Here is a 57,671-nt window from a genome sequence, read left to right as displayed (position 1 = left end):
CTCGTCCCTGTGCTTCAGCGCGGGCTACTTCACCGCGAAGTACGCCCCGGTGACGGACGGCGGCGCCCCGGTCTACACCAACTAGAGGACGGTCGACCGAGAAACGGGTCGACCGGTGAGCAAGTAGGCCCTGAATGCGCCGAGTTGAAACTCAGCGTCGACGCAGTCGCAGGGCCAGGGCGGCGCCCCCGGTGAGTACGAGCACCGCGGCGGCGCCGCCCGCCACCATGGGCGCCGAAGGACCGCTCGAAGCGGCATCGGTGTCGGACGCCACCGGACTGCTGCCCGGCGCGGTGCTCTCCTCGGCCGGGGACGCCTTCTGCGTCGTAGTGGAGGCCGGGGTCTTGGCCGAACTGCTCGCGGCGGCAGGGGACTTGGACGCGGACGACGACGGGCTCGCCGTCTTCCCCTTCGAGCCGGCCGTCCCTGTCGTGGGCGTCGGCGAAGCGGCGCCGCCCCCGGGGAACACCACGTCCGAGCACGAGTAGTACGTGTCCTCGGTACTGCTGTTCTGCCAGATGGTGTAGATCAGTTGGCGTCCGGTCCGGCCCGTCGGCAGCGTCGCCCTGATGCGGTACGCGCCGCCGGTGAGCGGCGGGTCCTTCACCTCGGCGAACGGCGTCGTCGGCAGCTCGGACCAGGTCAGCGGCTTCGACGCGTCGTAACCGGCCTTCGTCAGATACAACTTGAACGTGCCGGTGTGCGCGATCGTCGACGCGTACGTCATCGTCAGCTTCGCCCCCGGAGTCAGCCGCGTGGACGGCCAGTCGGTGCGGGCGAGGTTCAGACCCTTGTAGTCGGACAGTCCACCGCTGCACAGCTTCCCGTCGGGGATCAGCTGCCGGTCGCGGCCGTTGATGTCGGGGACCCGGAGGTTGTCCCAGTAGGTGAAGGGCGCCCCGTTCGCGGCGATCGCCGCCTTGCACGCGGCCGACTGGGCCTGGCTGCCGCCCTGGGGCGAGCAGGCGTAGACCCGGCTGACCGGATACGTCGGCGCCCCGTGCGCCTGCGCCGGACCCGCCGCCCAGACGGTGAGCAGCAGCGGAGCCGTGGCGGCGGCCGCCATGGCGGTGCGATGTGCGGTCATCCGGGACATCCGGAACGTCTCCTCGGCCGGGGGCGGCAACGGTCTGTTCGTGCAATACGGGAAGCGGGCCCGGCGCGTTCAGTCTGTTCCCCTGGAGTGAATTGGGACGTATCCGGTCAACTGCCTGATGTTCAGGGGTGGTTTCCGGCCTGATCGAGGGTTTCCCCCGTATCCGTATGACCTTCTCTTTGCCTATCGTTTGACCACAGCTGACCCACAGGCGACCCCTGTCGAGGTGGCCGCCCGCGCCCGGCGCTCTCCGGTTCGACCCCCCACCGCTTCGACGGCGAAGCGAATCGACCGCCGCTCCGCGCTGCTTGGAGTACGGCCACGAAAGGCAAGCCCTTGCGCACTCCCACGGCATTCCCCACCGGACGGACCCTGATATCCGTCGCCGCGGTCTCCGCGGCCCTCCTCGCCACGGCCGCCACCTCGGCCGCCGTCGCCCAGGTGCCCCCCACCCAGGCCACCGCACCGGCCCTGTCCGGACAGACCGAGGCCGCACCCGGCACCCTCGCGGAACGCCTCATCGTCGGCTACAAGTCCGGTGCCGCGGAGGCGAGTTCGAACCGCGCCGCGGAGGCCGACGCCACCGCCAAGGGCAAGGAGGCCGGCGAGAGCGTCGACTTCCAGCGCCGCCTCGGCACCGGCGCCGCCCTGGTCGGCCTCGGCAACGCGCGCAGCACCACCGAAGTCGCCGACGTCATCGCCGAGTTCAGATCCGACCCGCAGGTCTCCTACGTCGTACCGGACCGGCTGAACACGCCGCAGGCCGACCCGAACGACACCGGGTACAGCAGGCAGTGGGACCTCTTCGAGTCCACGGCCGGGATGAACGTGCCCGCCGCATGGCCGACTTCGACCGGCAGTGGGGTCACCGTCGCCGTCATCGACACCGGCTACGTCACCCACTCCGACCTCGCCGCGAACATCGTCGCCGGCTACGACTTCATCAGCGACACCGCCGTCTCCGTCGACGGCAACGGCCGCGACAGCAACCCGGCCGACCCCGGCGACCACCACGCCGCCAACGAGTGCGGCGCGGGCATCGCGGCCAGCCCCTCCTCCTGGCACGGCACCCATGTCGCGGGCACCATCGCCGCCGCCACCGACAACGGCAAGGGCATCGCGGGCATCGCCTACGGCGCGAAGATCTCCCCGCTGCGCGTCCTCGGCAAGTGCGGCGGCTACGACTCCGACATCATCGACGCCATCACCTGGGCGTCCGGCGGCACCGTCTCCGGCGTCCCCGCCAACGCCAACATCGCCAAGGTCATCAACATGAGCCTGGGCGGCGACGGCGCCTGCACCTCGGCCACCCAGAGCGCGATCACCGCCGCCGTGAACCGCGGCACCACGGTCGTCGTCGCGGCCGGGAACGACAATGACAACGTCGCGAACCACTCCCCGGGCAACTGCGCCAACGTCATCTCCGTCGCTGCCACCAACCGCGCCGGCGCCAAGGCGTCCTACTCCAACTACGGCTCCGGCGTGGACATTTCGGCCCCCGGCGGCCAGACCAGCACGGGCACCGCCAACGGCATCTACTCCACGCTGAACTCCGGCACGAAGACGCCGTCCACCGAGTCGTACGCCTACTACCAGGGCACCAGCATGGCCACCCCGCACATCGCGGGCCTGGTCGCGCTCATGAAGTCGGCCGACCCGGCGCTGACCCCGGCCCGGATCGAGTCGGCCATCAAGGCCAACGCCCGCCCCCTGCCCGGCAGTTGCCCGGGCGGCTGCGGCGCCGGTCTCGCGGACGCGGCGAAGACGGTCCGGGCCGTGAGCACCGGCAGCGCGCCCTCCGCCCGGTAGGCGGTGGCACAGGGGATCCACAGAAACAGACCGGCCGACCCGTAGTGTGAGGCGCTTCCTCGGAGGCCCCTCGCCGGGGCGGCCGGTCTTCCGTTTGGCCGGGAAACGGCGCTGACACGTGCCACAGCCACCGAAAGTGGTCAAGAGTCGGGGCAGGGATGACAGAGAGACGCAAGTGATGGGAACGTGAGGGGTGTTGGCGGTCTTCGGGTGCAAGGTCGACACCGCCATATCGTGAGCTACTGTGTACAGGGGGTAATAAAAAACGGCATGAGCCGTTGTTTTTCCTTAATGGGAGTGTTTCAGTCGATGGCGAGGCAGCTACGGGCCGAACAGACCCGCACAACGATCATCACGGCCGCCGCCGAGCTGTTCGACCGGCAGGGCTATGAATCCACCAGCCTGAGCGACATCGTCGACCAAGCCCAGGTCACCAAGGGTGCCCTGTACTTCCACTTCGCGGCCAAGGAAGACCTGGCCCACACGATCCTGGAGATGCAGGCCAAGGCCTCGCGCCAGATCTCCAAGGAGATGGACAGCAGGGGCTACTCCTCACTGGAGACGCTGATACGTGTCACGTTCGGCATGACACGACTGGCCGTCGAGGGACCCATCCCGCGCGCCGGACTCCGGCTCGCCGCGGGGGAGATCGAGGTACGGCCCCCGATGCCGCACCCCTTCGCCGAGTGGCTGGACATCGCCTCCCGCAAACTCGCGGGCGCCGTGGCCGAGGCCGACGCGCACCCCGACACCGACGTGGACGCCGTGGCCCGTACGCTCATCGGTCTCTTCGTGGGCATCCGCGTCGTGGGCCGCACCCTCGAACCGGTGGCGTTACAGCCCCGCAGAACGGCCGAGATGTGGCACCTGGTGATCCGCGGCCTGGTCCCCGTCCCCCGCCGGGCCCGCTATCTCAGCCTCGCGGCGCGCCTGGAGCGGGAGATCGAGACCGACTGACCCGCCCGGTACGGTGAGGCGCATGCCCGACACCCCCACCGCGCCCGTGATCCTCGGCGACGAGCCCGGCTCGTTCCCCCGCAGCGTGCTGGCCGAACGGCACCCCGCGATCATCCAACAGGTCCGCGACGCCTTCCCCTACGGCCCCGAGCAGCACCGCGCCCTCGACGCCCTCCTGAAGAACTGCACCGAGGGCACGATCGAACCCCTCCCCGCCGACGCCGCCGACCACGACCGGTGGGCGGCGTGGGGCACGGAGAAATACGCCGGACAGTCCTGGTACGACGTCCCCTGGCTCTGGTCCGAGAGCTACTTCTACCGCCAACTCCTCGAAGCCGTCGGCTACTTCGGCCCCGGCGCCTGGCAGGGCATCGACCCGTTCCGTCCCTTCAAGCGCGCCGAACTCGACGCCCCCGAGACGGACGAGGAACTCGCCGCACTCGACGAGCTGGCGACGAAGCCGCCGGAGGAGCGCGCCAACTCCCTTCTGCACGGCTCCCTTTGGGGCAACCGCGCGGACCTCGGCTTCCGCCTCTCGGCAGCCGGAGCGGAGTCGGCCTCGCGGGCCCCGGCCCCGGCCCTGGTGGCCGACGACAGCGAGCGGCTGTGGTCCCTCCTCTCCGGCACCGGCACCCTCTGCCTCGTCGCCGACAACGCCGGCCGCGAACTCATCCCCGATCTCCTGCTGTTGGCCCACCTCCTCGACCAACAGCGCATCGAGCGCGCGGTGTTGCACATCAAGCCCCACCCGTACTACGTCTCCGACGCCACGACCGCCGACGTGGTCGACGCCGTGCACCGCCTCGTCGGCGCGCCAGGTGCGGCGGCGACGTACGGCCGCGCCCTCTGGTCGGCCATGGCGGACGGCCGCCTCACCGTGCGCGCCCACCCCTTCTCCTGCGCCCCGCTGCCGTACGCCGAGATGCCCGCCGACCTCCGCGCCGAGTTCGCCGCGGCCACCCTGACGATCGTGAAGGGGGACCTCAACTACCGCCGCCTGGTGGGCGATCGCCGCTGGGCACCGACCACGCCGTTCGCCGACGTCACCGCGTACTTCCCGGGCCCGGTCGCCGCCCTGCGCACCCTCAAGTCCGACGTGATCACGGGCCTGAACGCCGGAACGGAGGCCGCGTTGGTGGCGGCGGAGGGGCAACGCTGGCGTACGGGTGGCACGCATGCGCTGATCCAGGTGCGGGGGGTGTCCTCGGCGCCCGCCGTGTAGTTGGCTCGGTCACCGACGTCTCTTGTCGGACGTGTCGTCACGCGAGGGGAGTACGACCGAGATGCGTATCGGAGTGGCACCGCACCGTCTGTGGCCCGACGGCGAGGGGGAGTTGGACGAGGTCCTCCAAACCGCTGTCAGGGCCGAGGAGTTGGGCCTCGACCACGTCTTCGCGAGCGGTCATGCGGTGGCCGGCGACCTGGGGGTGACCCCGGACCCGCTGGTCCTGCTGGCCGCGATCGCCGGAGCGACCCGACGGATCGGACTGGTCACCAGCATCCTGGTCCTGCCGCTGCACAACCCGCTCCTCCTGGCCCACCAGGCCGCGACCCTCGACCGGCTCTCCGGGGGCCGTTTCACCCTGGGCGTCGGCACCGGCTGGGACGCCGAGGAGTTCGCTGCCGTAGGCGTCCCGTTCGCGGGCCGGGGCCGCCGTATGGACGAACAGCTCGCTGCCGTACGGCAGTTGTGGCGCGGCGAGGGCTCGCCGCGGCTCGGGGTGCTGCCGCGTACCGAGGGCGGTCCGCCGGTGTGGATCGGCGGACAGAGCGACGCGGCACTGCGCCGGGCCCTGCGGTTCGGTGACGCGTGGCACGGGTCCGGGGTCGATGCCGAATCGCTCACCGGGGTGCGGGCGCGGCTGGACGCGCTCGGCATTGAAGCGGGCCGCGACCCGGGCACGTTGGAGCTGACGGCGGGACTGTTCCTGGTGCCGCCCGGGTTCACCCCCGCGGTCAAGGTGCCGGGCCGGCCGCTGGGCGGGGACGACGCGAGTGCCGAGAGCGTACGGGACGAGCTGGGCCGACTGTCCGACGCCGGGCTCGTCTCCGCGTCGCTGTGGCTGCCGGTGCCCACGGAGTCGTTGCCGGACGCCCTCGCGTGGGTCGCCGGGGAACTCGTCGCGCGGTCGCTCTGAGGGACAACACGCCCTCGATTCAGGTGTGTTGATCTGAGTGAGACGCCGGGTCGCGATGAGGGCGGCCCGGCGTTGTCTCAGCCCAGCCGTACGTCCTGCCACACCATCCGGTGGTCGGACGTGACCACCGTCGTGCCGTCGCCGACCAGGCGGTACAGCGGGTCGTCGGAGGTCGGCCAGAACACGCCGTTGCGGCCGGGGAGCAGACCCTTGGACGGCAGGACGTGGTCCACGCGCAGATTGCCCGGCGTCGTGTCGCTGAAGTCGCCCGTGTCGTAGGCCGGGTTGCCGATCTGGCCGATGTTCGCGCCGCCCTGGAGCTTCGCGGCCTCGACCCCGCCCGCGCTGGCCGGCGGTTTGGCGGGCAGGTTGATCGCCGGGTGGTCGAGGAACTGCCGTACGGCGTGGTCGTAGCTGTCGCCGTCGTACGGATCGGCGTTCTGGTCGCCCGCGATCACGAACCGCGAGCCCGGCCGCAGACCGCCCCGGACGCCCTTGTCGTCGTAGAGATAGGCACTGCGCGCGTGGCCGCCGATGTAGTCGGCCCACAGGCGGATCTCGTCGTGGTTGCGGCGGCCGTTGCGGTCCTCCGTGCCGTCGAAGGTGGGCGGCGTCGGGTGCGAGACCAGGAAGTGCACGGTCTCGTGGCCGAGCCGGACCGGCACGTCCCAGTGGCTCTTGGAGGAGAGCCGCAGGATCGCGCGGGCCGCGTCGCTGTAGTAGCCCGGCGGGATCACGTTGCCCGGCATGTCCTTCCACAGGAAGTGCTGGAAGGTGCGCACCGCGCGGGTGTCGATCGGGAACTTGGAGAGGACGACCATGCCGTACTGGCCCGGGAAGAAGCCGTAGCCGAACGCGTCCTGGCCGTACGCGTCCGAACCCGGCGTCGTCACCACGCCGTTCTTGCCGTCGAGGTCGACGCCCGAGGGGACGCCCGTGTTCACCGGGCCGGTGAAGTGGTGCGGGAAGTGGATCGGGCGGGCGCTGTTGTGGCCCCGGGACAGGTAGTTGTCGAGGAACAGGCGGACCGCTCCGCCGCCCTCCACGTAGTCGAACTCGTTGATCAGCAGGATGTCGGGGTTCACCCGCTGGATGGTCTCGGCGACGTTGCGCGCCTGGGCGTTGTCGGGCGTCGACAGGTCCGTGACCAGCGCGCCCTCGGTGGCGCGGTTCAGCGAGGCGTTGAACGTGGCGAACCGCACGGTCCGCCCGTACCGCCCGTGCCGCTCGGATGCCGACGCGCGCACTGTGGCGGTACCGGCCAGCGCCGCCCCGGCCAGGGAGGCGAGCGTGGCGCGGCGGGAGAAGGTTCGGGAGTGGTTCATCGGGACTCCGGCCAAGGGAGGGGACACGTGAACCCCCGTAGTCTGCGCGCGTAGAAGTGAACGTCACAAGATGCGGGCGAAACTCATGGGTTCACTCCTGATTCACGCGATGGTGTGATCATGTCCCTTGCCCGGGATGGGTGTTGAGGGCCGCGGGTAGGGCCCGGCCATGACCCAGCCGTTCGAACTCCCGCACTTCTACATGCCGTATCCCGCGCGCCTCAACCCGCATCTGGACGAGGCCCGCGCCCACTCCTCCGTGTGGGCCCGCGAGATGGGCATGCTGGAGGGCTCCGGGATCTGGGAGCAGGCCGACCTCGACGCGCACGACTACGGCCTGCTCTGCGCCTACACCCACCCCGACTGCGACGGGTCCGCCCTGTCGCTGATCACCGACTGGTACGTGTGGGTGTTCTTCTTCGACGACCACTTCCTGGAGACCTTCAAGCGCAGCCAGGACCGCGCAGGCGGCAAGGCGTACCTGGACCGGCTGCCGCTGTTCATGCCGCTGGACCTGTCGACTCCCGTACCGGAGCCGGAGAATCCGGTCGAGGCGGGGCTCGCCGACCTGTGGGCGCGCACGGTGCCCTCGATGTCCGTCGACTGGCGCCGCCGCTTCGCCGTCTCCACCGAGCATCTGCTCAACGAGTCCCTGTGGGAGCTGTCCAACATCAACGAGGGGCGGGTCGCCAACCCCGTCGAGTACATCGAGATGCGCCGCAAGGTAGGCGGCGCGCCCTGGTCGGCGGGGCTCGTGGAGTACGCGACCGCCGAAGTGCCCGCGTCCGTCGCCGAGGAGCGGCCGCTGCGGGTGCTGATGGAGACCTTCTCCGACGGCGTCCACCTGCGCAACGACCTCTTCTCCTACCAGCGGGAGGTCGAGGACGAGGGCGAGCTGAGCAACGGCGTGCTCGTCCTGGAGACCTTCTTCGGCTGCACCACCCAGGAGGCCGCCGACACCGTCAACGACGTCCTCACCTCGCGGCTCCACCAGTTCGAGCACACCGCGTTCACCGAAGTGCCCGCCGTGGCCCTGGAGAAAGGTCTCACCCCGGACGAGGTCAGGGCCGTCGCCGCCTACGCCCAGGGCCTCCAGGACTGGCAGTCCGGGGGCCACGAATGGCACCTGCGCTCCAGCCGCTACATGAACGAAGGCGCCCTCGACAACTCGCCGTTGAACGGCCCGACCGGCATCGGCACCTCCGCCGCCGACATCGGCGCCCTGCTCGCCGCGGCAGGCGCCGAACGGCTGCGCGCCTACACACACGTGCCCTTCCAGAAGGTCGGACCGTCCCAACTCCCCGACTTCTACATGCCGTTCGAGGTCGAACTGAGCCCGCACCTGGACGGCGCCCGCGTCCGCCTCGTCGACTGGGCACACGCGATGGGCATCCTGGAGGAGGGCGTCTGGGACGAGGGGAAACTCGCCGCCGCCGACCTCCCGCTCTGCTCCGCCGGCATCGACCCCGACGCCACCGAGGCGGCCCTCGACCTCAGCTCCCGCTGGCTCGCCTGGGGGACCTACGGTGACGACTACTACCCCCTCGTCTACGGCATCCGCGGCGACCTCGCCGCCGCCCGCGTCACGACCGCCCGCCTCTCGGACTGCATGCCCGTCGAGGGACCGGCGGTCATCGTGCCGGTCAACGGCATGGAACGCGGACTCATCGACCTGTGGGCCCTCACGACCGCCGAGATGCCCCTGGACGACCGGCGCACCCTGAAGACCGCGATCAACAAGATGACCGAGAGCTGGGTCTGGGAGCTGTCCAACCAGATCCAGCACCGCGTCCCCGACCCGATCGACTACCTGGAGATGCGCCGCGCCACCTTCGGCTCCGACCTGACCCTCAGCATGTGCCGGATGGGCCACGGCCCGAAGGTCCCGCCCGAGGTCTACCGCACCGGCCCCGTCCGCGCCCTGGAGAACGCGGCCATCGACTACGCCTGCCTCCTCAACGACGTCTTCTCCTACCAGAAGGAGATCGAGTACGAGGGCGAGGTCCACAACGCGATCCTCGTCGTGCAGAACTTCTTCGGCATCGACTACCCGACCGCACTCGGCGTCGTCCACGACCTGATGACCCAGCGCATGCACCAATTCGAACACGTCGCCGCGAACGAACTGCCCATCGTCTACGACGACTTCGGCCTCTCGGACGAGGCCCGCGAGATCATGAAGGGCTATGTGACCGACCTCCAGCACTGGATGGCGGGCATCCTGAACTGGCACAGCGAGGTCGACCGCTACAAGGCCGAGTACCTGGCGAGGCGTTCACACGGGTTCGTGCCGGACCGGGTGCCGGCGTTGCCGTTCGGCTGAGCGGGAGGGGCCGCGGCGGGTCAGGAGGGCTGGTGCTCCGCCCGGCCCGCGTGGGCGACCGCGGCTCGCGCCAGCGCTCGGACCACCGGATGCGGGCGCGAGCCGTCGCCGGCCAGTTCCGGCTGGAAGAGGGTGGCCAGGAAGAAGGGGTGGCCGGGGAGTTCGGCGATCCGGACGTGGCCGTCCTCGTCGTGTCCGGAGAAGCGCAGACCGTGCGCGCGCAGGGTGTCGAGGTGGCGGGTCGGGCCGAAGGAGCAGAAGTAGCGCTCGACCGTGCGCTCCGAGCCGATCGCGGACTCGGCGAGCGAGCCCGGTTCGATCGTGACGGCGGCCTCGTGACCGACGAGGGAGCAGGCCAGCGGTTCGATGAGGAGGTCCTCGGCGTCGGGGTCGTTCTCGGCGTGCGCGACCCGGGTCAGCCCGCACACGGCACGGGCGTACTCGAGGAGCGCGTGCTGGAAACCGCCGCAGGTGCCGAGGAACGGAACGCCCTCCACGCGCGCGGTGCGGATCGCGGACAGGACACCGGCCTCGCTGCGGTAGGGGCTGCCCGGCAGCACCCACACGGCGTCGAACCCGCGCACCGCGTCCGGTGCCTCGGCGTCCTCGGACGGGATCCAGTAGGCGTCGAGGACGAGCCGGTCGCGCTCGGCGAGGGCGTCGAGGATGAGCGGGAGGCGGCTGTGCGAGACGACGTTGGGGGAGCGGTCGCCGACCAGGGCGATACGGGCGGTGCGTGCGGTCTGATCTGCGGTGTTCGTCATGCCGTTCATCCTGGGCGCGACCCGATGTTCACGTCCAACGATGATTCCTGCTCTCTCCATAAGCGGAACTGATGGGATGCTGTCCTCCGTGGACCCGCACCTCCTGCGTACGTACGTCACCGTGGCCCGGCTCGCCTCCTTCTCGGAGGCCGCGCGCGAGCTGGGCTACACCCAGTCCGCGGTGTCCCAGCACATCGCCGCCCTGGAACAGGACCTCGGCGCCCCGCTGCTCAACCGCCGTCCCGTCACGCCCACTTCGGCGGGCGAGCGGCTCCTCGAACACGCGGGCCCGCTGCTGCTGCGCCTGGACGCCGCCCGCGCGGACGTCGTCCGGATGGCCGCCGCACCCGAACGCGGGCTCACCCTCGCCACCGCGCCGACCGCACTCGGGCCACGCGTCCTGGCAGCCCTCCCGCGCGCGGGCGTGACGCTGCGCGTGCTCACCCGGGACGAGGTGCCGGTCGCCGTCGCCACCGGCACCGCGGACCTCGGCCTGGTCGACGGGATCGCGGCCCCCAACGATCCGCTCCGGCTGCCCGACGTGGCCCCGCTGACCACCCACGGCGTCGCCGAGGAACCCGTCTGCGTCCTGCTCCCCGACGACCACCCGCTGGCCGGCCGCCCCGCCCTGCACCTCGGTGATCTCGCCGCCGCACGCTGGCTCGACGCCCCCGACGCGGGCGTGCCCCTCGCGCGGCTCCGCGCCGCGAACGGGGGCGGCGCCTTCCGCCCGGCCCTGCGCTACGACGGCACCGACATCCGCGTCCTGGTGGCCCTCGCCGCCGCGGGCCACGGCCTGACCCTGCTGCCCCGCTCGGCGGCCACCGGGGTACCGGGCGCGGTCGCCGTCCCGCTCGCCGAACCACGCGTCGTGCACCGTACGGAACTGGTGTACGGGGGAGCGCCGCGAGGGGCGGCGGCGCGGTTGGTGGGGCGCCTGGTGGAGCGGGAACGGGAGTGAGGCGGCACGCGCGCGTGCGATGCGCGGCAGGGCCTTCCCTCTCCTGACCCTCGGTCAGTCTCACTCGTTCGTGGCACGTCGGGCGCCGGTGCGCCGGGTAGATCATCTGCCGGAGGCGATCCATGGAACAGACTGCGTTGCGTCCCAAGCCGATGCCCGGGCAGGAACCCGGCGGCGGCACCAAGCCCGGCCCCACCCGCCGCCCGCACGCCGCGCGGCGCCGCGGCCGACGGCTGGTGACCCTGCTGTTCGGCCTGTTCGTCGGGACCGTCCTGGTGCTGTCGGGGGTCGGGCTCGGCACGGTCGGCGCCACGGTGATCGGCATGAGCAAACTCGCCGAGATGCAGCGCCAGGCGGCCCACCAGCCGGCGCGGACGGCCGACTCGCCCGGCCCGTCCGCGTCCTCCGCGAGCCCGTCGCCCTCGCCCATCGGCGCGACACTTGGCGTGGAGGCCGTGGACGCGGAGAAGGCGGGCGCCCTGGTCGTCGGCGTCCACATCCCCGGTCCCGGCTACACGGCCGGCCTGATCCGCGGCGACGTGCTGCTCACGTTCGGCGGCACCCGGGTCGACTCGGCGGCCGACCTCTCGCGCGCGGTCGCGCGTGCCCATCCCGGGGACGAGGTCACCATCACCGTGCGGCACCACAGCGGCGGCTTCCAGCAGTTCACCGTGGTCCCCGGGTACGTCGTCTGACACGGCGTCGCGCGTCCCCTTGGAGACGGCCCACGACGTGACGCCGACGCCGGCCGGGAGCGCCCCGAGCGCGATGCCCGGACCGGGGAAGTCCCGCCGATCGGCTCGCGTGGCCCTCCGGGTCCGGGCAGGATGCTGACCGTAGCTCCGTTCCGTCCGACCTCGGAGGCCTGAATGACCGGTAGCACGCCCGCGCCCTTCACCGCCGCCGACTACAGGACCCGCATGGACCGCGCCGCGCGGGCCGCCGCCGACGCCGGTCTCGTGGGGCTCCTGGTCGCTCCGGGACCGGACCTGGTGTGGCTCACCGGCTACGCGCCCACCGCGATCACCGAACGGCTCACCGTCCTCGTCCTGGCCCCCGGCCGCTCCCCGGTCCTCGTCGTGCCCACCCTGGAGGCCCCCGACGCGGCCAAGGCACCCGGCGCCGACGCCCTCACCCTGCGCGACTGGACCGACGGCAAGGACCCCTACGCCGCCACAGCCGCCCTCCTCGACGCGACCGGCCGCTTCGGCATCAGCGACAACGCCTGGTCCATGCACCTGCTCGGACTCCAGAAGACGCTGCCCGACACCACCTACGCCTCCCTCACCGACGCACTGCCGATGCTGCGCGCGGTGAAGGACGCGGCGGAACTGGACCTCATGGCGGCCGCCGGAGCGGCCGCTGACGCAACGTACGAGGAGATCCGGAAGGTTCCCTTCGCCGGCCGCCGCGAGTCCGACGTCGGCACCGATCTCGCCGATCTGCTACGGCAGTTCGGGCACTCCCAGGTCGACTTCACGATCGTCGCCTCGGGCCCCAACGGAGCCAACCCGCACCACGAGGTCGGCGACCGCGTCATCCAGCAGGGCGACATGATCGTCCTCGACTTCGGCGGCCTCAAGGACGGCTACGGCTCCGACACCTCGCGCACGGTCCACGTCGGCGAACCCACCGAGGAGGAACAGCGCGTCCACGACCTGGTCCGCGAGGCCCAGGAGGCCGGTTTCCGCGCGGTGCGCCCCGGAGTCGCCTGCCAGGAGGTCGACCGCGCCGCCCGCGCGGTCATCGACGACGCCGGATACGGCCCCTACTTCATCCACCGCACCGGCCACGGCATCGGCGTCACCACGCACGAGCCGCCGTACATGATCGAGGGCGAGGAACAGCCCCTCGTGCCCGGGATGTGCTTCTCCGTGGAGCCCGGCATCTATCTGCCCGGCCGCTTCGGGGTACGCATCGAGGACATCGTCACGGTGACCGACCACGGCGGCCGCCGGCTCAACAACACGGCCCGCGAGATGGCCCTGGTGGACTGACGACGACCAGGAGCCCCGACACCCCGAACGGCGACGGCCCGACCATGACCCAGGCACCGACACCCACCGCGGACACCGTCCGCCAGCTGGTCCGTTCCCTGCTCAAGGACGGCACGGCCGACGGAGCCGGACCCGAGATCAGGCCCGTCGCCGAGGGCGGCGAGCACGACACCTGGTGGGTCGGCTCCCGCCACGTGCTGCGCCTCGCCCCGAACCGTGCGGCCACCGTGCGGCAACGCCGTGAACTGCGCCTGCGCGACCTCGTACGGCCGTATCTCCCCGTCGCCGTTCCGACGAGCGTGGCGCACGGCGAGTGGGCGCCCGGGCTCACCTACACGCTCGACACCAAGGTGCCAGGCCGGTCCGGCGAGGACCAGGACGTCTCCGCCGTGGGTGAGGCCGACCTGGCCGGGCTGCTCACCGGGTTGCGCGAGGTGCCCGCCCGGCAGGCCGAGTCGCTCGGGATCCCGCGCACCGCACCGCGCTCCCTGGAGGAGTTGCGCCGCGCCGCCGAGCAGGCCGCCGAACGGCTCGCCGCCGCCGACGAGTTCGATGCCGCCCGCCTCCACCAGCTCACCCAGCCCGGCGCGATCCAGCTAGCCGCACAGCCCGGCAGCGCGGTCCTCGTCCACCACGACCTCAAGGGCGAACACCTGGTGGTCAGCACCGACGGCCGGGTCCGCGGCGTCCTGGACTGGACCGGCGCGGCCCTCGGCGACCCCGCCGAGGACATCGCCGGACTCGCTCTGGCGGTCGGCTCGCCCGCCGCCGTACGCGCCGCGACCCTCGCCGGCTACGGCGCCCGCCCCTGCCTGCGCGGCCTCTGGCTCGCCCGCTGCGACACCGTCGTCCGCCTCGCCGACTGCCTCAAGGGCCGCGACGCCGGACCCGTCCCGCTCCTCAGGACCCAACTGCGCCGCAGCTGGGAGGCGATCCTGCTGGAGCGGGTGACCGAACTCAGGGAAGGGGACGGGGAGTTGTAGCGCGTAAACGTTCGCGCAAGCGTTTACGCCGGCGCTTCGCAAACGATTGCGCGAGCGTTTGCGTCAGCCGTCCGTAAACGATTGCGCAAGCGTTTACGCCTGTGCCAGCACCACGCACGACTCCCCGGGCAGTCGTAGCATCCCGTCCGCCCCCGGCACCTCCACCGGCTCCCACGCGGCCAGGATCTCCGCCGGGCGCGTGCCCAGGGGGATCGCGGCCGGTTCCTTGCCGAGGTTCACCGCGACGCGTACGTCTCCGCGGCGCAGCGCGAGCCAGCGGGCGTCCTCGTCGTAGGCGACCTTCGTGTCGGTGAGGTCGGGGTCCGTGAGGTCGGGTTCCTGGTGGCGGAGCGCGATGAGCCGGCGGTACCAGGCCAGCACGCGCGCGTGGGGCTCGGTCTGCGGCTCCGTCCAGTCGAGGCAGGAGCGGTCGCGGGTCGCCGGGTCCTGCGGGTCGGGTACGTCCTCCGCGGCCCAGCCGTGCGACGTGAACTCCCGTCGCCTGCCCTGCCGTACGGCCTCCGCGAGGTCCGGGTCGGTGTGGTCGGTGAAGAACTGCCAGGGCGTGCCCGCGGCCCACTCCTCGCCCATGAACAGCATCGGAGTGAAGGGCCCGGTCAGGGTCAGCGCGGCGGCGCAGGCCAGCATCCCGGGGGAGAGGGAGGCCGAAAGGCGGTCCCCCTGGGCGCGGTTGCCGACCTGGTCGTGGGTCTGGCTGTAGCCGAGCAGCCGGTGCGCGGCCACCCGCGTGCGGTCCAGGCGGCGGCCGTGGTGCCGGTCGCGGAAGCTCGAATAGGTGCCGTCGTGGAAGTAGCCGCCGGTCAGCGTCTTGGCGATGGCCGAGAGCGGGGCCCGCGCGAAGTCCGCGTAGTAGCCCTGCGATTCACCGGTCACCGCGGTGTGCAGGGCGTGGTGGAAGTCGTCGTTCCACTGCGCGTGCAGCCCCAGGCCGCCCTCCGCGCGGGAGGTCACCACGCGCGGGTCGTTCAGGTCGGACTCGGCGACCAGGAACAGCGGCCGGCCCGTCTCGGCGGCCAACGCGTCGACGGCGGCGGAGAGTTCCTCCAGGAAGTGGCACGCGCGCGTGTCCTGCAGCGCGTGCACCGCATCCAGTCGCAGCCCGTCGATCCGGTACTCGCGCAGCCACGCCAGCGCGCTGCCCAGCAGGAACGCGCGCACCTCGTCCGAGCCGGGCGCGTCCAGGTTGACCGCGCTGCCCCAGGGGGTCTGATGCGTGTCCGTGAAGTAGGGGCCGAACACGGGCAGGTAGTTCCCGGACGGGCCGAGGTGGTTGTGCACCACGTCGAGCACGACACCCAGGCCCAGTTCGTGAGCCCGGTCGACGAACCGCTTGAGTCCCTCGGGGCCGCCGTAGGGCTCGTGCACGGCCCACAGGGAGACGCCCTCGTAGCCCCAGCCGTTGCGGCCGGGGAACGGGCACAGGGGCATCAACTCGATGTGCGTGACGCCCAGTTCGACGAGATGGCCGAGACGGTCGGCGGCCGCGTCCAGGGTGCCCTCGGGTGTGTACGTGCCGACGTGCAGCTCGTAGAGCACCGCTCCGGGCAGCGGGCGTCCGGACCACGCGGCACGCCACGCGTACCGCTCGTGGTCGACGACCGCGCTCAGCCCGTCCGGGCCGTCCGGCTGGCGGCGCGAGCGCGGGTCGGGCCGTGGCGGGCCGTCGTCCACCGAGAACGCGTATCGCGTGCCGTCCTCCGCCTCCGCCTCGCCGCTCCACCACCCCACGCGCTCGGGATCGCGCTCCAACGCGCGCGTGGCGCCCTCGCAATGGAGCGTCACACGGTCTGCCTCTGGTGCCCACACCTCGAACTGCACGGACGGTTCCCCTTCGTCTGCTCACCGGGATGTAGCCCGTCCATCGTGCTTCAAACGAGATCAATCCGCTTTTGAATCCGTCCCTTTGGCGCAGGTGTCGTCATCTTCACGCGCGTGCGTGCCGTTTCCGCGTCTTCTGGACACCCGGGGTTCACTGCCCGACAATCACGAGCGTGACGTCGTCCTTCGAGTTCCACACGTACCCCGCGCGGCTGTCCGACGCGGAGCGCGACAAGGCGCTCAAGGTCCTCCATGACGGCGTCGCCATGGGGCGGCTGTCCCACGACACGTTCATCCGGCGCATGGAGCTGGCACTGGCCGCCCGCCGGTCCGAGGACCTCGTGCCGCTCACCGCCGACCTGCCCACCGAAAGCCGCCTCTCCCGGCTGCTGTTCGGCACCGTGGAGGCCGTCTCCGGCTTCACCGTACGGCTCCGGAGGGCCTGGCAGGCCGAGCGGCTCCCCAAGCTGCTGCTGCCCCACCCGGGCAACGGGTATCCGCTGCGCATCGGCCGCGACCCGGCCAACGGGCTGCGCCTGACCCACGAGACGGTGTCCCGGGTGCACGCCGAACTCAGCCGCCAGGGCGGCATGTGGGTCCTGCGCGACCTCGGCTCGACCAACGGCACGACGGTCAACGGCCGACGGGTGACCGGCGCGGCCGTCGTCCGCGAGGGCGACCAGATCGGCTTCGGCCGGATGACGTTCCGGATCTCCGGCACCTGAGCCGGAACACCGCCCCACCTCACCTCTGGCCTGGGCATTACCCGATGTGGCGATCTTGGGTGTGCGTGAAATCCCTTTGCGTACGGCGGTGTTGACGTACCCCGTACGCCGTGACTGACTGTGCGTACACCATGCACATCAGGTGAACCGACGGCACCACAATTGTGGAGGTGTGCCCTGCCGCCACTCCTCCGCTACCCGTCCGTGGACGAGTTGGCCGCCCAGGCCGCCGCGCTCGTCGCCCGCCGTCCCCAGGACGCCCGGCTGCGCCGCGTCGGCACCTCCCGCGCCGGTACACCCCTGTGGCTGCTCTCCGTGGGCCACGGCAGCCGTCAGGCCCTCGTGGTCGCCGGACCGCACGCCAACGAGCCGGTGGGCGGCGCGACGGTGCTGCGGCTGGCCGAACGGGTCCTCGCCGACCCCCGGTTGAGCGAGGGCGCCGACGCCACCTGGAACCTGCTGCTGTGCCTCGACCCCGACGGCTCGCGCCGCAACGAGGGCTGGCTCCCCGGCCCGTACACCCTCGGCCGGTACTTCCGGAACTTCTTCCGGCCCGGCTTCCTGGAACAGCCCGAGTGGCTGCCCGACGGCGCGGCAGGCGCCCGACTCCCGGAAACGCGCGCCCTGTTGGAGGTCCAGGACGAACTCCGGCCCTTCCTCCAGTGCTCCCTGCACGGTGTCGACGTGGGCGGCGGCTTCGTGGAGCTGACCCGCGACCTCCCGGGCCTCGCCCGCCGCGTCGCCCACACGGCGACCCGCCTCGGCATCCCGCGCGAACTCGGCCCCTACGACACCCTGTACTGGCCGAGCCTCGGCCCCGCCGTCTACCGCATCCCGCCACCGCGCCCGGGCGACCTCGCCGCGGCCATCACCGAGGCCGCCGTCGAGTCCACCTGGTACCACCCGCACCGGCACGGCACGGTGACCGCGGTCGTGGAGGCGCCGATGTGGGGCGTGACCGGCGTCGAGAACGGCGCACCGCCCGCCGACGCGGACGCCTTCCTCCGCACCGTGAGCCACACCCTGCGCCACGACAGCCGCATCCTGGAACAACTCCTCGCGCGGATACGGCCGTTCGTGCAGGGCGGTACCGAGACGGGGACGGGCGTCGGGCTGAGGGACGCCTGGCCGCGGCCCGCCGCCGACCCGGTGGTACCGCCCGCGCGGGACACCGCCGAGACGCGTCCCCGGACCCTCGTCGTGTCCGACGCGGCGCGGCTGCTCGCCCCGGTCGACGACTATTTACTGGTGATCCCCGGGCTCGCCGACGCGTGGGACCCCGACGTCGACACCGGCGCGGCCCGCCCGCTGCCACCGCTCAACACGGCCCACCTGGCCGCCCTGCGCATCGCGGGGCGGCGGCTGGCGCTGCGGACGGCGGGGCTGCTGTACCAGCTCGTGGCCGCCTCCGGGAGCGATCCGGCCGGTGTGCTCCCGGAGTTGGACCGGCTGATCGACCAGTGGTGCGCCGACTACCGCGACGGCTGCGGGGCACGCTGGATCTCGGTCGCGCGCCAGGTCGAGTACCAGTCGCGCGTGGTGCTCAGCGCGTTCGAACTGGCCCGGCGGCACGCGCCCGTGTGCTCCCGTTCGGGTGAGCCGGGGTGGGGTTCGGAGACCGCGGTGCCGATGCACCAGGAATGACCTGTACCTCGAAATCGACCGTTCTCCGGAGTGCCCTGCTCGCGGCGGCACTTGTGCTCCTCGCCGCCGGACAGTCACCCGCCCAGGCGACCGCGCCCCACCACGGTGTCCGGGGCGACTGGCTCTACCTCACCGTCACCCGGGGCGACAGCCGGTCCAGTGACACACGCGGGACGCTGCTCCTGTGCGACCCGCCCCAGGGGCACGCCCACGCTGCCGAGGCCTGTGCCCAACTGGGCGCGGCGGGCGGCGACATCGACGCCATCCCGGCCAAGGGCGTGATGTGCCCGATGATCTACGCCCCGGTGACCGCCCACGCGCGCGGGGAATGGAAGGGGCGTCCGGTCGACTACGGGAGGACGTTCTCCAACGGGTGCGCCATGGCGGCGCACACCGGAGAGGTCTTCGCGCTGGACACCTGAGGCGCGGGCCGAACGGGCGGCGTCAGGCCGAGCGTTGGGCACGCACGCGTGGGGCGTCCCCGAATCCGCCCGCCTGCTCGCGCGCGTGCAGCGCCGCCGCCACGACCGTGCGGGACTGATGCTCGACCTGGTGCTCCAGGGGCACCCAGCGGGCCCGGAAGCGCTCCGCGAAGGCGTCGCTCCAGGTCGTCACGAGGTGTTCGAGCAGGGGTGCCGCGCGGTCGTCGGTCTCCCGCAGGACCCGCAGCAGCATCGCCGCCGCCCGCAACGGCAGCCGGCGCCCGAACGCGTCCACGCTGCCGACGTACGCCATCGTCGTGTCGGCCGGCCGTGTGTGCATCCAGTCCGCGGCCAGGCCGGGCACCAGCTCCAGGGCCCACTTCGCGGCCCGCAGCAGCGGTGTGTCGACGCCCTTGAGGCGCGGCAGCGCGTCGGCGAGGACCCACTCCACCTCCCGCGTGTCCCGCAGCAGGCGGCGCGCCAGCCGCCGTATCGCCGCCGCCGGGGCGGGATGCGGTGCCGGGTCGTCCACCAGGTCGCTGGCCCACATCGGGACCTCCACGACCGCGGTGAGGCCGCCGTAGCGATGCGCGTGGTACCAGGTGCTGCGCCGGGCGTCGTCCGGCATGCTCGGGTACGCCACGTCCGAACCGGGCGCCGGCATCACATGCACCCCGGGCCCCGAGGCGGGCCAGCCCGCCGCGTCCGAGGCGCCCGTCTCCACCGGGATGTGCAGCTCCGCCGCCGACTTGGCGAACGGCTCGGCCAGCCCCGGTATGTCCTTCGTCAGCTGCACCCAGCTGCCGCCCAGATCGGTCCCGTGCAGGGTCACCTGGAGGTAGGGCCGCAGTTCGTCGATCACCCGGGTCAACGCCCGTGTCTCGGGCGGCAGTCGGTCGGGCGGCAGCACGGACGGCGACCACTCCGGCTGCTCGGGCCCGGCCGGCCGGTAGAAGCCCAGGTGGTAGTCGAGCAGGCTGCGCGGCGCCGGCGTGACATGCAGGCTCGCCCCGTCCGGATCCGCGCAGAGCAGGAAGTGCCAGGAGGTGTCCGACCTCAACTCCCTGTCCCGTACGGCCTGTTCGGCCAGGGCGAGGAGAGTGGAGCCGCCGGTCGGCTCGTTGGCGTGGGCGCCCGCGACCACCAGGACGGCCCGGTGGGCGTGCCCCACGGACAGCAGATGGAGTGGCCTGCCCGCGCGGGAGACGCCCACCTGCCGCAGGCTGCACAGGCCCGGCCGATGCGCGGCCAACGCCCTTGCGGACGAGACCAGTTCGGTCACACTGGGGTATCGCAACTCCGGCAGGAGACTCACCCCCGATTAGTCAGCCCCGGCTTCGCAATCGCAGTACTTCACGGGCTCCGAGAACTGTCAAGGAGACCGCGGGGGAGGCTACCGGGGGCGCCCAGGAGCATTTACCGGCAGCCGGTAGGGGCGTTGGTGCCAGCAGGGGGCCGGGGTTCTCCAGAGGGATTCGCGAGCGCTCGCGCTCACTCCCGGTGACGTCCCCGTCGTGCACACGCGCGTACCCCCGCACCGAGAACACCGACGTTGCCGTTCGTCACCGCACGCCCGCCGCCCGCTACGCACCCCGGGTCCGTACGCGGGTGCGAGCCGGTGGCCGGGACGGTCCTACGGCGTGCGGCCGGTCCGCGTACGCCGCAGGACCACGGGATACCTGTTTCACCCGTACGGCCGTACGAGGGCTGCGTCCCGCGCGGTGCGGTGGTCGGCTGGAGGCAGCCGCGTGTGCGCATGGCGCGGACGACCGGCCGCGCGCCCCACGGCGCGGGGCGGAGTGACGACCACGGGAGCGGACGGCGGTGCTGTGTCTCACGGACGTGCTCGTCACGCGGACCGCGGGCACCCCGGCCCGCCCACCGGGCCCACCGAGCCTGCGGACGGCCGTACGGGACCCGTATCCGCTCTACCGCCTCCTCCGCACGCACTACCCCCTGGTGTACGACGAGCCCTTCGGCGCCTGGCTCGTCAGCCGCTACGACGACGTCCGCGCCGCGCTCGCCGACCCGCGGCTCGTCCCCGTGCCCGGCGAACCGGCCGCGCCCGAGGCCGACCAACTCCTCGACCGGGCGCTGCGCGGGCCCGCGCTGGACGCCCTGACCGCCGCCGTCGAACGCGGCGCCCATGTCCTCGCCCGCAGGCTGGCCGCGCGTGAGGAGGCCGACCTGGTGGCCGAGTTCTGCGACTGGCTGCCCACCGCGACGGTCGTGGCCGCGCTCGGGCTGCCGTACGAGGAGACCGCGCGCGTGCACTGCTGGTGCCGCACGGGACTCGGTCCCTCCGGGGGCGGGCGTTCCGAACTGGGCGTCTTCCTGCGCCCGTTGACGGCCCGGCGCCGCGCTCACCCGGGCGGTGACCTGCTGTCCGTCCTGTGCGCCGCGCGGTCCGACGAGACCGTTACGGGGCTGGTGGGCACGCTGCTCGGCGCGGCGGGCGAGACCACCGCGCGGGCGCTGGCTTCGTTCCTCGCCAACCTCCTTGACCATCCGGGTCAGTTGGAGGTCCTCCGCGCCCGTCCCGAGCTCACGGCCGGAGCCTGGGCGGAGTCCCTGCGCCGCGATCCGCCGCTGCACCTCGTGCTGCGCAGGGCCGTCGAACCCGTCGGCGCGATCCCCGCCGGGGCCACCGTCGCCTGCCTGCTCGGCGCCGCCGGCCGCGACCCCGAGCGCTTCACCGACCCCGACCGCTACGACGCCTTCCGCGCCGACCCCGGCCCGCTCGGCCACGGCACCGGGCGCCGCACCACCTCCGAGGCCCTGCTCGCCCGGCTCACGGCCGAACACGGTCTGCGGGCCCTGCTGGCCGCCCTGCCGGGCCTTCGCCGCGCAGAGGGCGCCCGGACGGCGCCTGAGGACCTGGTCCGGCGCTCGCCCAAGATCCTCAGGGTCCGCACCCGCTAGTGGCTCTCGCCCACCCGCTCCAACAGGACCACCGGCAACTCCCCGAAAACGTCGTCCACGCGCGCGTGCCCCGTGAACTCCCGCTCCGGAGCCAGCACATCGGCCCATCGCCCCGGCGGCAGCGGCAGCACGGTGTCGCGCCAGCCACCCGCCTCCGCGAGCCGCGCCGACAGCCGGGTCACCGCCGTGACCACGGCCCCCGAGCGCGCGAACGCCACGCAGTGCGCCGCCGCCGGGCCCTGTGCCGTCAGCGGGGCGTACGTCGCCGCGTCCCCGAAGACCTCGGGGCGCCGGGCCCGCAGCCGTAGCGCGGCGGCCGTGAGCGCGCCCTTGTCGCCGGGGTGCGGCGGCGGGAACGGCACCGGGCGGCGGTTGTCGGGGTCGACCAGGGCCAGGTACTCGGTCTCCGTGCCCTGGTAGAGGTCCGGTACGCCGGGCATCGTCAGCTGGACCAGGGCGGCGCCCAGCATGTTGGCCCGGATGTGCGGATCCAGTGCCGTGCGCAACGCGGTCACGTGCTCGCCGGGCGCCCCGCACGGGCCCGCCGCGACGAACGCAGCCACCGCCTTCTCGTACGGCGGCTCCTGCTCCGTCCAGCTCGTGTACAGGCCCGCCTCGCGCACATGCTTCAGCAGGGCCTCCTGGACGCGCTCCGCGTCCGCCGGGCCGAGCCCGAACACCGTCTGCCAGGCCGCCCACGCCAGTTGAGCGTCCGGCGCGCCCTCGCCGGTGCGGGTCACCTCGGCCAGCACGTCCGCCCAGCGCTCCGGTACCTCGGTGAGCACGGCCAGCGCGGCCCGTACGTCGGCACTGCGCTTGGTGTCGTGGGTCGACAACACCGTGCCCATGGCGGGCCAGTCGCGCTGCACGCGCGCGCAGTACGCGTGGAAGTCATCCGGGGACACCGCGGGGCTGCCCGGGTTCCCGCCCACCTCGGTCGCCGACAGCAGCGGCACATAGCGGTAGAAGGCCGTGTCCTCCACGGACTTGGCCCGCAGCGCGGACGAGGTCTGCGCGAACCGCGTCCGGAACTCCACCTGCTCGGGCCCGTCCCCGTACCGCCCCAGCAGCAGCTCCCGTACGACGTCGACGGCGCCCGCCTCCTCCGGGACGACGAACGCCTGCCGGGCCTCGGCCGCCGCCTCCTCGGTGACGACGGCAGCCGTGTCGCCCGAGGTGTACGGCCGGTACACCTCCAGGCGGACCAGCAGCTCCAGCAGCGCGGTCCGCAGCGCCCAGGGGGCCCGGTCGCGCAGCGCGGGGTCCGGGGACGTGGCACAGAGGCGGGCCGCGACCCGGGTCAGCCGGTTCATCTCGGCGACCAGTTCGTGCGTGAGCACCTTGTACGCCGCCCGCCGTACCGTCGCCTCCCACTGCCCGCCCCGGTCGGTCTGCGGGGCCGCGAACCTCCGGTACTGGCCCAGGAGTTCACCGGCGCCCGCCGGGTCCGTGAACAGGCCGTCGACCTGCCGGAGGGCGTCGTAGCCGGTGGTGCCCGCGACGGGCCAGGACGCCGGCAGGCGCTCCCCGTCCGCGAGGATCTTCTCGACGACCGTCCAGCGGCCGCCGGTCGCCTCGTGCAGCGTCTGGAGGTAGTCGTCGGGGTCGGCGAGGCCGTCTGGGTGGTCGACGCGCAGGCCGTCGACGACGCCCTCGTGCAGCAGTTGCAGCATCTTCGCGTGGGTGGCGTCGAAGACCTCCGGGTCCTCGACGCGCACCCCGATCAGCTCCGAGATGCTGAAGAAGCGCCGGTAGTTGAGCTCGGTGCGGGCCAGCCGCCACCACACCGGGCGGTACCACTGTGCGTCCAGGAGCCGCGGCAGCGGCAGCTCCGCGGTGCCCTCCCGCAGCGGGAAGACGTGGTCGTAGTAGCGCAGGACGTCACCGTCGACCTCCAGGTGCTCCAGCTCCGCGCCGACGGGACCGCCCAGCACCGGCAGCAGCACCTGCCCGTCCTGGGCCTCCCAGTCGATGTCGAACCAGCGCGCGTACGGCGACTTGGGGCCCTCTCGGAGCACCTCCCACAGGGCGTGGTTGTGGCGCGGGGACATCGCCATGTGGTTCGGGACGATGTCCACCACGAGACCGAGACCGTGCTCCCGCGCGGTGCGCGCGAGGGCCCGCAGGCCGTCCTCGCCGCCGAGTTCGTCCCGTACGCGCGCGTGGTCGACGACGTCGTAGCCGTGCGTCGAGCCCGGGACTGACTCCAGGACGGGGGACAGGTGCAGGTGCGAGACGCCGAGCGACGCCAGGTACGGCACGGCCGCCGCTGCCGCCGTGAACGGGAACTCGGGCTGCAGCTGCAGCCGGTAGGTGGCCGTGGGCACTGCCGGGTCGGGTCGCTCAGGTGTCATGCAGACCTACGTACCCGCCCGGCCGTCTTTCGTGTCATCGACTCCCGCATCCGGTCCGCTGATCGGCCGACCGCGTGTCCGGCCGGCCGACCGTGCTCCTTCTAGGTGGGCCGTTGCAGCACCGTCATGCTGCGGTCCACCAGGGTCAGCCGGTCACCGGCCTTCACCTTCGCGCCGGTGCCCGCCGGCACGCCCTCCGGGCGGCCCGTGTCCACGATCACCTCCCACTGGCGGCCGTGATTGACCGGGACGACGAATTCCAGCGTCTCAGGAGAGGCGTTGAACATCATCAGGAAGGAGTCGTCGGCGATCCGCTCCCCGCGCTGACCGGGCTCCGAGATGGCGTTGCCGTTCAGGAACACCGACAGCGCGGACGCCTGCGCCGAGTCCCAGTCCCGCTGGGTCATCTCCTTGCCCTCCGGGGTGAACCATGCGATGTCCGACAACTCGTCGTGGGTGCCCTCCACGGGCCGCCCGTGGAAGAACCGCCGGCGCCGGAACACGGGATGCTCCTTGCGCAGCCACACCAACGCGCGCGTGAAGGCCAGCAGCTCCGACGAATCGCCGTCGCTCTCGGGCCACTTCACCCAGGCCAGCTCGCTGTCCTGGCAGTACGCGTTGTTGTTGCCCTTCTGGGTGCGCGCGAACTCATCCCCGTGGCTGACCATCGGCACACCCTGGGACAGCATCAGCGTGGCGATGAAGTTGCGCTTCTGCCGCTCGCGCAGCGCCAGGACGACCGGGTCGTCGGTGTCACCTTCGGCCCCGCAGTTCCAGGACCGGTTGTGGCTCTCACCGTCACGGTTGTCCTCGCCGTTGGCCTGGTTGTACTTGTCGTTGTACGACACCAGGTCGTTCAGCGTGAACCCGTCGTGGCAGGTCACGAAGTTGATGGACGCCAGGGGACGGCGGCCGTCGTCCTGGTAGAGGTCGGACGAGCCGGTCAGCCGGGACGCGAACTCCGCGAGCGCCCGGCCTTCGCCCCGCCACAGATCCCGCACGGTGTCGCGGTACTTGCCGTTCCACTCGGTCCACAGGGGCGGGAAGTTGCCCACCTGGTAGCCGCCCTCGCCGACGTCCCAGGGCTCCGCGATCAGCTTCACCTGGGAGACCACCGGGTCCTGCTGCACGAGGTCGAAGAACGACGACAGGCGGTCCACCTCGTGGAACTGCCGTGCCAGGGTGGCCGCGAGGTCGAAGCGGAAGCCGTCGACGTGCATCTCGGTGACCCAGTAGCGCAGCGAGTCCATGATCAGCTGGAGCACGTGCGGGGACCGCATGAGGAGCGAGTTGCCCGTCCCCGTGGTGTCCATGTAGTAGCGGGGGTCCTCAGCCAGCCGGTAGTACGAGGGATTGTCGAGGCCCCTGAAGGACAGCGTCGGCCCCAGGTGGTTGCCCTCGGCGGTGTGGTTGTAGACGACGTCCAGGATGACCTCGATACCGGCCTCGTGCAGCGCCCGCACCGCCGACTTGAACTCCAGGACCTGCTGGCCGCGGTCGCCCCAGGAGGCGTACGCGTTGTGCGGGGCGAAGAAACCGATCGTGTTGTAGCCCCAGTAGTTGTTCAGCCCCATGTCGACAAGCCGGTGGTCGTTCACGAACTGGTGCACCGGCATCAGCTCCAGGGCGGTCACCCCCAGCTCCACCAGGTGCTCGATGACCGCCGGATGCGCGAGCGCCGCGTACGTGCCGCGCAACTCCTCCGGCAGTCCCGGGTGTTGCATCGTGAGGCCCTTGACGTGGGCCTCGTAGAGCACGGTTTCGTGGTATCCGTGCCGGGGCAGCCGGTCGTCGCCCCAGTCGAAGTACGGGTTGACCACGACCGACGTCATGGTGTGCGGCGCCGAGTCCAGGTCGTTGCGCTTGTCGGGCGCGTCGAAGTGGTAGCCGTACACCTCCTCGCCCCAGGCGATCGATCCGCTGACCGCCTTCGCGTACGGGTCGAGCAGCAGCTTCGCGGAGTTGCACCGCTGGCCGCGCTCGGGGGCGTACGGGCCGTGCGCGCGGAAGCCGTACCGCTGTCCGGGCATGATGCCGGGCACGTACGCGTGCCGCACGAAAGCGTCGCTCTCGCGCAGTTCCACCGCCGTCTCCGAGCCGTCGTCGTGCAGCAGACACAGCTCTACTCGGTCCGCGGCCTCCGTGAAGACCGCGAAGTTGGTGCCGGCGCCGTCGTACGTGGCACCGAGTGGATACGCCTCTCCAGGCCAGACCTGCATGGTCACGACTCTTTCAGCCGGGCCCCGCCACCGGGGCGCCTTGGCCATGAGTCTCCCCGAAAGTGAGGGAACCACCTATGACTTACGTCCCTCTTACCAAATGACCAGTGGATACGACGTATGCCGTATCCCGAAGGAAGTGCGACACACACCACTCCCAGCGGTCCGGGGAAGGGCCCAGGGGGAGTAGGGGGAAATGTGCGAAGGACAGTGCACCGCCACCTGGGCAAAGTGGTGGCGGGTACGGCCATAGCGGTGGCCGGGACCGCCGTGATGGTCGCCGTCACCCTGCCGGGCACGGCGGGGGCCGACGAGTCGGGCGGCACCGGCAAGGCCGCCGGATCAGCCCAGCAGCAGGCGGCCGACGGACAGGGCGCGGCACCCGGAGTGGTGCAACAGGCCCCCGCCGAGGGCGAGAAGGGCACGGGCCGCGACCCGCTCACCGACGACGAGACCAAGCGCGTCGAGCGGATCGCGGTGAACCAGCAGTTCCTCAACTCCAGTGAGAACGTGGACGGCAAGCGCGGACCGCAGCGCCTCGACGTGCAACTCGCCGACCCCGAGACGAGCGAGCTGGACAACCCGAACGCGCCGCGCCGCGCGGACGTGACGTTCTACGACTACAAGGACGACACGGTCGTCACCAAGACCGTCAACCTCGACACCGGCAAGGTCGAACAGACCGGCACCCAGCACGGGGTGCAGCCGCCGGCGAGCCATGCCGAGGACGTCGAGGCGGCCGAGCTGCTGCTCGCCAGCCCGCTGGGCGCGGGCCTGAAGGCCGACTACAAGGACGCCACCGGCAACGAACTCACCTCGCCCGACCAGCTGTTGCTGATGGCCATGGTCTACAAGGCCACGCCGGGACGGCAGTCCGGAGACCTCGACCAGTGCGGCGACCACCGCTGCGTGCGGCTGTTCCCGAAGGTGAAGAACGGGCCGTGGATCGACGCCCGTGACTTCGTCGTCGACCTGAGCGCCCGCAAGGTCGGCAAGCTCACCGGCTGAACCGGCCGCGCCCGTCGCGCGGTTCCTCGTCCACTGTCCCAACTTGCTTCTCCTGTAAGGGAGTCACTTCTTCATGCGCGTCAACAGAATCAGCCGTGCCCGCAGGCGGGGGGCCGTCGGGCTCGCCCTCGCCACCCTGGCCGCCGGTGCCACGGCCGGCGCGGGACCGGCCGTCGCCCAGCCGAAGGCCGCCCCGGCCGCCGCCGCACCCGGGTGCAGCGCCGCCTACACCATCGAGCAGAAGCTCTCCACCGGCACCACCTGGCGGATGTGCTGGCACTACGAGCGCGAGGCCGGCCTCGTCCTGGAGAACATCTCCTACCAGCCGCCCGGCCAGGCCACCCCCATCAAGGTGCTCGCCGACGCCAAGCTCGCCCAGATCCACGTCCCGTACGACGACGGCAAGAACGAGTACAGCGACCTCACCCAGTACGGCTTCGGCACGGGCCTGATGAACATGGCGCCCGGCGAGTGCCCCGGCGGCACCATCAAGACCGTCAAGGTCCCCGACGCCATCGACCCGGCCCACCCGAACGTCAAGGGCCTCTGTACGACGACCCGTTCGCGCGGCCACGCCTTCCGCATGCAGGGCGACAGCGCCAACAAGGTCTTCCAGACCCAGGGCAAGGACTTCCTCGTCTACACGGTCAACCAGGTCGGCTGGTACGAGTACATCACCGAGTGGCGCTTCCAGGACGACGGCACCATCAACATGAACGTCGGTGCCACCGGCAGCCTTTCGCCCTACGACTACGACGCGGGCGACGGCCGCGGCTGGCCGCTCGGTAAGGGCGCCACGGCGTACGCGACGAGCCACCAGCACGACGTCTTCTGGAAGTTGGACTTCGCGCTCGACGGCTCCTCCAAGGGCCGCGTCGAGCAGTACGACTCCGCCGTCACCACGCACGGCGCCAACACCCCCACCAACAAGACCACGTTGACCAAGGTCACCAAGGAACTCGCGGGCGACGCGAAGAACATGCGCTGGTGGCGCATCGTCAGCGCGACCGGCAAGAACAAGGACAAGCACGCCCGGTCCTACGAGATAGTCCCCGGCCCCACCACCAAGTACCCGGGCCGCAGCTTCACCCAGCACGACGTGTACTTCACCGAGTACAACAAGTGCGAGCAGTTCGCCAGCGACAACCTGCCCAACTGCGGTGCGGGGCACCCGAAGCAGGTCGACAAGTGGGTCAACGGACAGACCCTCACCCACCCCGTGGTCTGGGTGAACGTCGGCTTCCACCACATCGCCCGCGACGAGGACCAGCAGCCGATGCCGGTCCACTGGCAGGGATTCTCCATCGCCCCGCGTGACGTCACCGCTATGAATCCGCTCACTCCGCCCGCCCTCGCGAACCAGAACGGCAATGTGAACGGCGGAAGTTGAGAAACGACCCTGTCCATCCGGCTGCACCGCCGACCGGTCCCGGAGTACCCTTCCTTGATCGTTGAGACTGGGGAGAGCTCGGGGGAGCGGAAGGCGGTGCACGGGTGGGCTCGGGAGGGCTGGAGTTGCCCCCTGGTGACGAGGGTCACGAGGGGAACTCCGCAGAAGTCCCGCCCGGCGCGGTGTCCCTGGCACGTCCGATGGACGCGGCTGGATCCATCGGTCCGGAGCTGGACTGGGACGCCGACGCCTGGCGCGAGGTGCGTACGCGCGCCCAACGAGCCGGCCGCGCCTACATCTGGCTGAACCTCGTCGAACAGCGGCTGCGCGCGGTCGTGGCCGCTGTTCTGCGTCCCATCTACGAACCCGTCCACGGCGACGAGTGGGTGGTCGCCGCGGCCGGACCGGCCGGCCAGGAGTGGGTGCAGCGCGCGGTCGCCGTCCGCGAAGTCAGCCGCCGCAAGGGCTACTTGCTCGACCCGGCCGACGACAACGTCCTCAGTTTCCTGACCCTGCCGCAGCTGCGTGAGCTGATGGTGCAGCACTGGCCGTGCTTCGAGCCGTACTTCGACGAGCGCCGCGACGTCGAACTCGCCCTGGACGAACTGGAGGTGACCCGCAACGTCGTCTCCCGCAACCGCGCCCTGTCCGAGGCCGTCCTCAACCAGGCCGAGCGGGCCTCCGCGAAACTCCTGGAGACCCTCGGCGCCGGCAGCGACGTGCCCTCCGCGCGCCGGCTGCCCGTCGACGCGGTCGAGGAACTCATCGGCGACCGGTTCGCCGACGTGGTCGCCGTCCACCCCGACCGGGTGCGGCTGATGCGGCAGTTCCCGGCCGAGGACATCTTCGGTGGGGCCCGCAGGGTCGACGCCATCGGCATCGGCCTCAACCTGCTCGTGCAGAACTTCTCCGGCCGCCGGCTGGTCCGCCTCGCCGAGTCGGGCTGCCGGGTACGGCTGCTGTTCCTCAACCCCGCCTCCAGCGCGGTGAAGCGGCGCGAGCGTGAACTCGGCATCAAGCGGGGCGAGTTGAGCCGCGCCGTCGAGATGAACATCCTGCACATGCGGCGGGTGCGGTCCCGGCTGCGCGACCCCGCGGCCTTCGAGATCCAGGTCTTCGACGAGACACCCCGCTTCACGGCGTACCTCGTCGACGGCGACGGCACGGACGGCATAGCCGTCGTGCAGTCCTATCTGCGCCGAAGCCGCGGCATGGAGGCACCGGTGCTGGTGCTGCGGAACGGCAGTCGACTGGTCAAGTCGGACGAAATGGATGACAGCGCACTTTTCCCCATCTATCGCGACGAGTTCGAGCAGATGTGGGCGGATTCGCGACCGGTGTCCTGACCTGTCCGAGGCCCGGTCCACGGCTAAGCGGAACGCGGTCATCGGATTGTCAGTGGCTCATGCGATCGTGGAGACCACTGGGGGAAAGCACCACCGAGAAGGGGGGCCGTCATGGCCTGGCACCAGGAGCTGCTCATCGGCTTCGACCTGGAGACGACGGGGACCGAGCCGCGCGAGGCGCGCATCGTCACGGGCGCGGTCATCGAGGTCAGGGGCGGACGCCCGATAGGCCGCAAGGAGTGGCTGGCCGATCCGGGCGTGGAGATCCCGGCGGACGCCGTCGCGGTGCACGGCATCACGAACGAACGGGCCACCACCGAGGGCCGCCCCGCCGACCAGGTCGCCGAGTCGATCGCGGACGTCCTCGTGACGTACTGGAAGACGGGCGTCCCGGTCGTCGCCTACAACGCGGCCTTCGACCTGACCCTGCTCTCCGCCGAGCTGCGCCGGCACGGACTGCCGTCCCTGCGCGACCGGTTGGGCGGCACCGACCCCGCCCCGGTCATCGACCCGTACACGATCGACCGCTCCGTGGACCGCTATCGCCGCGGCAAGCGCAACCTCGAAGCGGTCTGCCAGGAGTACGGCGTGGTCCTCGACTCCGCGCACGACGCCTCCGCCGACGCCCTCGCCGCCGCCCGCCTGGCCGGCGCGATAGCCGACCGCCACCCCAAGGTCGCCGCCCTCGGCCCCGCCGAGCTCCACCGCCGCCAGATCGAGTGGTACGCGGAATGGGCCGCCGACTTCCAAAGCTTCCTACGCCGCAAGGGCGACCAGGACGCGGTCGTCGACGGCACATGGCCGCTGCGCGAACTGGAAGACGAAACGGTCTAGATCCGCGGCTCGGGCAGCGCCCCAAAGGGGCGCGGGGAACTGCGCGACCGGCCACAGACGACCGTCAGTCGCCCGAATACCTATCGGCCCCGTTCAATAGGCGCTCAGAACGGAAACCACCGCACCGTCTCGTCCCCGTCCCGCAACGACCCCACCCGCCGCCGAAACTCAACAAGCGCCTCAGGATTGCTCGGCGCATGCTGAGCAACCCAGGCACAGCTGGCCGTCTCCCGGGCACCGCGCAGCACCCCGCACCCGTCCCACGCCCGCACATCCCACCCGTACGCCTCGACGAACGAGTCATAGGCCCGAGCCGGAAAGGCATACCGGTCGCGGGAAAGGGCCATCACCACCAGGTCGTGCTCACGGAGATCCGAGGAGAAGGTCTCCAGATCGACCAGCACCGCCCCGTCCGGCCCGACATGCACATTGCGGGGCAACGCGTCACCGTGAATCGGCCCAGGCGGCAGGTGCGGCGTAAGCGCGGCCGCGGCCGCCGCGAAACCGTCCCGCCGCTCCCGCAGATACGCCGCGTCCGCCGGATCGATCGCGTCACCCGCGAGCCGCAGCCAGCGCTCCACACCGCCCAGCAGCTCGCGGGGCGGAAGGTCGAAGGACGGGGCGGGGAGCGCGTGGACGAGGCGTAGCAGTTCGGCCAAATCCCGGGGCTCGGCCGGGCGTACGGAATCGGCCAGCCGGTGCCACACCGTCACCGGGTGCCCCTCGACCAGGCGCGCCTTCGGCTCCGCGGCCCGCACCGCGGGGACGCCGGCCTCGGCGAGCCAGAGCGCGACATCCAGCTCGCGCCGGGCGCGGTCGAGGAGTTCGGCGTCACGGCCCACCTTGACGACCAGGTCACCGGCGGCGAACACCGCGTTCTCCCCGAGGGCGAGGAGCCGCGCGTCCCGCGTCGCACCGGGCAGTACGTCCGCCGCGGCCAGTACGTCCCGGGCCCGTGCCTCGTCCATCGTCCGCCTCCGAGTGATCCCTGTGCGTGTGCGTACGGCGTCGGGTTCCCGCCATCCGACGGCCAGTGTCCCATTCGCACAGGTGGGACGGCGTGCGAGGTGCCTTGACGAGGCACGACGTGTTCACGACCATGACGGGGCCCGACCGGGCCGTGCAAAGGGGCTGATTCCATGACATCGGTGACGGAGGCGCGGAGACCACCGAGCCGCGCGCCGAGCCGCGACCGACAGCGACGCGCCCCCGACCACGCGGCCTGGTTCCTGGTCCTACCCGCCCTGATCCCGATCCTCGTGCTCAGCGTAGGACCCCTCCTCTACGGAATCCTGCTGGCCTTCACCGACTCCCAGTCGGGCCGCACCGCGCCCACGCAATGGATCGGCGGTCTCAACTTTCGGGACCTGCTGCACGACACGCTGTTCTGGGAGTCGTTCCGGATCGGGCTGGTGTGGGCGATCGGCGTGACCGTCCCCCAGTTCCTGCTCGCCCTCGGCCTCGCCCTCCTCCTCAACCAGGACCTGCGGATGCGCTGGCTCGCCCGGGCGCTGGCGATCGTCCCGTGGGCGATGCCCGAGGTCGTCGTGGGCATCATGTGGCGCATCGTCTACAACCCGGACGCGGGCATCCTCAACGAGACCCTGCACGACCTCGGCCTCGGCAACGGCCGGGACTGGCTGAGCAGTCTGACGACCGCGCTGCCCGCCGTGATCGTCGTCGGCGTCTGGGCCGGCATGCCCCAGACGACGGTCGCCCTGCTCGCCGGACTGCAGAACACCCCGCGCGAACTCCACGAGGCGGCGGCCGTCGACGGCGCCGGAGCCTGGCGCCGCTTCCGCACGGTCACCTGGCCCGCCCTCAGACCGGTGGCGCTGGCGATCACGGCGCTCAACCTGATCTGGAACTTCAACTCGTTCGCCCTGGTCTACGTCCTGACCAACGGCGGACCCGGCGGCCGGACCCGGCTGCCCATGCTCTTCGCCTACGAAGAGGCCTTCCGCTACGGCCAGTTCGGCTATGCGGCGGCGATGGGGTGCGTGATGGTCGCGGTGATCTCGGTGCTCCTGGCCGTCTTCCTCGTGGGCAGGTTGAGGGGAGGGGACGACGCATGAGGACCAGCGCAAAGTCCGGTACGCGGACCAACGCCACGTCCGGCATGAGGACCAGCACCGGGGCCCGCGCCGGACAGTACGTGGCCCTGCTCGCGTACCTCGTCTTCCTCGCCTTCCCGCTCCTTTGGCTGATCTCCACCGCGTTCAAGTCCCCGCGCGAGCTGGGCAGTCTGCACCCCACCTGGATCCCGAGGCACCCCACCCTCGCCAACTTCCGCCAGGCCTTCGACGAACAGCCGCTGCTGCACGCCGCGTTGAACTCCCTGCTCGCGGCGTTCGGAGCCGCGCTGATCGCCGTGGTGATCGCGACACCGATGGCGTGGGTCATGGCCCGGCGCCGGACACTGCTCGCGCGGGCAGTGACCGGGTGGGTGGTGGTCAGCCAGGCGTTCCCGTTCGTGCTGGTGATCATCCCGCTGTTCCTGGTGCTGAAGAACCTGCGGCTGATCGACTCCCTGGCCGGGCTGGTGCTCGTCTACGTCGTCTGGTCGCTGCCGTTCGCGCTGTGGATGCTGGTCGGCTATGTCCGGGCGGTACCACCGGAGTTGGAGGAAGCGGCGGCGGTCGACGGCGCCGGGAGGCTCCGCACACTCGTATCGGTCACGGCACCTCTGCTCGCGCCGGGAATCGTGGCGACGGCGCTCTTCGCGTTCGTCACCGCGTGGAACGAGTTCTTCTTCGCGCTGGTCCTCCTCAAGACCCCGGAGAAACAGACCCTCCCGGTCGTCCTCACCCACTTCATCGGCGCGGAGGGCGTGGCCGACCTGGGTCCACTGGCCGCCGCAGCGTTCCTCGCGACCCTGCCCTCACTCCTCGTCTTCGCCCTGATCCAACGCCGCATCACCGGAGGCATGTTGACCGGGGCGGTGAAGAACTGATGCGCCCCCGCTGGATCCTCGCCCTGGTCCTGACCCTGCTCCTCGCCGGCTGCACGAGCGGCGGCGGAAACGGCTCCACGCCCGGCCGAATCACCCTCCGCTTCCAGTCCCTGGCCTGGCAGGACGAGTCCGTCACCGCCAACAAGGAACTGGTGAAGGAGTGGAACGCCACCCACCCGGACGTCAAGGTCGAGTACGTGCAGGGCAGTTGGGACAGCGTCCACGACCAACTCCTCACCTCCTTCGAGGGCGGCGAGGCCCCTGACATCATCCACGACGCCTCCGACGACCTCGCGGACTTCGCCTACGGCGGCTACCTCGCCGACCTCCGGAACCTGCTCCCCGCCCGCCTCAAGTCCGAGATCCCACAACGCAGTTGGGATACGGCGACCTTCGGGAACGGCGTCTACGGCGTGCCGTTCCTCCAGGAGCCCCGGGTACTCATCGCCAACGCCGCCTGGCTGAAGAAGGCGCACGTACGCATCCCGACCCCCGAACACCCTTGGACCTGGCCCGAGTTCAGGGACATCACCCGGCGGCTGAGCGGCAACGGCAAGTACGGCGTGGCCTGGCCGCTCAAGGAGCCGGTGTCCGCGACGCTCAACCTGTCGCTGTCGACGGGCGGCGAGCTGTTCCACCGGGGTACGGACGGCAAGGTGACCGTTCGCTTCGACAAGGCCGATCAGGTCGTCCCCCGCACGATCCACGACCAGGTGAACGTGGACCACAGCGCCTCACCCACGACCCTCGGCAGCGGCGGCTCGGACACGCTTCCCGGGTTCTTCGGCGGCAAGTACGCGATGATCCCGCTCGGCTTCTCCTACCGCCAACAGATCGTGCAGCAGGCCCCCAAGGGCTTCGACTGGCAGGTCCTGCCCGCCCCGTCCGGCGCCGACGGTCTCACCCAGGGTGTCAGCCCACAGACCCTGTCCATCGCCGAGGACAGCCCCCACAAGAAGCAGGCCGCCGAGTTCGTCGACTTCCTCCTCCAGCCCAAGAACATGGTCCGCCTGGCCCTGGGCGACTGGATGCTCCCCACAGGCACGCAGGCCCTCAGGTCCCCGGCCCTGCACACCACCAAGGACGACTGGGCAACCGGTACGGCACTCGCCACCGACCTCGCCTCAGCACCCGCACAGTCCGTACGCGGCTACCCCGAGTGGAAGGACAAGGTGGCAACCCCGGCATTCCAGGAGTACTACAGCGGAGCGATCACCCTGACCGACCTACGCCAACGCCTACAGAAGGACGGCAACTTGGTCCTGGCGAGATACCAACGCTGAGAGGCGCCCTCCAGGGGAGCGCCCCATAGGGGCGCGGGGAACCGCGCGACCAGCCACATCGCACCCGCACCCGCCAAACAACCGCACCCCCTCCCCAGATGGCGCTCCCCTCCACAAAACCCCGTTGCCCCACCCCAACCCCGCCACCTAGCGTGATCCCATGTCCGCCGCGAACGCGATCATCAACTCCGGTCTCGGCCGGAGCTGCACGTATGCGATCCGCATCCGCCGCAGCCCCGGTGCCCTGACCGGCCCGGGCATGCACGCCCGCTGAAGCTTCTCCCTTTCTTCCGGTCGGGGCCTTCGTCTGCCCGTATGCCCTTCACGGAAGACAAGGACCGCAGGCCATGGCCCGCCCCACCCACGTTTCCCGCGCGCTCTCGCAGAACTTCCTGGCCGACCGCGCCACCGCCGAATACGTAGCCCGCCTGGCCGTCCCACACGGACGCCACGTCCGCTCCTCCTCGAAGTAGGCGCAGGAAAAGGCGCGTTGACGGCGAAACTCGCCCCCCACTGTCACGAACTCCACGCCCACGAGATCGACCCCCGCCTCGTGCCGAAACTCCGCACCCGCTTCTCCACCACACCCCAAGTACAGGTAATTGCCGGGGACTTCATGGACACCCGACCCCCACGCACCCCGTTCGCCGTCGCCGGAAACGTGCCGTTCTCCCGCACCGCCGACATCGTCGACTGGTGTCTGCGCGCCCCCGCCCTCACCGACGCCACCCTGCTCACCCAACTGGAGTACGCCCGCAAACGCACCGGGGACTACGGCAGTTGGACCCTGCTGACGGTCCGCAGCTGGCCCCGCCACGAGTGGCGACTGGTCGGCCGGGTGGACCGGCGCCGGTTCCGTCCCGTGCCGCGCGTCGACGCCGGGATCGTACGGATCGAACGGCGCCGGACCCCGCTGCTCGAACCGGCCGCGCTGCGCGACTGGCGGCACCTGGTCGAGCTGGGTTTCTCCGGGGTCGGCGGCTCGCTGCACGCCTCGCTGCGCCGGGCCCACCCGAGACGACGCGTGGACGCCGCGTTCCGTGCGGCGCGGCTCGATCCATGCGTCCTGGTGGGCGAGGTGTCCCCGGGCCACTGGCTGCGGCTGCACAGGGAACTGACGTCGTAGAAGAGCTGTCGTAGGACATGGGTGAGGGCCTGCTGGTTCCCCCGGGATACCAACAGGCCCTCGATCAAGGGGAGTTACCTCCGCGGACTCACACCCGTAGGGGCTCGCCCTCGCCCGTCACCGTGGACGTGGGCGTGATCTCCTCCGGGGACTCGTCATGGGTCAGGTCGGGCAGGCGGTGGAGCCACTTCGGGAAGTACCAGTTGCGCTCGCCGAGCAGTGCCATCACCGCGGGGAGTAGGACGCCCCGGATGACCGTGGCGTCGATGAGGACCGCGGCTGCGAGGCCGACGCCCATCTGCTTCATGGACTGCATGGACAGGGTGCCGAAGATCGCGAAGACGGCGACCATGATGACCGCGGCGCTGGTGACGACGCCCGCTGTGGTGACCACCCCGTGCCGGATCGCGTCCTGGGTCGAACGGCCGCGCAGCCGCGCCTCGCGGATACGGGAGACGACGAACACGTGGTAGTCCATCGACAGGCCGAACAGGATCACGAAGAGGAACAGCGGCAGCCAGGTGACGATCGCGCCGACGCCCTCCGCGCCCACCAGTGAGGCGCCCCAGCCGTGTTGGAAGACGGCGACGAGGATGCCGTAAGCGGCGCCCACGGAAAGGAGGTTGAGGACGATCGAGGTGATCGCGACCGTCAGCGAGCGGAACGAGAGCAGCATCAGCAGGAAGGCGAAGACCACGACGAACGCGAAGACCGGGACGACCGACCCGATGAGTTGGTCGTTGAAGTCCTTTGATCCCGCGACCTGTCCGGTGATCGGTGCCTGGACGCCGTCGACCTTGCCGAGGGTGGCGGGCCGTACGTCGTCGCGCAGTTTCTCCAGGCTCTTCGCGGCCTTGTCCTGGTCGGAGCCGCCGACGAGCGGGACGTAGACGAAGGCGACGTTCTGCGCGTCGTGCAGCTTGATGTCGACCGGGCCGCGCGAGGCACCCGAACTGATCGCCCGCGCCTTGAAGTCGGCCAACGCCTGCTTGACCTCAGGTGAGTTGATGTCCTTCGCCTTGACGACCACCTCGGCCGGCTCGGAGCCGCCCGGGAAGGCGTCGTTGACGCGGTTGTAAGTCCCCACGATCGGGAGGGAGTTGCCGAACTCCTGGTCCAGGGTGAGGTTCTCGGTCTTCATGCCGACCGCGGGAGCGGCGATCGCGAGCAGCGCGCCGGTCGCCACGAGGACGGAGACCAGGGGCTTGGCGAGCACGCGGCGCAGGACGGCGGTCCAGAACCGGCTCTCTCCGTTGCCCCGGCGGCCGCGTCGGCGCAGGAACGGGATGCGGCCCTTCTCGACCCGCTCGCCCAACAGCGAGAGCAGCGCGGGCAGTACGGTCACCGAGCCGACCATCGCGACCGCGACGACCATCAGCGAGGCCAGGCCCATCGCCTCGAACTCGGCGAGCCCGGTGAACAGCATGCCCGCCATCGCCACGCACACCGTGACACCGGAGACGATGATGGCGCGGCCACTGGTGGCGGCGGCGATCCGCAGCGCGGCCCCGGCGTCCCGGCCGGCCTCGCGCTCCTCGCGTTCGCGGCGCAGATAGAACAGGCAGTAGTCCACGCCGACGGCCAACCCCACCAGCAGCATCACGGAGTTGGCGGTGTCGCTCATCGGCTGGACGTGGCTGACGAGGCCCATCAGACCCATCGTCGCCACGATCGCGGTCATGGCCAGCGCCACCGGCAGCAGCGCCGCCACCAGCGCGCCGAACGCGATCAGCAGGATGCCGAAGGCCACGGGCAAGGCGGAGTACTCGGCCTTCTTGAAGTCGTTGCCGAAGGCGTCCTTGTACTGCTTCGCCATGCTGGCGCTGCCGATCTCCTCGATCCGCAGCGAACCGTGGTCCTTCTGCACCCCGGCGACGGCCTTCAGCACCGGCTCCACCCGGTCGCCGGCGGTGTCCGCGTCGCCGCGCATGTCGAACTGGACGAGCGCGCTCCGGCCGTCCTTCGAGATCGTCTTCGTGTCGTACGGCGAGGTCACGTCCGTGACCCGGCCGGTCCCCTCGACGGCCTTGACGACGGCGGTGACCGTGGAGCGGAACTCGCTGTCGGTGGACGTGACCGACGCGTCCTTCGACTGGATCAGGATGGTCTCACCGGCCGGTTCCTTGATCCCGGCGTCGTCGATGATCGTGGCGGCGGTGTGCGTCTCGCCCTTCAGCTGGTCGCTCTCGTCGACGTCGACACGGCCCACCGCCGAACCGATCCCCATGGCCAGCACCACGAACAGCACCCAGATGCCGACCGCGGCCCACCGGTGTCGGGCGCTCCAGCCGCCGGCTCGGGCGGCGAGCCCCCGTACCCGCGAATCTCCGTTCCCCATGACGGGCTTGCCCCCTTGTGCACGGTGACAGCCCCCTGCCGCCACCTCATGGTTCGAAGGTATGCGCGGAATAAGAACGTCCCCTCGTGCTGACCGGTGAGGTATCGGACGACCGGCTCCTCCGCACGGACAGCGGGTCCTCAGTACTGGGGAGGACGGCGGCCCCTTACATCTATCGGTGCGGCTCGGGGGCGGTGATCAGGGTGTCCGATGCGTCGGGCGGGGTCCGCTTTGTTATTACGAAACGTTGTTGAACAAGTCACAGGTGTCGGTAGGTGTGCCTGTAGGTGTTGATCCGGAGCCACCTCATCCGCCAGAGTTTCCGCACACCCGCACACCACATGGAGCGGCCGTCGTGCCCACCCCCACGGGGCACGAAGGCCGCTCTATGGTGTGCGGATGACGACGACCTATGCGGCGCTGCTGCGCGGAATCAACGTGGGCGGCAACAAGAAGCTCCCGATGGCCGACCTGCGCACGCTCCTCGAAGGCCTCGGGCACGACAGCGTCCGCACCTATCTGCAGAGCGGCCAGGCCGTGTTCACGAGCGGAAACGGCGACGAGGAGTTCCTCGCGGCGGAACTCGCGCAGGCGATCGAGAAGCGGTTCGGCTTCACGGTCGACGTCATCGTCCGCGACCACGCCTACCTCAAGGCGATCGCCGACAACTGCCCTTTCCCGGCCGCCGAGTTGGAAGGCAAGCAACTCCACGTCACCTACTGCTCGGTGCCTGTCGCCGAGGACCGCTTCGCGGGAATCGACCAACCCGCCTACCTCCCCGAGGAGTTCCGCCTCGGCGACCGCGCCCTGTACCTCTACGCCCCCGACGGCCTCGGCCGCTCCAAGCTCGCCGTGGAACTCTCCCGGCCGCGGCTGACCAAGGGGCTGATCGCGACGTCCCGCAACTGGAACACCGTGGTCAAACTCGTCGAGATGACCGCCAGTTGATCTGATGCCGTACCCGATGACCCGGCCCGCACGCGCTGTGCGAGGCTCGTCCCATGCGCTACATCATCATCGGAGCAGGGGCGGTCGGCGGGGCCATCGGTGGCCGGCTGGCCGGGGCGGGGTGCGAGGTCGTGCTGGTCGCGCGGGGTGCGCAACGGGCGGCGCTGGCCGAGCACGGACTGCGGCTCAAGGTGCCGGACGGGGAGTCGACGTACCGGCTGCCGGTCGTCGAAGACCCCGCCGAACTCGGCGAGTTGAGGACCGACGACGTGCTCGTCCTCGCCGTCAAGACACAGGACAGCGAGGCCGCGCTCGCACTCTGGGGCCCGGCACCGGTCACCGGCGGCGGCACGGCCGCCGAACGACTCCCCGTCGTCTGCGCACAGAACGGCGTGGAGAGCCAACGGCTCGCGCTGCGCCGCTTCCAGCGGGTCTACAGCGTCTGCGTCTGGCTGCCCGCGACCTTCGTCGAACCGGGTGTGGTCGCCGCCGAGGGCACCCCGCTCACCGGCATCCTCCACCTCGGCCGCTACCCGCACGGCACGGACGAGACCGCCCGGCTGATCTCCGCCGACCTGGAGAAGTCGCGGTTCGAGGCGCCGGTCGTGCCGGACGTGACGCGCTGGCAGTACGCCAAGCTGCTCAGCAATCTCGGCAACGCGATCGAGGCGGTCGTCGAGGTGCTCGACACCGAGGAGCACCTCGCGTTCTACCGGCGGGTGCGGGCCGAGGGCACGGCCGTGCTCGACGCCGCCGGTATCCCGTACGCGGGCGCCGAGGAGGAGAAGGCGGCGCGCGGCGACAAGATCCAGCTGGTGGAGATCGACGGCGCGCCGCGCGGCGGCGGTTCCTCCTGGCAGTCGCTGAACCGGGGCACCGGCACCATCGAGGCCGACTACCTGAACGGCGAGATCGCGCTCCTTGGGCGGCTGCACGGCGTACCGACCCCGCTCAACGACCTGCTGCAACGGCTCGCGAACGCCTTCGCGCGGGAGCGCAGGACACCCGGTTCGCTGCCGTTCGACGAGCTGGTCCGCCTCGCCGACGACGCTGTCGCGTTTGTTCAAGAGTCCTGACGGCGCCCTCCCTAGCGTGGGAGCCATGAGCAACCACGACCTGAGCAACCACGAACAGCACCCGCACCCCCACGACCTGCACCCGTACATGATCGAATGCGCCGCCGAGGCCGCCCGTGTCGCACGCGGTGTCCGTGCGACACAGCTCGACGACCCCACGCACTGCCCCGACTGGGACGTCCGCGCGATGGTCAACCACTGGGTCCTCTACACCTCGCACGGGCTGGAACACCGTGCCCTGCGCAAACAGCTCTCCGAGGAGCTGACCGCGCGCGACTTCACCGCCGACCCGGACTGGGCACAGGCGTACGCAGCCCAGCTGGACCGGGCCGTCGCCGCCTGGGCCGACCCGGCGGTGTGGGAGGGCGAGGTCGACCTCGGCATGGCGAAGATGCCGGCCGACGAAATCGCCTCGATGATCATCAAGGAGCTGGCGGTGCACGGCTGGGACGTCGCCGCGGCCACCGGCCAGCAGTACACCGTCTCGGACAGTGCGGCCGGCCTCGTCCTCGCCGTGGTCGAGAAGCACGGCGACCTCTACCGCCAGTACGACGGTTTCGCCGATCCGGTCCCCGTACCGGACGACGCCCCCGTCTTCGAACGTGCCCTCGCGTTCAGCGGACGGAACCCGAGGCAGCGGGTCACGGCCGAAGTGGACCAGTGAGAGAGTGCTGTATTGGGCCGGGCGCCAGGCCTAATCGGCGGTTAGCGTTGTCCGTATGAGTCACGACAACCCGGTCCGCGTCGACTTCTACTTCGACCCCGCCTGCCCCTTCGCGTGGATCACCTCCCGCTGGCTGCTGGAGGTCGAGCGCGAGCGCCCGCTCGACCTCCGCTTCCACGCGATGAGCCTCTACCTCCACAACACGGGCAACGAACTCCCCGACTGGTACCGGGAGTTGGTCGACAAGTCCATCGGCCCGGTCCGCGTCGCCGTGGCCGCCGCCGAACAACAGGGCGACAAGGTCCTGCGGGACCTGTACACGGCCTTCGGCACCCGCATCCACGAGCGGCGCTACGACGACTTCGACACCGTCATCGCCGAATCCCTCGCGGAACTCGGACTCCCCGCCGAACTGGCCGACGCAGCACACGACTTGTCGTACGACGACGCCGTGCGCCGCAGCCATGAGGCGGGCGTGGAGGCGGAGTCGGGCGGCTATGTGGGGACGCCGACCCTGCATGTCGACGGGGCGGTGTGGTTCGGGCCTGTGCTGCGGGCGATCCCGCGCGGCACGAAGGCGGCCGAACTCTTCGACAGCTTCCGGGTGTTGGCCACGTGTCCCGACTTCTTCGAACTGAAGCGGACGCGTACGGGAGGGCTCTCCTTCGACTGAACCAGGGGCCGGTTTCAGTCGCGCAGTGACATAAACGCGGCGCGGGACGCAGTACGGAAAGCGACCCCGTGATCATGTTCATGCCGCCGGGGGCCGTGCGCGGACGGGCCGTCCGGAGTCCGACATCACAGGGGAGTGCCGGACTTCGGGCGGCACTTCCCCATCGACCGCCGGGTCGGTCACGTCCCGAGGCCGGTCACGCGCCGCGCCCGTCCCGCGAGGCGTCCCAGTGCGCCGGGGCGGTTCCAGGTGCGGAACGCGTCGAGTCTGCGGCGGCCTGCGTGATCGAGTGCTGCTTCGGCCTTGCCTTGGGCCTCGGCGGACAGCGTCCGTACGGCCGGCCGCAACGCCCTGGCCGACAAGGGCCGGCTGCTCACGCGCCGGGTTGTTCGGCGCGCCTGCCCCGTCCCGCCAGCTTTCCCGCGAGGCGTCCCAGTGCGCCGGGGCGGTTCCAGGTGCGGAACGCGTCGAGTCTGCCGCGGCCCGCGCGGTCGAGCGCCGCTTCGACCTCGCTCCGGGCCTCGGCGGACAGTGCCCGTACGGCCGGCCGCAACACCTTGGCCAGCAGCGCCGTACGGGTCTCGTCCCAGGTCGGATCGGTCCCCGGGAACGCGCTCCAGTCGCAGAACCGGGCGGCGACATAGGTGGGCTCGGTCCGCAGGCGCTCGCTCACCCGGTCCGAACGGCCCGCCCGCTCATACGCGGAGAGTAGGCGCGGCTCGGCCGAACGGGCCAGCGCGTACAGCTCGTTCGCCGGTGCCGGCCCTTCCAGGAGCCGCCAGGCGAGGGCGTCGAAGGCACGCTCCACGACGGTGTCCGGTATCGGTTCGGCGGCGTCGGCCTTCAGGCCCAGTACCCGGGCGACCCATTCCTCGCCCTCGTTCGCCGTGCCCAACAGCCCCGTGAACTCCAGGAGTCGCAGGGCCGTTCGCCGGCCGGGACGCAGCTCCGCGGTGAAGCAGCGGAGCAGGTCCGTGGCGAGTGCCGGTGCGGCACGGTCGTCCGGGTGGGCGGTGAGTGCCGCCTCGATCAGCAACTCCCTTGTACCGGCGGCCCGGTGGGAGTCGGACCCCAGTTCCGTCAGTAGCAGGCTCGCCTCCTGGCCGGTCGGCAGTTCGCCGCCGGGCCAGGTGAGACGGAGGGCCGTACGCAGGACCGTCGGGTCGGCGTGCGGTGAGACCCCGGCCGTGCGGAGCAGCCCGTGGAACCGGTCGCGCCGGTCGTCGGACTCTGCGGGTGTGACAGCGGGTGCGGCGCACATCCGTAGATGCGGGAGGCCCGACTGCTGGAGGCCGAGCGGAAGCCCCGAACCTCTCAACACCCGTGCCACAGCCGTCGGGTCGGCCGACGCGAGCGTGTCGAGCGAGCCGAACAGCGCCACCCGCAGCCCGGGGTGGGTGTGCACCGCGTCGAGGAGGGCGGGAGGTTCGCTGCCCTGATGCGTGTCGGTGGGTTCGGGCGACGGCTTCGTGCCGCTGTCGGTCGGGGACGCGGTCGTGGGGGTCGTGGCCGGGGTGTCCACCAGCTCGCGGGCCAACCGCTCGGCCAGTTCCGGGAGTTGGTCCTGGCAGTCGACGTCGAGGAGGTCGGCGGCGCGCAGCAGGGCGAGGGGCCGTCCGGCGGCCGGTTCGTGCGTGTCCGCGATACCGGCCCGCAGGGAAGGCGCGAGATCGCGGGCCAGGTCGTCATGGGCCCGCGCGGTCAGGGACCCGGCGCGCAACACGGGCACCGGTCCATGGGCGAGGACCGCCGACGCCAGCACGCGCGCGGCGAGCGGCGCCGACACCGCGGCCGTCACACGTCCGTCCAGCCGGGCCAACAGTGCGGCCAGGGCGAGTTGTTCGGCCGCGCCGGGCAGGGTCGCCGAGGGGGAGCCCAGGTGCGGTACCGGACCGGCGCACAACCCGGCGACCAACGCCGTCAGCCTGTCGTCGGACAGTGCGTCCACCTGCTCGGCCGCCCAACTCGCCGCCGCCGCACGAGCGTCCGTACGCAGGTCGATGCCCGCGACGAGGGCGGACACCGCCAACGGGCCCAGATCCTCCGGGTCGTTGTGGAACAGGTCGGGACGGCCCGCACCCCAGACGCGGGCGCACACCTCGGCCCAGGTGTCCGTGACCGGACCGGACGGCTGCCGGCCCGTGCAGTTGTGCACGCGGTAGTGCTCGTCGTCGGCGACGGGCTCGGAGGACGGCAGCGCGCCGATGAGTTGCTGACGGGCGAGCCGGGGGTCGTGGGTGTACGTCGTGAAGGTGAGCCGGTGCGCCTGCTCGCGGGGCAGGACCGTGCAGGCGAGCGCGATCCACCGGGCCACGTCGGCGCTGTCGTGCTCCACGACCACGATCTGCCCGGCACCCGGATCGGCGGCCACCGCCCGCAGATCGGCGAAGAACGCGGCGAGTCGTCCGGCACGGGACACCGCGAACGGGACCAAAGCCTCCTTGCGCAGCAGTCCGGAAGGTTCGACACGGTCGACGGGATCGGGCCTGCCGTCCACGGGAGTCGACTCGGCCCAACGCGGGGACTCCCACGTGGAGATGGGCAGGACACCGTCCGGCAGCCGGGTCCCGGCCGGCAGCAGGACGGCGTGCGTGTGGAAGGAGACCGGGCCCCCGGCCCAGTCCGTGCCGGTGCACACGGAACGGCTCAACAGCCGTCCACCGTCGGTGAGTTCACTGAAGCCGAACACCGTGGGGAACCTCTTGAGCTGCTCGGCGTCGGGCTGCTGCGGGCTGCCGGGCGGCGGCTCGTACCCGAGGAGCCGCTCGGCCTCCCTCAGCACCCCCGGCGGCACCTCCGCGCCGACCGCCGTGAACCTGGGGCCGGCGTCCTCGGAGCCGGACGGCGCCGAGCTGTAGTGCAGCTGGGCCGGCACAGGCCCTTCGCGATGCCCGAACTCCCTACCCGCCACGTGTACTTGCTCCCCACTAGCCCTCGGAGGAACCATCCCAGCAGATCCAGCGGCCGGGGGAGACCCCTTTCCGGGAAACCGGGCAGGTGGGAACCGTGAAGGCGCTACGCGCCGACGGCCGCCAACACCGGTGCCAGGGCGGCGTCGTAGCGCTCCAGCAGGACCCGCGCCACCTCGGGTGCCGGACCCAGCACGTCGGCGAGGACGTCCGCCTCCGCCGCGCCCCGCGCGATGCGGTCGGGGAGGAAGCCGGGCGCGAGGACGTACGGCGCGACCGCGACGCGTTCGCAGCCCAGCGCCCGGAGTTCGCGGACCGCGTCCTCGGTGCGGGGGAGCGCCGCCGAGGCGAACGCGGGCCGTACGGCACGCCAGCCCGTGTGCCACCACGTCCGCGCGAGGCCGTCGATCACCGCGATCGCCTCCGGGTCGGTGGACCCGGCCGAGGCCAGCACGATTCCGGTCGTGGACTTGTCGGCGGGCGTCAACCCGGCCTCGTAGAGCCGTCGTTCGAGCGCGCGCACCAACAGCGGGGACGGTCCCAGCACCTCCGCCTGCCTGATCCGCAGCTGCGGCGGCGCGTCCCGCAGGACCGCCGGGATGTCCGCCTTCGCGTGGAACGCGCGGGTCAGGAGCAGGGGGAGGGCCACGACGTCCTGCACGCCTTCCGCCGCGAGCGACTCCAACACGCCCTGTACGGAAGGGATGTTGAAGTCCAGGAAGCCGGTCTCCACGCGCAGCCCGGGCCGCCGCGACCGTATCCGCCGGACAAGGGCGTGGACGGTCGCGGCGTGCCGCGGGTCGCGGCTGCCGTGGGCGATGACGAGGAGGACCGGCTTCTGGTGCATGGGAGTCAGCTCAGCTCTTCACCAGCAGACCGCGGCTGCGCAGCACCCACCGCTCCAGCGGGCTGAAGATCAGCAGGTCGATGGCGATACCGACGAACAGGATCAGGATGATGGCCTCGAACACCATGGACATGTCGCTGTTGGTACGGCCGTTCTCCAGCAGCTGGCCGAGGCCCACGCCAAGGTCCGGGAACTGCGCGATGATCTCGGCCGCCATCAGCGAACGCCACGAGAACGCCCAGCCCTGCTTGAGGCCCGCCACATAACCGGGGAGTGCCGCCGGCAGTGTGACGTGCCAGACGCCCCTGACGCCGGTCGCGCCCATCGTGCGGCCCGCGCGCAGGAACAGCGGCGGCACCTGGTCGACGCCGGAGACCAGGCCGTTGGCGATCGAGGGGACCGCGCCGAGCAGGATCACCGCGTACATCATCGAGTTGTTCAGGCCCAGCCAGATCACGGCCGGCGGCACCCACGCCACCGACGGCAGCGACTGGAGGCCGGACAGGATCGGGCCGATCGCCGCGCGCACGAACTTGACCCGCGCCACCAGCAGCCCCAGCGGGGTGCCGATCAGCAGCGCGAAGAAGAAGCCCAGCAGACCGCGCGAGACGCTGGTCCAGATGTAGCCGAGCAGATCGCCCTTCAGCCAGGCGTCCTTGAACTCGCCGCCCACGGCACTCAGCGAGGGCAGCTTGCTCGGGTCGTCGACGATCGGCGTCAGGATCAGCCACACCACGATGACCACCGCGAGCGCGACGATCGGCGGGAAGATCTTGTTGACGAAGGTCTGCCGCAGGCTCGGCCGGCCGGTGGCCGTGAACTCCAGTGCGTCCAGGCCGGCTTCGACGCTCCCGCCGTCCTTGACCGTCGTCGTCTCAGTGCTGGCCATGACGGCGGATCTCCCCACGCAGTACATCGGTGATCTCAAGGGACAGTTCGGCCACGGGCGCGTCCTCGATGCGGCGCGGCTGCGGAATGTCGACCGTCCACTCGCGGGCGATCCGGCCGGGCCGGGAGGACAGCAGGATGACCCGCTGGGCGAGCCGTACCGCCTCGCGCACGTTGTGCGTGACGAACAGGACGGACAGGCCCGTCTCGCCCCAGATACGGGTCAGTTCGTCGTGCAGGACGTCCCGCGTGATGGCGTCCAGCGCCGCGAACGGCTCGTCCATCAGCAGGATGCGGCTCTCCTGGGCGAGCGCGCGGGCCATGGCGACGCGCTGGCGCATACCGCCGGACAGCTCGTGCACCCGCTTGCCGTACGCGCCCTGCAGCCGGACCAGTTCGAGCAGCTCCTCGGTCCTGCCGCGCCGCTCGTCCTTCGGAACTCCCCTGAGTTTCAGGGCGAGTTCGATGTTCTTGCCCGCGGTGAGCCAGGGGAACAGGGCGTGCTCCTGGAACATCAGCGCGGGGCGGCCGTCCGTCGTGATGGACCCGGTGGAGGGCTTGTCGAGGCCCGCCACCAGGTTCAGCAGGGTGGACTTGCCGCAGCCCGAGGCCCCCAGGAGGGTGACGAACTCGCCCGGTGCGACATCGATGCTGATGTCGTCGAGGACGAGCTGCTGCCCGCCCGGTGTCGCGAAGGACTTCGAGACATGCTCAAGGCGTGCCGCGTGCTCGACCGACGCGGTGGTCTCCTTGGCGAGGGTCGTGGCCATGGTCGTCACCTCCTGGGAAGTCATCGGGATCCCTCGGTCAGCTCGTGCCGAGGCCGGCGGCGTCGACGGCGCTGTCGCCGTCCGCCTTGAGGACCTTGTTGAGGAGCGTCAGGTCGTAGATGCCCTTGAGGTCGGGCTTCTCCAGCAGACCGGCCTTGACCGCGTGGTCGGCCTCAGCGGTGAGGGTGGAGGCCAGCGGGTCGTCGGTGAACTGGATCGAACTCCACGCCGGGTCAAGGACGTTGGCGGGCAGCGCCTTGCCGGAGTCGGCCTCCAGCTGCTTGTTCGCCGCGGCCTTCGCCTCGGTCGGGTTGGCGTTGATCCACTTGTTGGCCGCGACCGAGCCCTTCAGGACCGCCTCGACGACCTTCGGGTGCGCCTTGAGGAACTTCTGCGACACGATGATGTTCGTGATCACGAACTTCTTGTCGGGCCACAGCGTCGACTCGTCCAGGAGCGTCTTGCCGCCCTCGGCCACCAGCTTCGACGCGGTCGGCTCCGGCACCCAGGCGCCGTCGATCGAACCGGCCTTGAAGGCGTCGGGGGTGATCTTGTTGTCGGTGCGGACGACGGTCACATCGCCCTTGCCGCTCTGCGCGTCGACCTTCCAGCCCTGGTCCGCGATCCAGTTGAGGAACGCCACGTCCTGCGTGTTGCCCAGCTGAGGCGTCGCGATCTTCTTGCCCTTGACGTCCTTCAGGGACTTGATCTTCTTCGGGTTGACGACCAGCTTCACGCCGCCCGACGCCGAACCACCGATGATCTTCAGGCTCTTGCCGTCGGACTTGGTGTAACCGTTGATCGCGGGGGAGGGGCCGATCCAACCGATGTCGATGGAGCCCGAGTTGAGCGCCTCGATCTCGGACGGGCCCGCGTTGAAGGTCGCGTAGTCGGCCTTGGTGGCGCCCAATTCCTTCTGGAACAGGCCCTGTTCACGGCCGACCAGCGCGGTCGCGTGCGTCAGGTTGCCGAAGTAGCCGATCTTCACGGAGGCGAGACCCTCGATCTTCGAGGACCCGGCGGCCACCTTCTCCTTGGAGTTGGTGCTCTTGGAGTCCGACCCGTAACCGCAGGCGGCGAGGGTGAGCAGAGGGAGCGCGGCGAACACGGCTATGCCGCGACGCAGATAGGTCGAGCGGTTGGCAGGCACGGGAGGTGTTCCTCTCGTTGGCCCGGCGGTCACGGTCTCAGGTCGTGGCCGGGAGGTCGGCAGGTCTTCGTTTTCGTCGCGTCCGGGACGGCGGGTGGGGGGACTGGGCGCGCAAGCGGTGCGCGTACGTCAGCACGCACATCGCGCCACCCCGCCCTGCCCGCTGCCGAGGGCGCCGCTGCCGACGCGGCCGCCCTCCTTCGCGAACGTGGAGTAGAAATCAGTGGAGTTCATGGTCAGAAGTCCCAACCGTCTTCGTCCGACGCGTCCTTGACCGGCTCCGGCGCCGCGAACGACTCACCGACCATGCCGGCGGTGAGCGTGGTGCCGTCCGCCGGGTCGATCAGGATGAACGAACCCGTACGGCGCGAGTCGGCGTACGAGTCGACCGGCAGGGGCTCCGCGGTGCGGATCTTCACCCGGCCGATGTCGTTGGCGACGAGCTGTCCCGGATGCGGGTGCAGGGACAGGTCGTCGAGCGTGAGCCGGGACGGGATGTCCTTCACGATCGCCTTCACCGTGCGGGTGCCGTGCTTGAGGAGCACCCGGTGGCCCACGGTCAGCGGCGCGTCGGCGACATGGCAGACGGTCGCCTCGATGTCCTGCGTGGTCGCCGGGGCATCCTTGCTGGGCACGATGAGATCGCCGCGGGAGACGTCGACGTCGTCCTCCAGCAGGACCGTCACCGACTGCGTGGTCCACGCGGTCCTGACCGGCTTGCCGAGCAGGTCGATGCCGGAGATCTTCGTGGTGCTCCCGGAGGGCAGGACCGTCACGGGGTCGCCGACGCGGAAGCTGCCGGCCGCGATCTGACCCGCGTACCCCCGGTAGTCCGGGAGGTCGGCGCTCTGCGGCCGGATCACGTACTGCACGGGCAGCCGCGCGTGGCAGCGGCTCAGGTCGTGGGCGACCGGCACCGACTCCAGGTGCTCCAGGAAGGTCGGCCCGCCGTACCAGTCCATGTTCGCGGACGGGTCCACCACGTTGTCCCCGGCCAGCGCCGAGATCGGGATCGCGGTGATCTCCGGGACGCCCAACTCGCTGGCGTACGCGGTGAATTCCTCGGCGATCGCGGCGAACACGGTCTCCTTGTACTCGACCAGGTCCATCTTGTTGACCGCGAGCACCACGTGCGGGACCCGCAGCAGCGCCGCGATCGCCGCGTGCCGCCGGGTCTGCTCGACGACACCGTTGCGGGCGTCGACGAGGATCACCGTCAGCTCGGCCGTGGAGGCACCCGTCACCATGTTGCGGGTGTACTGCACGTGACCGGGCGTGTCGGCGAGGATGAACCGGCGCCTGGGCGTGGCGAAGTAGCGGTACGCCACGTCGATCGTGATGCCCTGTTCCCGTTCGGCCCGCAGACCGTCGGTGAGCAGCGCGAGGTCGGGACCGTCCTGGCCGCGGTCGGCCGACACCCGCTGCACGGCTTCGAGTTGGTCGGTCAGCACCGACTTGGAGTCGTGCAACAGCCGCCCTACGAGCGTGGACTTGCCGTCGTCGACGGAGCCCGCCGTGGCGAACCGCAGCAGCGTGGTGGCCGAGAGTTCCTCGGTCGTGATGGTGCTCATGGTTAGAAGTACCCCTCGCGCTTGCGGTCTTCCATCGCGGCCTCGGACATCTTGTCGTCGGCACGCGTGGCGCCCCGCTCGGTCAGCCGCGACGCGGCGATCTCGGTGATGACCTGCTCCAGCGTCACCGCGTCGGAGTCGACGGCACCCGTGCACGACATGTCACCGACGGTCCGGTACCGGATGAGCCGCTTCTCGACCGTCTCGGTCTCCTTCGGCCCGCCCCACTCACCGGCGGTCAGCCACATGCCGTCCCGCGCGAACACCTCACGCTCGTGCGCGAAGTAGATCTCGGGCAGTTCGATGCCCTCACGGGCGATGTACTGCCAGACGTCCAGCTCGGTCCAGTTGGACAGGGGGAAGACGCGGACGTGCTCGCCGGGTGCGTGACGGCCGTTGTAGAGGTTCCACAGTTCGGGCCGCTGGCGGCGGGGGTCCCACTGCGAGAACTCGTCGCGCAGACTGAACACTCGCTCCTTGGCCCGGGCCTTCTCCTCGTCCCTGCGTCCGCCACCGAAGACCGCGTCGAACTTCTCACTCTGGATCTTCTCGGTGAGCGGCACGGTCTGGAGCGGGTTGCGGGTCCCGTCGGGACGTTCGCGCAGCACACCGCGGTCGATGTAGTCCTGTACGGAGGCCACATGGAGGCGCAGCCCATGCTTCTCGACGGTGCGGTCGCGGTACTCAAGGACCTCGGGGAAGTTGTGTCCGGTGTCCACATGCAGCAGCGAGAACGGCACCGGCGCGGGCGCGAACGCCTTCAGTGCCAGATGCAGCATCACGATGGAGTCCTTGCCGCCGGAGAACAGAATCACCGGCCGCTCGAACTCACCCGCCACCTCACGGAAGATGTGCACCGCCTCGGACTCGAGGGCGTCCAGGTGCGAAAGGGCGTACGGCGTGTCCGTACCGTCCTCGGCCTTGGCAACGGTCGTCGTCATGCCAGTCCCCTCTCGGTGAGCAGCGCGTGGAGTGCCGCCGCCGACTCCTGCACGGTCTGGTGCTGCGACTCGATCCGCAGGTCGGGCGACTCGGGCTCCTCGTACGGGTCGTCGACCCCGGTGAGCCCGGTCAGTTCACCGGCGGCCTGCTTGGCGTAGAGACCCTTCACATCGCGTACGGAGCACACGTCGACCGGGGTCGCCACATGCACCTCGATGTAGGCGGCGCCGCTCTCCTGGTGCCGCTTTCGGACGGCCTCGCGGCTGTCGGTGTACGGCGCGATGACCGGGACGAGCGCCTTGACGCCGTTGCGGGCGAGCAGTTCGGCGAGGAAGCCGATGCGCTGCACGTTGGTGTGCCGGTCCTCGCGGCTGAAGCCGAGGCCCGCCGAGATGAACTCGCGGATCTCGTCGCCGTCGAGCACCTCGACGAGGTGGCCCTCCTCGCGCAGCCGGCCGGCCAGCTCGTACGCGATGGTGGTCTTGCCGGCACTCGGCAGTCCGGTGAGCCAGACGGTGGCTCCGGTCGTCACTTGGTTCTCCTGATCCGTAGAAAGCACATGCGTCGGTGTCGAAGACACCCGCGTCGACGGCGTGGCCGCGGTCACTCGTGCAGCCCGCACTCGGTCTTCCCGCGCCCCGCCCAGCGGCCGGCGCGTGCGTCCTCGCCCTCCAGGACCCGGCGGGTGCAGGGCGCGCAACCGACGGACGCGTAGCCGTCCATCAGCAACGGGTTGGTCAGCACGCCGTGTTCGGCGACGTACGCGTCCACGTCGTCCTGGGTCCAGCGGGCGATGGGGGAGACCTTGACCTTCCGGCGCTTCTCGTCCCAGCCGACGACCGGGGTGTTCGCCCGGGTCGGGGACTCGTCACGGCGCAGCCCGGTCGCCCAGGCCGCGTACTTGGTCAGGGCCTGCTCCAGCGGCTGCACCTTGCGCAGCTTGCAGCACAAGTCGGGGTCGCGGTCGTGCAGTCGGGGGCCGTACTCGGCGTCCTGCTCGGCGACGGTCTGGCGCGGGGTGAGCGTGATGACGTTGACGTCCATCACGGCCTCGACCGCGTCGCGGGTGCCGATGGTCTCGGGGAAGTGGTAGCCGGTGTCGAGGAACACCACGTCGACGCCGGGCATCGCGCGGGAGGCGAGGTGGGCCACCACCGCGTCCTCCATCGAGGAGGTCACACAGAACTGCTTGCCGAAGGTCGTCACCGCCCACTGGAGGATCTCCAGCGCGGAGGCGTCCTCCAGGTCGCGACCGGCCTGCTCGGCCAGGGCTTTCAAGTCGTCGGTGGGGCGCGCTTTCTGAGTCGTCGTCATATCTCGTCTCCCCCTGCGTCGGTCTGCCTCAGGCCCCGGGCGAGGAGCCCGAGGAACTTCAGCTGAAAGGCCCGATTGCATGCCGCGCATTCCCATGCGCCATGGCCCTGCTCATTGGGACGCAGATCCTCGTCACCGCAGTAGGGGCAGTAGAAGGGGGCGGCCCGCTCGCTCATGAGAGGGCCTCCTCGGAGGCGCGGGTGGCCCAGACGGCGAAGCGCTCGCCGTCCTCGCGCTCCTGCTGGAACCGGGTGAGGACCCGCTCGACGTAGTCGGGCAGTTCCTCCGAAGTGACCTTCAGGCCACGGACCTTGCGGCCGAAGCCGGCCTCCAGGCCCAGGGCGCCGCCGAGGTGCACCTGGAAGCCCTCGACCTGCTCGCCCTGGTCGTTGAGGACCAACTGGCCCTTGAGACCGATGTCCGCGACCTGGATACGGGCGCAGGCGTTCGGGCAGCCGTTGATGTTGATGGTGATCGGCTCGTCGAACTCCGGGATGCGGCGCTCGAGTTCGTCGATGAGCGTGATGCCGCGCTGCTTGGTCTCGACGATCGCGAGCTTGCAGTACTCGATGCCGGTGCAGGCCATCGTGCCGCGCCGGAACGGGGAGGGCTTGGCGGTGAGGCCGAGCGCTTCGAGACCCTCGACCAGGGAGTCGATCTGGCCTTCCTGCACATCGAGCACGATCATCTTCTGCTCGACCGTCGTGCGCAGCCGGCCCGAGCCGTGCGCCTGGGCCAGTTCGGCGATCTTCGTGAGCGTGGTGCCGTCGACGCGGCCGACACGCGGCGCGAAACCGACGTAGAACAGGCCGTCCTGCTGGCGGTGGACGCCGACGTGGTCGCGCCAGCGGGCGACCGGCTGGTCGGGGGCGGGGCCGTCGACCAGCTTGCGCCCCAGGTAGTCGTCCTCGAGGATCTGGCGGAACTTCTCGACGCCCCAGTCGGCGACCAGGAACTTCAGGCGGGCGCGGGTGCGCAGCCGCCGGTAGCCGTGGTCGCGGAAGATCGAGATGACGCCCTCGTAGACGTCCGGGACCTCGTCCAACGGCACCCAGGCGCCGAGGCGTTGGCCGATCTTCGGGTTGGTGGAGAGGCCGCCGCCGACCCAGACGTCGAAGCCGGGGCCGTGGTCGGGGTGGTGCACGCCGACGAAGGCGATGTCGTTGATCTCGTGCGCCACGTCCAGCAGCGGTGAGCCGGAGATCGCGGACTTGAACTTGCGGGGCAGGTTCGAGAAGTCCTTGTTGCCGATGATCCGGCGGTGGATCTCGTCGATCGCCGGGGTGCCGTCGATGATCTCGTCCTCGGCGATGCCCGCGACGGGTGAGCCGAGGATCACGCGGGGCGTGTCGCCGCAGGCCTCGGTGGTGGAGAGACCGACCGCCTCCAGGCGGTTCCAGATCTCGGGCACGTCCTCGATGCGGATCCAGTGGTACTGCACGTTCTGCCGGTCGGTGAGGTCGGCCGTGCCGCGCGCGAACTCCTGCGAGATCTCGCCGATCACACGGAGCTGGTCCGTGGTCAGCCGGCCGCCGTCGATCCGGACGCGCAGCATGAAGTACTTGTCGTCCAGCTCCTCCGGCTCCAGGATCGCGGTCTTGCCGCCGTCGATCCCGGGCTTGCGCTGGGTGTACAGCCCCCACCAGCGCATACGGCCGCGGAGGTCGTTCGGGTCGATTGAGTCGAACCCGCGCTTGGAGTAGATCGTCTCAATGCGTGTCCGCACATTGAGACCGTCGTCGTCCTTCTTGAACTGCTCGTTGCCGTTGAGGGGGGTGAAGTGTCCGGCGGCCCACTGACCCTCACCGCGGTGACGGCTCACCTTGCGGCGGGGCGCTGCGGCTGCAGGGTTCTCGGGGGTGGCGGCCATGTTTCTACGTCCTCCGGGACAGGCGGGTGATCGGCTCTGGCCTGCGTGTACGGGCGCATGCGGGCATACGCGCGCGTCTTTGCGCAGTATGAGGCAGATACGGGGAAATCCGGCGGTGCTGCGGCTCGGCTAGACGGCCGGACAGATGGCGCTGGACATGCGGCCGAGGTCGACGTGCCGCCGACTCACCAAGGCAATTCCAGTTCCGGACATGACGGAAGCGTGTCACGGCGTTCTGGACACAGTCCAGCTTCGTCCGCCATGCGGACACCCTGGTCCCGCTATGTGAGACAAGCGTGTCGTCGGTCACAAGCCGCGCACGCTGTCTTGTCGGCGCAGGTCAGGCGCGGTAGGCGCCCGGCCAGGGGCCCGGGGTGGGCGCCTGTGTCATCTCCTCGACCTGCGTGTCGAAGAGCTTGAAGCCCCGGCGCTGGTAGTTGTCCATCGCGTGCACGCCGTCCAGGCTGCAGCTATGCAGCCAGACCCGCTTGGTGGGGGCCCGCCCGGGCCAGCGGTCGGCGAGGTCCCAGGCGCGGGCGGCGCCGTAGGAGAGGAGGTGGCCGCCGAGGCGGCGGCCGCGGAAGGCGGGGACCAGGCCGAAGTAGACGATCTCGACGACACCGTCGTCCTGCGGCTCCAGTTCCACGTACCCGCCGGGTGTGCCCCGGTCGTACACGACCCAGGTCTCCACGCCCGGCTGGTCCAGGTGCTCCTGCCACTGTGCGAACGTCCAGTGCAGCCGGTCGATCCAGAGGATGTCCCCGCCCACGGACGCGTACAGATAGCGGCTGAACTCGGGGGAGGGCACCTCGGAGCGGGCGATCCACACGTCCCCCTCCGGCGCGATGGCCGGAAGGAGGTCGCTCGGGTCGGTCTGCTCCAGGGACCAGGTGGTCACCGGGATGTTCGTCATGCCCGCCAGGGAATCATCCGACCTGGGGATCTGTCGATCAGACGATCAACCGAGCGAGCTGTCGATCGAGTTCAGCGGCAGCGCGAACAGCATCCGCCCGGACACCGACCAGACCTCGCCGGTCTCCTGCCAGTAGGAGAGGGAGTCGGTCTGCGGGCCCCAGCACTGATGCGTCTCGTCGGCCCCGCACTCGGTGGCCTTGGCGCCGTGCTCGTCCTGGCGCCACATCGAGCCCCGGCCGCCGTCCGTCCCGGCCGCGCCGCCCACGTACCAGGCGGACCGGTTCGCGAGCACGCCCCCGGCGCCGTCGACCTTCGTCGCGTACGCCTCGTCGGCCGTCGCGCGCCCCGCCGAGTCGGTGGCGAGCAGCCCCGCGCGCCCGGGATCCCCGCTGAAGGAGTACCGCCACAGCCGCTTCGCCCCGCTCGCGACCAGACTGTTCGGCACCGTGCTCCGGTCCAGCGCCAGACCCACGGGCCGTACGGCCGCCTTGTCGCCGCTCAGCCGGTACGACCCGACGGCGGGCAGCACATACCGGTACCCGGCAGCCGACCAGCCGTCACGCACCCGGCCGACCGCGCCGGCCGTCACCGTGGTGCGCTGGATGCGGTTCATGTCGTACACGTACAGCGCGTCGCGGGTCCCCGTCGTGGTGGTGACCAGGAGCTTGTCCTCGTACCAGACCATGCCGGAGACCTTGGAGGCGAGCCCTCGGTAGTCACGGCCGCCGTCGGTCGGTACGGCGAGGAGCGCCCAGGTGTAGGTGAGGTGCGCGGTGTCGGCGGCGTTCACGAAGGCGACCTTGGCCAGGCCGCGGGTGTTCGCGCTCCAGCCGGAGAGGATCACCCGGTTCGAGCCCCACCAGCCGTCCTCGTCGGCGTCGCCCGAGGTGGTCACAGAGCGTGGCGTCCAGGCCGGGTCGGCCGCGTCGCCGCTGTCCCAGCAGTACGCGCGGGTGGCCGCCGGTTCGACGGGCAGCGCCGACTTCTCGTCGGTCGTGCAGTCCGCGGCGTCGCGCAGGGTGTGGTCGGCGCTCTTCAGGACGGTGTCGACGCCGACCGGCCGGCCCATCGCCGAGGAGAGCCGGTCCAGGGACCGCTGTGGCTCCAGATGCTCCCGCAACCGCAACGCGCCGAGGTCGGAGGCCGAGGTGAGAGGCTTCAGCGCCCCGGGATCGGAACCAACCGTCGCCTGCGAGGCGCTGATCATCGTCGCGGCCGCGGTGAGGCCGAGCGCGGCCCCGGTCAGCACGGCGCGCAGCGCCCTGCCCCGCTTGCGCCGGCGGTGTCGCCCACGTGCACTCATAGTGTCCTCCCGAGGCGAGCCAACTGCGCCTGGTGATCCGTGCGTTGACCAGGGAGCAGGTGGGGTGGCCCGTAGAGGGATGCTACGGCAGTCATGGCCGCCCCATGGGTAAGACCCCGCAAATATGCGGAAGATGCAGCCGGACGCGCCTTTTGCGCCACCTGTCCGCCATGCCGCCCTGACCCGCGCCTCCGCGCCGGGCCGGGCTCGTCCGTCTCCGCCGCGGCGGTCAAACCGATGTCTGCGCTACGGCACTTGGGCCGAGGTCCGTCCGCTGGTCACCCCGGGTGCCGTCGAGTGCGGCAGCAGCTCGCGCGGGTCGTCCGGCAGCAGCACCTCGACCTCGGCGTCCTCGCGGAACCGATACGGCCGGTGCTCCAGGAGCGCCCCGAGATAGCGCCGTACCCGCGACATCTCGGCACGCACCGTGACCGTGCGGCCGGGGTCGCCGAACATGTCCTCGGCCAGGGCTGCGGCGCTGCGGCCGGTGCGGTGCAGGGCCAGGAGGTAGAGCAACTCGGCGTGCCGGGGGCTGAGTTCGTGGGTCCAGGAGCCCGCGCTGCCGTAGACCGTCACCGACCAGCGGCGCGGCAGCGCGAGGTCGAGGACGATCCGGGCGGTGCCGGGCACCGGTTCGTCGGCGGCGCGGATCAGCCAGCCCCCGGCCAGTGGCTCCAGGGAGCACAGTCCCAGCGACGGCAGCCAACGGCGGCCCCCGGAGGGCGACTTGGGCAGTGCGATCCGCTTCACGTACGGCATTCCGGTGACCGCGGCGGTCCAGCCGTCCCGGTCCACCACCAGGGCCCGGCCGCCGATGCGGGGCAGGATCGGCGCCGCCACCGCGCGCAGCCGCTCCAGCGAGGTCATGTGCAACTCGCGCAGCCGGGCCTCGGCGAGTTTGGCCACCGAGTCGACCCAGGCGAGGGTGGCCGGGTGCATGGTCTCCAGCGGGCCGCTGACATCGACGACACCGATCAGCCGGCCGTCCCTGGGGTCGGTGATCGGGGCCCCCGCGCAGGTGAACGCGGCCAGCGCGCGCGAGAGATGCTCGCCGGCGAAGACCTGCACGGGCCGT

General features: G+C 71.0%; 49 protein-coding genes and 2 pseudogenes (2 of these 51 cut by a window edge). 26 read left to right on the top strand and 25 right to left on the bottom strand.

What is annotated here, in order from left to right:
• Positions 1-85: the 3' end of a Tat pathway signal sequence domain protein gene (locus tag OG504_RS14020; RefSeq protein WP_405990131.1), read on the top strand. Its footprint begins 566 nt before the window's first position; the window shows 85 of its 651 coding nt (coding positions 567-651); its start codon lies beyond the left edge, outside the window; its stop codon occupies positions 83-85.
• Between the two features lie 66 nt (positions 86-151).
• Here OG504_RS14020 and OG504_RS14015 read toward each other — a convergent pair whose 3' ends face one another.
• Positions 152-1,096, bottom strand: a complete 945-nt coding sequence (locus tag OG504_RS14015; RefSeq protein WP_405990130.1) for a lytic polysaccharide monooxygenase — start codon at positions 1,094-1,096, stop codon at positions 152-154.
• A 336-nt stretch (positions 1,097-1,432) separates the two neighbouring features.
• Between OG504_RS14015 and OG504_RS14010 the strand changes: the two are divergent.
• From OG504_RS14010 to OG504_RS13995, 4 genes and pseudogenes are all read left to right on the top strand, one after another.
• Positions 1,433-2,884, top strand: a pseudogene (locus OG504_RS14010) (S8 family peptidase); the annotation flags it as partial.
• Positions 2,885-3,214: 330 nt separating this feature from the next.
• A complete protein-coding gene (locus OG504_RS14005; protein WP_405990129.1) occupies positions 3,215-3,862 on the top strand; it encodes a ScbR family autoregulator-binding transcription factor in 648 nt (215 codons plus the stop codon).
• Positions 3,863-3,884: 22 nt separating this feature from the next.
• Positions 3,885-5,084 carry a damage-control phosphatase ARMT1 family protein gene (locus tag OG504_RS14000; protein WP_405990128.1) on the top strand — a complete coding sequence of 400 codons (1,200 nt, stop codon included), beginning with the start codon at positions 3,885-3,887 and terminating at the stop codon, positions 5,082-5,084.
• A 61-nt stretch (positions 5,085-5,145) separates the two neighbouring features.
• Positions 5,146-6,000, top strand: a complete 855-nt coding sequence (locus OG504_RS13995) for a TIGR03619 family F420-dependent LLM class oxidoreductase (RefSeq protein WP_405990127.1) — start codon at positions 5,146-5,148, stop codon at positions 5,998-6,000.
• 77 nt (positions 6,001-6,077) lie between these two features.
• On the opposite strand, the gene OG504_RS13990 is transcribed toward OG504_RS13995, so the two are convergent.
• Positions 6,078-7,325, bottom strand: coding sequence for an endonuclease/exonuclease/phosphatase family protein (locus tag OG504_RS13990; protein WP_405990126.1), 1,248 nt, complete (start codon positions 7,323-7,325; stop codon positions 6,078-6,080).
• Between the two features lie 169 nt (positions 7,326-7,494).
• Here OG504_RS13990 and cyc2 point away from each other — a divergent pair, with 169 nt between their 5' ends.
• Positions 7,495-9,648, top strand: coding sequence for a germacradienol/geosmin synthase Cyc2 (gene cyc2 / locus OG504_RS13985; protein WP_405990125.1), 2,154 nt, complete (start codon positions 7,495-7,497; stop codon positions 9,646-9,648).
• 20 nt (positions 9,649-9,668) lie between these two features.
• On the opposite strand, the gene OG504_RS13980 is transcribed toward cyc2, so the two are convergent.
• Positions 9,669-10,412 (bottom strand): glutamine amidotransferase-related protein, encoded by a 744-nt coding sequence (locus OG504_RS13980; RefSeq protein WP_405990124.1) that lies wholly within the window; start codon positions 10,410-10,412, stop codon positions 9,669-9,671.
• Between the two features lie 88 nt (positions 10,413-10,500).
• On the opposite strand from OG504_RS13980, the gene OG504_RS13975 reads away from it, so the two are divergent.
• The 4 genes from OG504_RS13975 to OG504_RS13960 all read left to right on the top strand — a co-directional run bounded on the left by OG504_RS13975 (position 10,501) and on the right by OG504_RS13960 (position 14,353).
• Complete coding sequence (locus tag OG504_RS13975; RefSeq protein ID WP_405990123.1) at positions 10,501-11,373, top strand: LysR family transcriptional regulator; 873 nt, start codon at positions 10,501-10,503, stop codon at positions 11,371-11,373.
• Positions 11,374-11,495: 122 nt separating this feature from the next.
• Positions 11,496-12,068, top strand: coding sequence for a PDZ domain-containing protein (locus OG504_RS13970; RefSeq protein ID WP_405990122.1), 573 nt, complete (start codon positions 11,496-11,498; stop codon positions 12,066-12,068).
• 174 nt (positions 12,069-12,242) lie between these two features.
• On the top strand, positions 12,243-13,370 hold the full coding sequence (locus tag OG504_RS13965; protein ID WP_405990121.1) for an aminopeptidase P family protein: 1,128 nt from the start codon (positions 12,243-12,245) through the stop codon (positions 13,368-13,370).
• 44 nt (positions 13,371-13,414) lie between these two features.
• A complete protein-coding gene (locus OG504_RS13960) occupies positions 13,415-14,353 on the top strand; it encodes a phosphotransferase family protein (protein WP_405990120.1) in 939 nt (312 codons plus the stop codon).
• 93 nt (positions 14,354-14,446) lie between these two features.
• Here the strand turns inward: OG504_RS13960 and treZ are convergent, their stop codons facing one another.
• Entirely contained in the window at positions 14,447-16,192 is a 1,746-nt protein-coding gene (treZ, locus tag OG504_RS13955) for a malto-oligosyltrehalose trehalohydrolase (RefSeq protein WP_405990119.1), read from the bottom strand.
• A 173-nt stretch (positions 16,193-16,365) separates the two neighbouring features.
• Between treZ and OG504_RS13950 the strand changes: the two genes are divergently transcribed.
• The 3 genes from OG504_RS13950 (at position 16,366) to OG504_RS13940 (ending at position 18,983) form a co-directional block, all read left to right on the top strand.
• Entirely contained in the window at positions 16,366-16,917 is a 552-nt protein-coding gene (locus OG504_RS13950) for an FHA domain-containing protein (RefSeq protein WP_405990118.1), read from the top strand.
• 204 nt (positions 16,918-17,121) lie between these two features.
• Positions 17,122-18,561, top strand: a complete 1,440-nt coding sequence (locus tag OG504_RS13945; protein WP_405990117.1) for a M14 family zinc carboxypeptidase — start codon at positions 17,122-17,124, stop codon at positions 18,559-18,561.
• The gene (locus OG504_RS13940) at positions 18,558-18,983 is read left to right on the top strand and encodes an SSI family serine proteinase inhibitor (protein WP_405990116.1); all 426 of its coding nucleotides are present in this window, start codon (positions 18,558-18,560) and stop codon (positions 18,981-18,983) included. Before OG504_RS13945 ends, OG504_RS13940 begins: the two co-directional genes overlap by 4 nt.
• Before the next feature lie 22 nt (positions 18,984-19,005).
• Here OG504_RS13940 and OG504_RS13935 read toward each other — a convergent pair whose 3' ends face one another.
• Positions 19,006-20,298 (bottom strand): M14 family zinc carboxypeptidase, encoded by a 1,293-nt coding sequence (locus OG504_RS13935; protein WP_405990115.1) that lies wholly within the window; start codon positions 20,296-20,298, stop codon positions 19,006-19,008.
• Positions 20,299-20,807: 509 nt separating this feature from the next.
• Here OG504_RS13935 and OG504_RS13930 point away from each other — a divergent pair.
• Positions 20,808-21,905 carry a cytochrome P450 gene (locus OG504_RS13930; RefSeq protein WP_405990114.1) on the top strand — a complete coding sequence of 366 codons (1,098 nt, stop codon included), beginning with the start codon at positions 20,808-20,810 and terminating at the stop codon, positions 21,903-21,905.
• Here OG504_RS13930 and treY read toward each other — a convergent pair.
• Positions 21,902-24,259 carry a malto-oligosyltrehalose synthase gene (gene treY, locus OG504_RS13925; protein WP_405990113.1) on the bottom strand — a complete coding sequence of 786 codons (2,358 nt, stop codon included), beginning with the start codon at positions 24,257-24,259 and terminating at the stop codon, positions 21,902-21,904. The two genes, OG504_RS13930 and treY, sit on opposite strands and share 4 nt — an antisense overlap.
• A 101-nt stretch (positions 24,260-24,360) precedes the next feature.
• Positions 24,361-26,478: a glycogen debranching protein GlgX gene (glgX, locus tag OG504_RS13920; protein WP_405990112.1), complete on the bottom strand. Its 2,118-nt coding sequence runs from the start codon at positions 26,476-26,478 to the stop codon at positions 24,361-24,363.
• 198 nt (positions 26,479-26,676) lie between these two features.
• Here glgX and OG504_RS13915 point away from each other — a divergent pair, with 198 nt between their 5' ends.
• From OG504_RS13915 to OG504_RS13900, 4 genes are all read left to right on the top strand, one after another.
• Positions 26,677-27,486, top strand: a complete 810-nt coding sequence (locus OG504_RS13915) for a Tat pathway signal sequence domain protein (RefSeq protein WP_405990111.1) — start codon at positions 26,677-26,679, stop codon at positions 27,484-27,486.
• Between the two features lie 73 nt (positions 27,487-27,559).
• Positions 27,560-28,876, top strand: coding sequence for a copper amine oxidase (locus OG504_RS13910; RefSeq protein WP_405990110.1), 1,317 nt, complete (start codon positions 27,560-27,562; stop codon positions 28,874-28,876).
• Between the two features lie 104 nt (positions 28,877-28,980).
• The gene (locus tag OG504_RS13905; protein WP_405990109.1) at positions 28,981-30,222 is read left to right on the top strand and encodes an SAV2148 family HEPN domain-containing protein; all 1,242 of its coding nucleotides are present in this window, start codon (positions 28,981-28,983) and stop codon (positions 30,220-30,222) included.
• Between the two features lie 111 nt (positions 30,223-30,333).
• Complete coding sequence (locus OG504_RS13900; protein WP_033281503.1) at positions 30,334-31,056, top strand: 3'-5' exonuclease; 723 nt, start codon at positions 30,334-30,336, stop codon at positions 31,054-31,056.
• A 104-nt stretch (positions 31,057-31,160) separates the two neighbouring features.
• On the opposite strand, the gene OG504_RS13895 is transcribed toward OG504_RS13900, so the two are convergent.
• Positions 31,161-32,024: a phosphotransferase enzyme family protein gene (locus tag OG504_RS13895; RefSeq protein ID WP_405990108.1), complete on the bottom strand. Its 864-nt coding sequence runs from the start codon at positions 32,022-32,024 to the stop codon at positions 31,161-31,163.
• A 171-nt stretch (positions 32,025-32,195) separates the two neighbouring features.
• On the opposite strand from OG504_RS13895, the gene OG504_RS13890 reads away from it, so the two are divergent.
• From OG504_RS13890 to erm, 4 genes and pseudogenes are all read left to right on the top strand, one after another.
• Complete coding sequence (locus OG504_RS13890; protein WP_405990107.1) at positions 32,196-33,131, top strand: carbohydrate ABC transporter permease; 936 nt, start codon at positions 32,196-32,198, stop codon at positions 33,129-33,131.
• Between the two features lie 44 nt (positions 33,132-33,175).
• Complete coding sequence (locus tag OG504_RS13885) at positions 33,176-34,009, top strand: carbohydrate ABC transporter permease (RefSeq protein ID WP_405996330.1); 834 nt, start codon at positions 33,176-33,178, stop codon at positions 34,007-34,009.
• Complete coding sequence (locus tag OG504_RS13880; RefSeq protein WP_405990106.1) at positions 34,009-35,292, top strand: ABC transporter substrate-binding protein; 1,284 nt, start codon at positions 34,009-34,011, stop codon at positions 35,290-35,292. The genes OG504_RS13885 and OG504_RS13880 overlap by 1 nt, the downstream gene beginning before the upstream one ends.
• Positions 35,293-35,639: 347 nt before the next feature.
• A pseudogene (erm, locus tag OG504_RS13875) lies at positions 35,640-36,418 on the top strand (ErmE/ErmH/ErmO/ErmR family 23S rRNA (adenine(2058)-N(6))-methyltransferase).
• An 88-nt stretch (positions 36,419-36,506) separates the two neighbouring features.
• Here the strand turns inward: erm and OG504_RS13870 are convergent.
• Positions 36,507-38,756: an MMPL family transporter gene (locus OG504_RS13870; protein WP_405990105.1), complete on the bottom strand. Its 2,250-nt coding sequence runs from the start codon at positions 38,754-38,756 to the stop codon at positions 36,507-36,509.
• A 399-nt stretch (positions 38,757-39,155) separates the two neighbouring features.
• On the opposite strand from OG504_RS13870, the gene OG504_RS13865 reads away from it, so the two are divergent.
• The 4 genes from OG504_RS13865 to OG504_RS13850 are packed head-to-tail and all read left to right on the top strand — an operon-like array spanning position 39,156 to position 42,117.
• Positions 39,156-39,704, top strand: a complete 549-nt coding sequence (locus OG504_RS13865; RefSeq protein WP_405990104.1) for a DUF1697 domain-containing protein — start codon at positions 39,156-39,158, stop codon at positions 39,702-39,704.
• A gap of 53 nt (positions 39,705-39,757) precedes the next feature.
• A complete protein-coding gene (locus tag OG504_RS13860; protein ID WP_405990103.1) occupies positions 39,758-40,780 on the top strand; it encodes a ketopantoate reductase family protein in 1,023 nt (340 codons plus the stop codon).
• 25 nt (positions 40,781-40,805) lie between these two features.
• Positions 40,806-41,444 (top strand): TIGR03086 family metal-binding protein, encoded by a 639-nt coding sequence (locus OG504_RS13855; protein ID WP_405990102.1) that lies wholly within the window; start codon positions 40,806-40,808, stop codon positions 41,442-41,444.
• A 55-nt stretch (positions 41,445-41,499) separates the two neighbouring features.
• Entirely contained in the window at positions 41,500-42,117 is a 618-nt protein-coding gene (locus tag OG504_RS13850) for a DsbA family protein (RefSeq protein WP_405990101.1), read from the top strand.
• A 179-nt stretch (positions 42,118-42,296) separates the two neighbouring features.
• Here OG504_RS13850 and OG504_RS13845 read toward each other — a convergent pair whose 3' ends face one another.
• The 16 genes from OG504_RS13845 to OG504_RS13770 form a co-directional block, all read right to left on the bottom strand.
• Positions 42,297-42,494, bottom strand: coding sequence for a hypothetical protein (locus OG504_RS13845; RefSeq protein ID WP_405990100.1), 198 nt, complete (start codon positions 42,492-42,494; stop codon positions 42,297-42,299).
• Positions 42,491-45,028, bottom strand: a complete 2,538-nt coding sequence (locus OG504_RS13840; protein ID WP_405990099.1) for a GTPase-associated protein 1-related protein — start codon at positions 45,026-45,028, stop codon at positions 42,491-42,493. The genes OG504_RS13845 and OG504_RS13840 overlap by 4 nt, the downstream gene beginning before the upstream one ends.
• Before the next feature lie 104 nt (positions 45,029-45,132).
• Positions 45,133-45,873 carry a sirohydrochlorin chelatase gene (locus OG504_RS13835; protein WP_405990098.1) on the bottom strand — a complete coding sequence of 247 codons (741 nt, stop codon included), beginning with the start codon at positions 45,871-45,873 and terminating at the stop codon, positions 45,133-45,135.
• Between the two features lie 10 nt (positions 45,874-45,883).
• Positions 45,884-46,762 (bottom strand): ABC transporter permease, encoded by an 879-nt coding sequence (locus OG504_RS13830; protein WP_405990097.1) that lies wholly within the window; start codon positions 46,760-46,762, stop codon positions 45,884-45,886.
• A complete protein-coding gene (locus OG504_RS13825; protein ID WP_405996329.1) occupies positions 46,749-47,531 on the bottom strand; it encodes an ABC transporter ATP-binding protein in 783 nt (260 codons plus the stop codon). Before OG504_RS13825 ends, OG504_RS13830 begins: the two co-directional genes overlap by 14 nt.
• A 37-nt stretch (positions 47,532-47,568) precedes the next feature.
• Positions 47,569-48,681, bottom strand: coding sequence for an aliphatic sulfonate ABC transporter substrate-binding protein (locus OG504_RS13820; RefSeq protein WP_405990096.1), 1,113 nt, complete (start codon positions 48,679-48,681; stop codon positions 47,569-47,571).
• Between the two features lie 236 nt (positions 48,682-48,917).
• The gene (locus OG504_RS13815; protein WP_405990095.1) at positions 48,918-50,252 is read right to left on the bottom strand and encodes a sulfate adenylyltransferase subunit 1; all 1,335 of its coding nucleotides are present in this window, start codon (positions 50,250-50,252) and stop codon (positions 48,918-48,920) included.
• Positions 50,253-50,254: 2 nt separating this feature from the next.
• Complete coding sequence (gene cysD / locus OG504_RS13810) at positions 50,255-51,193, bottom strand: sulfate adenylyltransferase subunit CysD (RefSeq protein ID WP_405990094.1); 939 nt, start codon at positions 51,191-51,193, stop codon at positions 50,255-50,257.
• On the bottom strand, positions 51,190-51,726 hold the full coding sequence (gene cysC, locus OG504_RS13805) for an adenylyl-sulfate kinase (RefSeq protein ID WP_043685608.1): 537 nt from the start codon (positions 51,724-51,726) through the stop codon (positions 51,190-51,192). Before cysC ends, cysD begins: the two co-directional genes overlap by 4 nt.
• A gap of 71 nt (positions 51,727-51,797) precedes the next feature.
• The gene (locus tag OG504_RS13800; protein WP_405990093.1) at positions 51,798-52,508 is read right to left on the bottom strand and encodes a phosphoadenylyl-sulfate reductase; all 711 of its coding nucleotides are present in this window, start codon (positions 52,506-52,508) and stop codon (positions 51,798-51,800) included.
• Positions 52,505-52,684 (bottom strand): hypothetical protein, encoded by a 180-nt coding sequence (locus OG504_RS13795; protein ID WP_328677244.1) that lies wholly within the window; start codon positions 52,682-52,684, stop codon positions 52,505-52,507. Before OG504_RS13795 ends, OG504_RS13800 begins: the two co-directional genes overlap by 4 nt.
• On the bottom strand, positions 52,681-54,378 hold the full coding sequence (locus OG504_RS13790) for a nitrite/sulfite reductase (RefSeq protein WP_405990092.1): 1,698 nt from the start codon (positions 54,376-54,378) through the stop codon (positions 52,681-52,683). Before OG504_RS13790 ends, OG504_RS13795 begins: the two co-directional genes overlap by 4 nt.
• Positions 54,379-54,507: 129 nt before the next feature.
• Positions 54,508-54,591, bottom strand: coding sequence for a putative leader peptide (locus tag OG504_RS13785; protein ID WP_317774501.1), 84 nt, complete (start codon positions 54,589-54,591; stop codon positions 54,508-54,510).
• 127 nt (positions 54,592-54,718) lie between these two features.
• Positions 54,719-55,291, bottom strand: coding sequence for a GNAT family N-acetyltransferase (locus OG504_RS13780; protein WP_405990091.1), 573 nt, complete (start codon positions 55,289-55,291; stop codon positions 54,719-54,721).
• A 45-nt stretch (positions 55,292-55,336) separates the two neighbouring features.
• On the bottom strand, positions 55,337-56,596 hold the full coding sequence (locus OG504_RS13775) for a hypothetical protein (RefSeq protein WP_405990090.1): 1,260 nt from the start codon (positions 56,594-56,596) through the stop codon (positions 55,337-55,339).
• Between the two features lie 246 nt (positions 56,597-56,842).
• On the bottom strand, positions 56,843-57,671 hold the 3' portion of the coding sequence (locus OG504_RS13770) for a GAF domain-containing protein (protein WP_405990089.1). Its footprint extends 458 nt past the window's final position; only the last 829 of its 1,287 coding nucleotides appear in the window; its start codon lies beyond the right edge, outside the window; the stop codon is at positions 56,843-56,845.

It is taken from the genome of Streptomyces sp. NBC_00986 (assembly GCF_045162565.1).
In the GTDB taxonomy this organism is placed as follows: domain Bacteria; phylum Actinomycetota; class Actinomycetes; order Streptomycetales; family Streptomycetaceae; genus Streptomyces.
Note: the sequence above shows the minus strand (reverse complement) of the source record. Positions and strands in the feature narration are given on the sequence as shown.

What these genes read in the sequence shown, in the direction of transcription:
- OG504_RS14015 (WP_405990130.1), bottom strand. Translation starts at nt 1,096, where the DNA reads ATGTCCCGGATGACCGCACATCGCACCGCCATGGCGGCCGCCGCCACG.
- OG504_RS14005 (WP_405990129.1), top strand. Translation starts at nt 3,215, where the DNA reads ATGGCGAGGCAGCTACGGGCCGAACAGACCCGCACAACGATCATCACG.
- OG504_RS14000 (WP_405990128.1), top strand. Translation starts at nt 3,885, where the DNA reads ATGCCCGACACCCCCACCGCGCCCGTGATCCTCGGCGACGAGCCCGGC.
- OG504_RS13995 (WP_405990127.1), top strand. Translation starts at nt 5,146, where the DNA reads ATGCGTATCGGAGTGGCACCGCACCGTCTGTGGCCCGACGGCGAGGGG.
- OG504_RS13990 (WP_405990126.1), bottom strand. Translation starts at nt 7,325, where the DNA reads ATGAACCACTCCCGAACCTTCTCCCGCCGCGCCACGCTCGCCTCCCTG.
- cyc2 (WP_405990125.1), top strand. Translation starts at nt 7,495, where the DNA reads ATGACCCAGCCGTTCGAACTCCCGCACTTCTACATGCCGTATCCCGCG.
- OG504_RS13980 (WP_405990124.1), bottom strand. Translation starts at nt 10,412, where the DNA reads ATGACGAACACCGCAGATCAGACCGCACGCACCGCCCGTATCGCCCTG.
- OG504_RS13970 (WP_405990122.1), top strand. Translation starts at nt 11,496, where the DNA reads ATGGAACAGACTGCGTTGCGTCCCAAGCCGATGCCCGGGCAGGAACCC.
- OG504_RS13965 (WP_405990121.1), top strand. Translation starts at nt 12,243, where the DNA reads ATGACCGGTAGCACGCCCGCGCCCTTCACCGCCGCCGACTACAGGACC.
- OG504_RS13960 (WP_405990120.1), top strand. Translation starts at nt 13,415, where the DNA reads ATGACCCAGGCACCGACACCCACCGCGGACACCGTCCGCCAGCTGGTC.
- OG504_RS13940 (WP_405990116.1), top strand. Translation starts at nt 18,558, where the DNA reads ATGACCTGTACCTCGAAATCGACCGTTCTCCGGAGTGCCCTGCTCGCG.
- treY (WP_405990113.1), bottom strand. Translation starts at nt 24,259, where the DNA reads ATGACACCTGAGCGACCCGACCCGGCAGTGCCCACGGCCACCTACCGG.
- glgX (WP_405990112.1), bottom strand. Translation starts at nt 26,478, where the DNA reads ATGCAGGTCTGGCCTGGAGAGGCGTATCCACTCGGTGCCACGTACGAC.
- OG504_RS13910 (WP_405990110.1), top strand. Translation starts at nt 27,560, where the DNA reads ATGCGCGTCAACAGAATCAGCCGTGCCCGCAGGCGGGGGGCCGTCGGG.
- OG504_RS13900 (WP_033281503.1), top strand. Translation starts at nt 30,334, where the DNA reads ATGGCCTGGCACCAGGAGCTGCTCATCGGCTTCGACCTGGAGACGACG.
- OG504_RS13895 (WP_405990108.1), bottom strand. Translation starts at nt 32,024, where the DNA reads ATGGACGAGGCACGGGCCCGGGACGTACTGGCCGCGGCGGACGTACTG.
- OG504_RS13890 (WP_405990107.1), top strand. Translation starts at nt 32,196, where the DNA reads ATGACATCGGTGACGGAGGCGCGGAGACCACCGAGCCGCGCGCCGAGC.
- OG504_RS13885 (WP_405996330.1), top strand. Translation starts at nt 33,176, where the DNA reads ATGAGGACCAGCACCGGGGCCCGCGCCGGACAGTACGTGGCCCTGCTC.
- OG504_RS13880 (WP_405990106.1), top strand. Translation starts at nt 34,009, where the DNA reads ATGCGCCCCCGCTGGATCCTCGCCCTGGTCCTGACCCTGCTCCTCGCC.
- OG504_RS13870 (WP_405990105.1), bottom strand. Translation starts at nt 38,756, where the DNA reads ATGGGGAACGGAGATTCGCGGGTACGGGGGCTCGCCGCCCGAGCCGGC.
- OG504_RS13865 (WP_405990104.1), top strand. Translation starts at nt 39,156, where the DNA reads ATGACGACGACCTATGCGGCGCTGCTGCGCGGAATCAACGTGGGCGGC.
- OG504_RS13860 (WP_405990103.1), top strand. Translation starts at nt 39,758, where the DNA reads ATGCGCTACATCATCATCGGAGCAGGGGCGGTCGGCGGGGCCATCGGT.
- OG504_RS13855 (WP_405990102.1), top strand. Translation starts at nt 40,806, where the DNA reads ATGAGCAACCACGACCTGAGCAACCACGAACAGCACCCGCACCCCCAC.
- OG504_RS13850 (WP_405990101.1), top strand. Translation starts at nt 41,500, where the DNA reads ATGAGTCACGACAACCCGGTCCGCGTCGACTTCTACTTCGACCCCGCC.
- OG504_RS13835 (WP_405990098.1), bottom strand. Translation starts at nt 45,873, where the DNA reads ATGCACCAGAAGCCGGTCCTCCTCGTCATCGCCCACGGCAGCCGCGAC.
- OG504_RS13830 (WP_405990097.1), bottom strand. Translation starts at nt 46,762, where the DNA reads ATGGCCAGCACTGAGACGACGACGGTCAAGGACGGCGGGAGCGTCGAA.
- OG504_RS13825 (WP_405996329.1), bottom strand. Translation starts at nt 47,531, where the DNA reads ATGGCCACGACCCTCGCCAAGGAGACCACCGCGTCGGTCGAGCACGCG.
- OG504_RS13815 (WP_405990095.1), bottom strand. Translation starts at nt 50,252, where the DNA reads ATGAGCACCATCACGACCGAGGAACTCTCGGCCACCACGCTGCTGCGG.
- cysD (WP_405990094.1), bottom strand. Translation starts at nt 51,193, where the DNA reads ATGACGACGACCGTTGCCAAGGCCGAGGACGGTACGGACACGCCGTAC.
- OG504_RS13800 (WP_405990093.1), bottom strand. Translation starts at nt 52,508, where the DNA reads ATGACGACGACTCAGAAAGCGCGCCCCACCGACGACTTGAAAGCCCTG.
- OG504_RS13795 (WP_328677244.1), bottom strand. Translation starts at nt 52,684, where the DNA reads ATGAGCGAGCGGGCCGCCCCCTTCTACTGCCCCTACTGCGGTGACGAG.
- OG504_RS13790 (WP_405990092.1), bottom strand. Translation starts at nt 54,378, where the DNA reads ATGGCCGCCACCCCCGAGAACCCTGCAGCCGCAGCGCCCCGCCGCAAG.
- OG504_RS13785 (WP_317774501.1), bottom strand. Translation starts at nt 54,591, where the DNA reads ATGTCCGGAACTGGAATTGCCTTGGTGAGTCGGCGGCACGTCGACCTC.
- OG504_RS13780 (WP_405990091.1), bottom strand. Translation starts at nt 55,291, where the DNA reads ATGACGAACATCCCGGTGACCACCTGGTCCCTGGAGCAGACCGACCCG.
- OG504_RS13775 (WP_405990090.1), bottom strand. Translation starts at nt 56,596, where the DNA reads ATGAGTGCACGTGGGCGACACCGCCGGCGCAAGCGGGGCAGGGCGCTG.